The following is a 57,072-nucleotide window of genomic DNA, read 5'->3' as shown; positions in this document are numbered from 1 at the left end:
TCCACCCGTCGTGGGCCGCCCAGCGGGCGATCAGCGTCAGCGTGACGGCCACGTCGGCCACCCACACGGCCACGCCCACCCAGGTCGGCACGTCCACGAGGGTGAGTCCCATGAACAGCGCGCCGGCGATCAGAGTGCAGACCAGCACCGTACGAGGGGAAGGTGCTCTGCCCCCGCGAGGCCGGAACCGGAAGCGAAGCAGAAGCCCCGCCGCGACGAGCAGCGCCAGAACAACCCCTGTGGCCGCGAACTGCCCGGCCGTAGCGGTGTAGGGCCACATCGACATGTTGATCGCCGTGCTGATCGTTATACCCGCGGCGAACAGCACCCCGGTCACGATCAGCCCCGTCCGCCCGAGCCACGGCGTGGTGCGTCGGTCCCCGGCGAGGCTTTCCACCATCAGGATCGACGCGCCGACGCTCCAGAACACGTGCAGCCCGATCACGAAGATCGTCCACGGAACCGCGATGCCCAGCGCCGGCACAAACCCGTCCACAAGCAGGTGCTGGTCGGCATAGTTCGGGTTGAACAGCGACTGCGTGGTCAACCCCTCTTCCAGTACGCCGTAGGCCACGCCCAGAATCACGATGTTCGGCCAGCCCAGCCCGCGCCGCCGCACAAGTTCCCGGATGAGCAGCGCCCCACCGCCGTACAGCGGAGCCAGCGCGAGCACCGCGGGCAGCAGCACAATGGGCAGATTCCCGAGCAGAAACTCGGCCACGAGCGGCGCCAGAAAGAACAGGGCAACGGCATAACGCTTCATGTCTTTACTGGACACCCGCCGATATCCCGGCCAGCGTGCCGGACAGCCGGTATCCGGCGTGACAAATGTCAGTGCGGGCCGTCGTGGCAGGATGCGGCATGGCCATCGACGGCGGGACGGCTCGGCTGCTGAGCGACGCGATCCTCGACTCCTTCGAGCCCGAGCGGCTCAAGCAGATGCTCTTCTACCGGCTCGACAAGCAGTTGCACCGCATCACCATGAAGGCCGACTACGAGTCCATCGTCTTCGACCTGATCATGGCGGCCGACTCCGAGGGCTGGCTCGACCAGCTGGTGCTCGCCGCCCGCCGGTCCCGCCCGGCCGAGCAGCGGCTGTTCGAGGTCGCCCAGCGCCGGCACGTGGCGGTCGAGACCGGCGGCCTGGAGACCATCCTCAAGCGGGCCCCCGACATCCGCCCGGCCCTGTTCCGGGCCGCGCTGGCCACCGTCGAGGGGCAGGTAGGCAAGTTCGAGCGGTCGACGGCGACCGGCCCGGTGGCGATGGGCACCGGATTTCTCGTCGGCCCCGACCTCTGCATGACCAGCTACCACGTCGTCCGGGAACTCTTCACCGGCGACCTGGACGCCGCCGACGTGAGCGTGCGGTTCGACTACAAGCACGTCGGTGAGCACCTGCTCGACGGCCGGACGATCGCACTGGCCGACGACTGGAAGGTCGCCGCCGCGCCGCACAGCGCCGCCGACGAGCACGGCGGTGAGCCGGCACCGGACGAACTCGACTTCGCCGTGCTGCGGCTGGCCCGCGAACCGGGCCGGGAACCGGTCGGCGACCGGGCCGAACCGGGTGCCGGGCGACGCGGCTGGATCGAGCGGGTGGCCGCCGGACCGCTGCGGGCCGGCGACGACCTGCTCGTGCTCCAGCACATCGAGGGCAAGCCGTTACGCCTCACGTTCGGGCAGGTGCTCGACGTGAACGCCAACGGGACCCGGCTGCGGCACACCGCCAACACCGACGAGGGCTCGTCCGGGTCGCCGTGCTTCACGCTCGGCATGGAGCTGGCCGCGATCCACCAGGCGGGCGACCCGGACCGCTCGACCTGGCACCGCCCCGACCACAACCGGGCCGTCCCGGCGGCGGCGGTCTTCGGCGCCTACCGACCGTCCTGACCGGCCGCTGCCCTCAGCACTTGTCGGTGGCGGTGACCCGGGCGATGTCGGTCACCGCGAGCGTGGTCACCGTGCCGTCGTCGGCCCGCCGGACCCGCAGGGCCGAGTCCGCCGTGGACGACAGCAGCGTGCCGCAGACGATCTCCTGGCCGCGGGTGGTCACCTTGAGCAGCGGGGCGTCGGGTTTGGCGGCGGGCAGGAACCAGGTCAGGCCGCCCGTCACGACCAGGGCGGCGAGCGCGGCGACGGCCGCCGTCACGGCCTGTCGGAGCCGGGTGGCGGTGGCCTCGGGCAGCGCGCGGTGCCGGGCGTACCAGGCCAGCAGCTCGGTGTCGTCGGCGACCGAGCGTGTGCGCGGCCACCCGTACGCGGCCTGGTAGGCGCGGACGATCGCCACCCCGGCCAGCGTCGCCGCCACGGCCAGCAGCAGCGCCACCGTGATCCGGCCGCCGACCGCGAGCTTGCGGATCTGGTCGGCGCTCAGGGTCAGGCCCAGCACGGCGACGATGCCGAAGAGGGCGGTGATCCCAGCGATCCACTTCTCGGCCGCGGCGCGCAGCCGGTCGATCTGCCCGGTCTCGGTCGTGCGCAGCGCGGCGGCGGCCTCGGCCAGGTAGGGGTCGTCGGCGGGTTCCAGCGTCACCTGGTCGTCGGCGGCGATGCGGGCGCTCGCGGTCCAGGTGCGGCCGCAGCCCTTCGGCGGAGTGCCGGGCCAGCCGTCGTGGGCGCGCTCGCAGTTGCAGGCCATCGCCACAGTCAGGGTGGCCCGGGCGGGGGAGGAGGTGTTGCCCTCCAGCGAGGTACTGGTCAACGCGACCGCCGCCTGCGCGTCGTGGTGGCACGCGGGGCAGGGGCCGGCCAGGCGCAGCGTGGAGCCCAGCTTCTCCCCGCTCCAGGCGCCGAGCTGCGCGGCCGAGACGGGTATACGGTCGGCCTGGTGGGCCAGCTCCGGCATGGTGTCCTCTCAGGATGGGGGCAGGTGGTAGAGCTGGATCGAGGTGATGCTCTGGTGTGTGACCAGCCTGCCCTGCCCAGGTGCCATCGGTGTCGGCCGTGCGGCGCCGATCAGGGCGCCTGTCTCTGGCGAGCCCGACATGACGAGGCCGTGGGTCTCGGTCCTTCTCAGACGTTCCAGGACGGGATCATCCGCGGCACGGGTACGCGCGGTGAGGATGATGTGCAGACCGATATCGCGGGCCAGCAACACGTGCGGGATCAGCGGCAGCAACGGGTTGTCCGGACTGTCGGTCAGCAGCTCGTAGTCGTCTACGAGCACGAACAGTTCAGGACCCTCCCACCAGGAACGGTCGCGACGCCGGCCGGCTGTCACCTCGGGACCCGGCATGCGTGCCCGAAGAGCCTCGGTGTAGAGGGCGATCAGGGATTCGGCGTCCCTGGTGGTACTCGCGTGGGTGGTCCCGGTGATGCCCCGCAGGCCTGACTGGTAGTCGATCAAGGCGATCTCGGCTTCGCCCTGGTTGAAACGGCGCCTGATCGTCCGGGCCAGGGCTCGAAGAAACGTTGTCTTGCCACAGCCGTGGTCGCCGAAGACGAGAAAGTTCGGGTCCAGCCCGAGGTCGATGTCCACCTGCCGCAGGTCGGCCTCGGCGATTCCGATCGGCAGCCGGAGACCGTCCTCCGGCCGGAAGATCATTTGCATGTACGGGACGATGGGCGGAAGGGGCGGCCAATTCGGCGGACGAGCACCGTGCCAGTTGTCGGCGATCGCCTGGATGAGCTCCCGCTCGTTCCGGCCTTCCAGCTCGGGACGTGCGATCACGAGATGCAGGCTCCTGGTCCCATCGGCCGGGTTCCGCGTGATGCCGTGGCCGGGGGAGTGCGGCAACTCAGCCGCCGCCCGGGGATCGATGACCGAGTCGGCCGGATCGTCGAGCCGCAGTTCGACGCGGGTGCCGAGCAGATCCCCGAAGTCAGCTCGGAAGTCCTCCCAGCGTTTCGCGGTAGCCACGACGTGGACGCCGTAGGTGAGCCCGCGCCGGACGACATTGTTGATGATGACCGGCTCGAGGTCCGGATGCTCGTAACGGAGGGCGGCCCAGTCGGCAACGACCAGGAAGACGTCGGGAAGGTTCTGGTGGTGCGGCTGGGCGCGGTAGGCGTCGATAGAGGTCAGACCAAGTTTGGTGAGCAGCCGCTCACGCCGGTCGACCAGGTTGATCATCTGAGCGACGGTCTCCCGGACCGCGTTGGCGTCCCTCGACTCCGCCACCCCTCCGACGTGAGGCAACCGCCGCAGTGGGGCGAGGACGTCGTGGCCGCCGAGATCGAGGCAGTAGACGTGCACCTCGTCGGGGGTGCGGGCGAGCGCGAGGGAGCAGACGAACGTCCGGAGCGCCGTTCCCTTCCCGGAGCGACTGGCACCGACGATTCCGACGTGTCCGTTGCTGCCGCCCAGATCCAGTCGCAGCACGTCGCGCCGCCGGTCCAGCGGTCGGTCGATCGCGGCGAGGGGCACGCGTACGGCGTCACGCCACTCGCTGCGGGCGTAGGTGAGGCCTCGTTTCTCGTCGATGATCACGTCACCGGCCAGAACGTCGAGAGTCACCGATCCGCGAAGCGGCGGCAGCCACACCTGCCGGGCGGTCGGCCCCGAGCCTCGCAGGCTCTCCACGACGACCTCCAGCAACGACGCGTTCCCGAAGCCGCTTCCGGAGGACTGCCCGGCACCCGAGACGTAGGCCGCCTGGAACTGAACCAGGGGACCGCCGTCCTCTCGGACATAGCCCTGACCCGGTGCCAGCCGCAACTCGTAAGCATCGGTCGTGCCGATCATGGCCCGCGAATCCACCGCTGAGGCCGTGCGCAAGCAGATCCGATACGAGAGATGTGTGGTGAGCCCCCGCAGCCGACCGTCGTCGAACCGCTGACCCGCCAGCAGCAGGTGCACGCCGAGCGACCGGCCGACCCGGCCGATCTGCAGGAAAGTGTCGATCAGGTCGGGCCGGGCCGCGAGCAGTTCGGAGAATTCGTCGACGACGATCAGCAACGACGGCAGGCTGCCATCCTCACCCCGGGCCATGACGTATTCGCGTCGGCTGGCCAGATTGCCGGACGACCGCAGCAACTCCTGCCGCCGGACGAGCTCACCGACGAGAGCGTCGGACAGGCGGCCGAGCAGCGACGGATCCAGATACAGGTTGGTGATCACCGCGGCCGTGTGGGGAAGGGTGTCCAGCTGATGGAACGTCGCGCCGCTACGGAAATCGATCATGACGAAATTCAGCGCCTCGGACGAGTGGGTGATCGCCAGCGCCGTCACCAGCGTGCGTAGCAGCTCGGATTTCCCGGATCCGGTGGCGCCGATCAGAAGGCCGTGCGGGCCCATCCCGCCCAGCGCCGACTCCTTCAGGTCGAGCAGCACCGGGGATCCGTCAGTGGTCTCGCCGATCGGCACCCGCAGGTTCTCCTGTGCGGGCCGGGGCCGGCTCATGACCTGACGCAGCTCGGCCGACGACCCGCCGCTCAGGCCGAGAAGGTCGAGCAGCGTCGTCCCGGCGTCAGGCCTCCGGGCGTCCGGAGGGATTCCGGGCCCGAAGACGTCGCGCAGCGTTCGCTGGACCTCGGTGGCCAGCGATGAGACGGCCGGGTCGGAGTGGGAGACCAGTCCCGCCAGGGCATTGGTGATCTCGGCCAGGTCGGCCCCGGGCAGCAGCGCGAGCTGGCCCAGCGCATGGACGGACTCGACGGAGATCCGGGCCAGCAGGCGCGCGGTCTCCTCGGCCAGGTTGGCCGGCGGGGTGGCCTGGTCGGTGAGGCGTTCGCGCATGGCGACGAACCATTCCTGGCCCAGTGCCTCCTGCCCACGCACGCTGCCCTGCGCGCCGGCCAGCCAGTCGGCCGCGCGGCCGGGCTCGACGATGCTCAGCGCGGTCAGCCGCTGGGCGTACTCGAGCTCGCGCGGCTGCCACGGTTCCTCGTGGTTGGTGTACTGCTCCAGCAACAGGGCCACTTTGCGCAGGCGTTCGAAACCGTACGCCGCGTCCAGGCCGGCCAGCAGGCGGCGCCGCAGCGGCGGATCGACCTCGTACAGGCCGTCGCCCGCCTCCTGGAACAGCGGCGAGTGCAGGAGTTCGGCCTCGACGTCGTAGCCGAGCACCACCGGCGGGTCGATGAAGAAGTTGACCCGTAACAGGTGCAGGAAACCCGCGTCGAGAACGGCCGGGACCGCCGCGTGGCAGGCCAGCTCCAACGCGCCGGGTGTGAGCAGCGTCCGGGCCTGGTAGAGCACGCTCGTGGCCGGCGACGTCGTGGTCCAGGCGCTCACAGGGGACGCTCCGTGCGGTGGGGGCGGCCACGCAGCGCGTCGACCGCCCGATGCAGGCCCTCGGCGGTCAGCGGCGACATGGGCACGTGCCGGGCCACCTGCTCGGCCGTGGTCGAGACCCAGCGGGCGGCCGGAACGGGGTTGATCCACGACACCGGGCACGGCACCGCCCGCAACGCCTTCACCATGGCCACCGTGCCGATCAGGCGACCGGTCTGCAGGGTGCCCCGGGCCGCGCCGGCGTCGCTGATGACCGCGGCGGTCGTGCCGGGCGCGGTGTCGGCCAGCACCGCCGGGAACGGGCGGGGCTGGGTCAGGTCGGGGTCGGCGTAGAGGCGGCCCGTGGCCATCGGCGCGATCCGGTCGAGCACCGGGTCGATCCGCGGGTCGAACGGGTCGGGCAGGTCGCCCAGCACGCCGGTGTCGACCCGGTTGCTCGGCAGGTTGCGGAAATACCAGGTGGCGATGGACTCCAGGCGGCCGGCGTTGCGGATCTCGTGGACCAGGTGCTCGACGTACGGCTCGTACGGGGTCATCGAGCCGTGCCGGTCGATGAGCAGCAGCAGGCGGGCGGTGTTGCGCCGGGGCGGGATCAGCACCGGGCCCTCGAAGACGCCGGTCCGCCCGTATCGGTCGAGGGTGCCGTCCAGGTCGACCTCGGTCGCGACGCCGTAGCGCACCGGCCGGCGCAGGCGGCGCCAGGTCTGGGCGATCTCGCGGGCGGTCAGGGGGAACTGGGCCGTGACGGCCAGGGACGAGTCGGACTGGCCGGTGCTGGGTGGCAGCAGGGTCATGCCGGTCATCGGCTGCACCACCGGAACCTCGGGGGCCGGCGGTTCCGGCGGGGGAGCGGGCCGGGCCGGCGCGGAGGCTTCCCGGTCGTCGTCGAGGGCCGGGGTGTCGTCCGGGGCCCGGTCGGTGTGGGGCGCTTCGTCCGCCGGGGCGGCCGTGTCCCACAACGGGATCTCGACGCCGGCCAGCACCGCGCTGATGGTCTCCTGCTCGCTGAGCGACTTGCCCCACAAGCTGGTGAGAAGCTGCTCGAAGTCGGCCGACGACCCGATCCCGAAGCCCGCGGCCAGGGCCGACCGCAGCGCCAGACAATCGTCCAGCCCGATCGGCAGCCCGCGCCGCCGCAGCCGGACGACCAGTTCCCCCACGAAGCCGGGCAGGTCGGCGCCGGTCATCGCCGGGTCAGTCGCTCGGTGGCCCGCACCTGGTCGGTGCGCTGCTTGAGCAGGGCGTCGCGGTAGGGCAGGCTCCCCACCTTCTCGGCCGGGGTGTCCACTGCCTGCAGGAAGCCCGCCCAGTCGAGCAGTTCGCTCAGGCCCGGGCGCTTGACCAGGTCCATCTCGCGGAGCCGACCCGCCACGTCGATGACGGCGGCGCGCAGGTCGGGCCGGGTGACGCCGTGCATGCTCAGGATCGCGTCGAGGTCGTCGCGTCCGGCCGGGAACTCGATGTAGTGGAAGATGCACCGCCGCAGGAAGGCGCCGGGCAGCGTCTTCTCCTCGTTGTTGGTGACCACGATGATCGGCCGCAGGTCGGGCCGGTCGCGGGGCACCGCGTGCTCCCAGCCGGGCACCTCGTCGACGCCGAACGCCAGCTCGTCCAGCTCGCGCAGCAGGTCGTTGGGGAAGTCCAGGTCGGCCTTGTCGATCTCGTCGATGAGCAGCACCGAGCGGCGGCCGTGGTGGGCGCGGGCGATGACCCGGCCGAGCGGCCCGAGCCGGATGTAGTCGCGCACGTCATCCTTGCGGCGACGGATGCGCAGCTGTGCGTCGTGCAGCCGGCGCACGGCGTCGTACGCATAAAGAAGGTCCTTGCCCTTGCTGGTCGACTTGATGTGCGCCTGTTCGAGCGGCAGGCCGAGCGCGTACGCGATGGCGTGGGCGAGCCGGGTCTTGCCCACACCGGGGTCGCCCTGCAGCAGCAACGGCCGGCCGATGCTGACCGCCAGATTGACCGCGGCCTTCAGCGGGTCGGTGAAGCGGTACGGCTCCCGGTCGACCGTGCGCATCGGTGGGAGCCCGCTGGTGGCGATGTCGGCCGTGACGTCCTCGATGGCCCGCGACGGCGGAAGGTCGTCGCCCGGGTCGAACCACAGCGAGGTGTCAACGCGGTGACGGGTCTGCACGGCTTCCCACTTCCTCCAGCTGTCGCCGGAACTGTGCCGGCGATTGACGAACGTCACGGATCGAGCTGTCCATGGCCTCGAACAGCATCCGCATGTCGAGGCCGGTGCCGGTCGAGCACTGCTCGACGATGAGCGACGTCCACGACTCGGCCAGCATCGGCGGCCATCCCCGGTGCGACACGATCTGCTGGGCCCACAGCGTCAGGTCGGTCTCGTCGGCGGCGGCCTGGGGCAGCACTTCGACGCCGTCGGGGTGCACCGGCCCGACGAACAGAGCGACGAACCTGTACTCGTGGGCGCCGAAGTGCTCGCCGATGCCGTCCCAGAACGCCGCCACGGCCGCGCCGGTCGCCCCCTCGGTGAGAATCGGGCACACCACGTTGACCAGCTCAAGGTCGGGCAGGTAGCGGAGGACCTGCTTGAGGCGCAGGTCGACGGCGCCGCGGTCGGGGCGCAGGTGCAACCAGTCCTTGCGCTCGGTCTCGCCCAGGCAGTGCGGCAGCCAGGCGCAGAGCTTGTTGACCACCAGCTGGTCGACGTCGTGCAGACCGAAACCGAGAACCGGGATGGTGGCGCGGCTTTTTGCCTTGATGACCTGGCGTTTGAGCGGTTCGAGGTCGAAGAAGGCGCTGTCCAGCACCTGCTGGTCGGCGGGCGGCGCCGGCTGCGGTACGGCCGGGTCGCCGGACCAGCACTCGGCGGCCCAGCGGCTCAGCGCGACATTGCCGGCCCGGTCGACCAGGGCCGCCTCGATCAGCGCGGCCAGCCAGCCCTCGCCGCGCGCGGCTCCGAGGAGCCGGAAGACCACCATGGGCAGCGGGGAGTGCAGGTCAGCGTGGTGCGACAGCTGCCGGTCCAGGGAATACACGAGCAGACGTTCGAGCGCGTCCAATGTGCGGTAGGCGTCGAGGATCGCCGCTTCGAGGCTCTGTAGCTGTGGACCGGTGAGCTCCCGGGTCGTGCGGCCGCTGATCTCTGCACCTCCGTGGTCGCCCGTCAGTAGAGCATCGGCCGTGCGCCGCGGCAAGCACCCTTATGGACGGCTTCCGCCGTTCAGCCGATGCGCTGGCCGTAGACGTGGTCGACCTTCAGGACCAGCAACACGCGGCGGTCGGCGACCATCACCGAGCGGTACTCGTCCCAGTCGGGGTGTTCGCCGGCGGCCCGCCGGTAGTAGTCGACCAGCGCCTCCACCTCGGGACCGTTCGGGTCGTCGCCCGGGCCGATCAGGTCGACGGTGCCCTCGGCGGTGGCCCACGAGCGGCCGTCGGCGCTGGTCACCTCGAGGGCGGCCCGGGGGTCGCGGCGCAGGTTGGCCGTCTTGGCCCGGCCCTCGACGACCGACACGAGGATGCGTTCGCCCTCGCGGTCATAGAACGGTGTGACGGGGGAGAGCTGCGGCAGCCCGCTGGACTTGAGGGTGGCCAGCACTCCGAGGCGGCTTTCGGCGAGCAGGGCCCGCGGATCGAAATCAGTCACCCGGCCATTGTGCACCGCGGCTCAGCACCGCCCGCCAGTGCCGCTGCCGGTCGGCGGCGGGGGTCAGCACGCAGTCGCCGCAGGTGCCGCCGCCCGGGATGCGGTAGTAGAGGCAGCAGTTGTGGCGCTCCAGGAACCAGCGGGCGCGGCCCGGATCAGGGTGGTGCAGCGTCGCCATGCCGCGCAGCGGGGGCTGGGTCAGCAGCTCAGCGACCAGGCCGGCCGCGCGTTCGGCGGCGACGGGGTCGTGGGCGTTGTCGGCGATCATCCCGGCCGCGCCGCCCAGCGCCGAGGCCACGTTGCCCCACAACACCTGCGGCGACAGCACGTAGCGGGCTTGGAAAACGTCGAGCACGGGCCCGACCAGGGTCAGCAGATCTTCGTGGTGCGTGGTGACACCCGTTTCCCCGTACGCGAGGGGAAGTGGCCCGCTCCCGACCGCGCGCCACCACATCCGGTCAGGGTCGGCCCGGGGGAGTGTTCCGGAGAGCGCGGCCGCCGCCAGCAGCGGTGACACGAGGCGCGACGCGAGCCCGAGGAAGATCGTCGACGCGACCACCCGCTCGCCGATCGCATCCGTGCCGAGGCCCGACATGCGCATCAGCACTTGCTGCCCGGCCCCGACCCGCTCGGCAATCACCTCCGGGTCGAGCAGGTCGGTCAGCGGCCGCCAGCCGGGATCGTCGTCGACCGGCTCCCAGGCGAAATAGGGGCCCAACCGGGCGGCCGCCGCGAGCGCCGCCCCGGCATCGATCTCGGAACCCGGCACGACGCCCACTCTACGGGCCGGGCGTCGTAGGTTGGGCTCATGGGAAACGAGCAGGTGGCCGCGGCGATGGCCGAGGCGGCGCGGGCGTGGGTGGGGCTGCTGACGGCCGAGCAGCGGGAGACCGCCGTCGGGGCCGTGCCCTCGGGTGACGCGTCGGACTCCGAGCGGCGCCGCTGGTTCTACACGCCGACCGATCACGGTGGGCTCACCCTGCACGAGCAGCGGCCGGCCCAGCAGCAGGCGGCGATGCGTCTCGTGGCCACCGGGCTGTCGCGGGCCGGCTACGTCACGGTGGCCACCACCATCGGCCTCGAGAACGTGCTCGACCACTCCGAGGGTTTCGTGACCCGGTTCGACCGGGAACGCGGCCGCGACCCGGGGCTCTATTACCTGAGGGTGTTCGGCGACCCGGCCGAGGGCGGCACCTGGGGCTGGCGGTTCGGCGGGCACCACGTGTCGCTCAACAACCTGATCGTCGACGGCGCGCTGGTCTCGGTGACGCCGTTGTTCATGGGCGCCGACCCGGCCTCGTCCGAGCTGCTGGGCGGGGCGGTCAACCGGCCCCTGGCCCGCGTCGAGGATCTGGCCCGCGACCTGGCCGTCTCGATCGGGCCGGCCGCGATCCTGTCCGACCGGGCACCCTCCGACCTGGTGACCGGCAACCGGACGTCGATCGCCGACGGTGACCGGGTCATCCCGCTGGTCGGCATCTGGCGCGACGAGGAGTTCTCCGACCCCGTCGAGCAGGCGAAACTGCAGAAGTCGAGCGATGCCATCGACGAGGCGGCCGGCTATGGGGAACCGGAGCACCGGGCGCTGGAATACACCGTACGGGCGAAAGGGGTGCCTGGTTCCGGCATGTCACCCGCCCAGCGTGACCTGCTGCGGGCGCTGCTGGGAACCTACTTCGGCCGGGTTCCGGAAGCCGTCGCGCCCTCGTACGACGATGCCGCGCTGGACGCCGTGCACTTCGCGTGGGCCGGCCCGACCGAGCCGGGGGCGCCGCACTATTACCGCGTGCAGGGCCCCGGACTGCTGCTCGAGTGGGACAACACGCAGCGCAACGCCAACCACGCGCACTCCGTGTGGCGGAACCCGGACAACGACTTCGGCCTCGACGTGCTGCGCACCCACCGGGAGCACCACCACCACTGATTCACATGTCGAGGAACGCCGGATGGTGGTGATGGTAGGCCGCGGCGAGCGTGCGCACGGCCAGCCCGAGCCCGGCCGCCCGCCCGGCCGCGAAGGCGTCGGCCCCGCACCCACCCGGCGTGTCCAGGGCTTCCACATCGGCATAAAGATCCACCACGGCCCGTACGGCGTCCAGCAGCGGCCCGGTGCTGTCAAGACACAGCTCAGCCCCCTCCGCGGCGACGTGTTCGTCCTCGTCCAGCCGCAGACGCAGAAATCTGACCAGCTCCCAACTCATAGTCCGGCATCATTCCCCAACTCGGGCCGCGGGGTTGCCCCGTCCGGCCGTCACAGGTGTTGCGCGGGCCGTATCAATGTCGGGGCCGATGGTCCCTTGCCAACCCCCAATCCCTATCGGTACAGTAGGTTTATGTCACGGACGAACCCGCTGATCAGCCGACGCGAAGTCGACCTGATGCGCGTCGTCGCGGCCGCTTGTTGATCTCATAGATCCGAGCACCATCCCTGTCTGCCCACCCGTGACCGCCCCCGGCGGTCCGGCTGTTCGCCCTACCTACCGAACGGATCTCATGAGCAACGAGCTTGCAGGAAAACGCGCCCTCGTCACCGGCGGCGGCACCGGCATCGGCTATGCCATCGCCCTGGAACTCGCCCGGCAGGGCGCCACCGTGGCCATCACCTCGCGGCGCGGCGAGGTTCTGGCCGAGGCCGCCCGGCGCATCCGCGACGAGATCGGCGCCGACGTGGTCACCGTGGTCGCCGACACCGGCGACGACACCTCCGTACGGGCCCTGGCCGAAACCGCCCGCCGCGAGCTCGGCGGCGGCGTCGACATCCTGGTCAACAACGCCGCCGAACAACCCGCCCAGCACGGCGGCAGCTTCACCGAGGCCACCGACGAGTGGTTCCAGCGCCAGATCAACGTCAAGGTCATCGGCTACCTGCGCACCATCCGCGCGATCGCGCCGCAGATGATCGAGAACGGCTGGGGTCGCATCATCAACATCAGCGGCACGGGTTCGCGCCAGACCGTCTCGGTCATCGGTTCCGTCCGCAACGCCGGTGTCACCGCGCTCACCAAGAACGTCGCCGACGAGCTCGGCCGGCACGGCATCAACGTCACCGTCGTCCACCCCGGCCCGACCCGCACCGACCGCTGGAACGACCTGGCCGAGCAGAACGCGGTGCCCGACAACGTCATCGGCCGGATCGTCGAGCCCGAAGAGGTGGCCTGGGTCGTCGCCTTCCTCGCCTCGCCGCGCAGCGTCGCCATCACCGGGGACGGCATCGTCGCCGGCGGCGGCATCCCCGGCTTCATCTACTACTGACCGTCCAAGGGGGACCCGTCATGGCCGGCCTGACCGCCGAAGAACTGCACACCCTTCTCCAGGGCACCGGCGAGTACGCGCTCGTCGACGCCCGCGAACCCCGCGTCACCGCCGAGCGCGGCTCCATCCTGCTCGGCGTCTCGCTCCCGCTCAGCGTGCTCGAACTGCGCGCCGACGCGCTCATCCCACGCCGCAGCACCCCGGTCGTCGTCTACGACGGCGGCGACGAGGACCTGGCCACCCGCGCCGCCGACAAGCTGCTGAAGCTCGGCTGGACCGACGTCCGGGTGCTCGACGGCGGCCTGAAGGCCTGGGCCGGCGCCGGATACAAGGTGCAGACCGGTGGCGACCACGTCATCGGCCAGGCCTTCGGCGAGTGGATCGAGGACGTGTACGACACGCCCCACCTCACCGTCGAGGAGTTCCGGCGCAAGCGGGCCGCCGGGGAAGATCTGGTGCTGCTCGACAGCCGCCCGATCGGCGAGTTCGAGAACCACAGCCTGCCCGGCGGCACCTCGATCCCGGGCGCCGAGCTTGTCTACCGCGCGGCCGAGGTGGTGACCTCACCCGACACGCTGGTCGTGGTCAACTGCGCCGGCCGTACGCGCAGCATCCTCGGCGCGCAGGTCCTCATCAACGCCGGGCTGCCCAACCGGGTCGTCTCGCTCGAGGGCGGCACCCAGTCCTGGGTCCTGGAAGGGCACGACCTCGAACACGGCCGGCACTCGCTCGCACCCGAGCCGAGCGGGGCCGCGCTGGAGGCCGCCCACGCGGCGGCGCAGCGGTTCCGCGAGAAGTTCGGTCTCCGGTCGATCGACCGGGCCACGCTGGAGCAGTTCCGGGCCGAGAGCGACAAGCGTTCCCTGTACGTCCTGGACGTGCGCACGCCGGAGGAGTTCGAAGCCGGTCACCTGCCCGGCGCCACCTCGGCGCCGAGCTGGGACGTGGCGCCGTGGGTGTTCCGGCACATCGCCACCCACCACGCCCGCATCGTGCTGGTCGACAACGACGGGGTCCGTGCCACCGTGGCCGCCTCCTGGATCGAGCAGTTCGGCTGGGGCGAGGTGTTCGTGCTGGAGGACGCGTTCGCCGGTCAGGCCCTCGAAGAAGGCCCGGTTCCCCGTACGCCGCTGGCCGTCCCCGACGTCGAGGCGGTCGCGCCGGCCGACGTGACCGGGGAGTTCGCGGTCGTCGATCTGCAGCCGAGCCACGACTACCGCGCGGCCCACCTGCCCGGGGCCGTGTGGGCGTTGCGGTCGCGGCTCTCGGCCTCGGCAGGCGCGATCGGCGGCACCGGCCCGATCCTGCTGACCAGCGAGGACGGTCTGCTCGCCCGCTACGCCGCGGCCGACCTGGCCGAGGCCACCGACCGCCCGGTGCGGGTGCTCGACGGCGGCACGGCGGCCTGGCGGGCCGAGGGCCGTCCGCTCACCAGCGAGGAGCCGGCATGGCTGCACACACCGGACGACGCCGTCGCCAACGGCTGGCGCGAGACCGACCCCGAGCGCCGCAAGGCCGGGTTCCGGCGCTACCTGGCGTGGGAACTGGGCCTGGTCGAGGAGTTGCGCGCCGACGACACCGTCCCCTTCCGGGCGTTCCCATGAGCGTCAGCGAACTCGAACATCCACCGGTCGCGGCCACCCCACCGGCCGCCGTCGAAGACCTCTCACCCCGGGGCGGCCGCAGCCGGGCCGGCGTGGCTTGGCGCACCTACCGCGGGCGGGTGCTGCGCATCCTCGTACCGGCGCTGCTGATCGCGCTGTGGCAGGCGTCGTCGGCGCTCGGGTGGGCCGACGAGTTCACTCTTCCGCCGCCCAGCCGCATCCTCGACGCGTACGGGGAACTCTGGTCGAACGGCGACCTGCAAGCAGCCCTGCCGACCTCGTTGCAGCGGGCCGGGATCGGACTGGCCCTCGGCGTCACCATCGGCCTCGCACTCGGGCTGTTCGCCGGACTGTGGAAGATCGGCGAGGAGGTCTTCGACGCGCCGCTGCAGATGCTGCGGACGATCCCGTTCATCGCCGTGGTGCCGCTGTTCATCACGTGGTTCGGCATCGGCGAGACCCCGAAACTGACGCTCATCGCGGCGGCCACGGTGTTCCCGATGTACCTGAACACCTATCACGGCGTCCGTGGCGTCGACAAAAAGGTCATCGAGGCCGGGCAGACGTTCGGCCTGACCGGCTGGCGCCTCGCGACGAGGGTCATCCTGCCGACCGCCCTGCCCGCCGCCCTGACCGGATTGCGTTACGCGGCGGGGGTCTCATTGCTGGCCCTGGTGCTGGCCGAACAGATCAACGCGCTCGAAGGCATCGGCTACCTCGTGAACAACGCCAACCAGAACCAGCGCCCTGACATCGTCATCGCCGGCATCGGAATCTACGCGCTGCTCGGCATCGTGGTCGACGTGCTGATGCGCCTGGCCGAGCACTTCGCCCTGCCCTGGAGGCCCCGTGTCACCATCGGCTGAAGCAGTTGTCGACATCCGAGGCGTACGAAGGGTTTTCGGTGACCGGGCCGTCCTGAATGGCGTAGACCTGCGCTTGCACCAGGGTGATGTGGTGGCGCTGTTGGGGCCTTCGGGCACCGGAAAGACGACGCTGCTGCGGATCCTGGCCGGGCTGGACGCCGCCGACGACGGCCGGGTGCTGGTGCCGAAGGCAAGGTCAGTGGTGTTCCAGGAGCCGCGGCTGGTGCCGGCCCGAAGGGTGTGGCGCAACGTGGTGCTCGGCAGCCGGCACGTTCGGCGGGACCGGTCGCGGGCGGTGCGGGCGCTGACCGAGGTCGGGCTGGCGTCACACCAGAACGCGTGGCCGGTGACGCTCTCCGGTGGGGAAGCCCAGCGGGTGGCGTTGGCGCGGGCCTTGGCCACCGAGCCCGGGTTGCTGCTGCTGGACGAGCCGTTCGCGGCGCTGGACGCGCTGACCCGGATCCGCATGCACGACCTGGTGGCCGAACTGATCGGCCGGCACAACCCGGCGGTGCTGCTGGTGACGCACGACGTGGACGAGGCGATTCTGCTCGCCGACCGGATCCTGATTCTCGACGGCGGCACGATCGGCGTGGACGTGACCGTGGACATCGAGAAGCCGCGGCAGCGGACGGATGGGCGGTTCGCCGAGTTGAGGGCGTTGTTGCTGGGCCGGCTGGGCGTCGGTCAGGCGACTGCGGCGGCGCCCTAGGCCAGCCGCAGCTGGATCAACCGCGCTGGGGTTAACCGCCGCTGGAGCATCCGCCCCTGAAGCATCCGCCCGTGGATCAACTCCCCCTAGATCAACTCCCAACAAAAACCCACCACTCCCAGGGGGCCTCCCCGAGGTCATTGTCGCGGAATTGGGCGATCTCTGTGCCTGTTCCGAGGCCCGGCTGTGGACAACTCCGCTCTGTGGACAACCCTTTGCCCTATCGCAAGGAGCACCCCGTGATCAGTCATGCCCGAAAAACGGCCTTTGTCGCCGTGATAACCGTGCTCGGCGCCACCCTCTCCGCCTGCGGCAGCGAAGCCGACGCCAGCGGCAACAACAGCAAAGAAACCACCCTCACCTTCGGCTTCCAGACCGCCGACTACCCGGCCCTCCTCGAAGAATCCGGCCTCTTCGAAGACCTGCCCTACAAGCTCGAAACCCCCGTCATCGCCGGCCCGGCCGCCCAGATCTCCGCCCTCTATTCCCAGGCCACCGACGTCGGCCTGGTCGGCGAGAACACCGCCGCCTTCGAGGCCGCCAACGCCGCCGACGACTGGAACACCACCGGTCCCAAGGTCTTCACCATCGCCGGCTTCACCGCTAAGAACGCCCCCTACCCGGCACCCTCCCTGTTCGTGAAGAAGTCGGCGAACATCCAGAAGCTGGCCGACCTGCGCGGCAAGTCGATCGCCTACAACTTCGGCGGCAACATCTACGCCGGATACGTGAAGGTGCTGGCCAACGCGGGCCTGACCGTCAACGACATCAAGCCCGTGCAGCTGCCCGACAACCAAGCCGCCGCCGCCGCGTTCTCGGCGGGGCAGGTCGACGCCGTCGTCACCGGCTATGCCCAGATCAAGCGGGTCGTCGATTCGGGTGAGGCGGTGCGCCTGGCCACCAACGAGGACCTCGGTGTGGACGGCGGCGCCGGCTTCATCACCCGGCCCGACGTGTTGGACGATCCGGCGAAGCTGGCCGCGGTGCGTGATTTCTTCGGGCGGTTCAGCCGGTTCTACCGCGAGTGGTACCCGGCCAACGAGGCCGCGGTCGAGAAGGTGCTGCAGAGCGTCCTCAAGCAGACCCCGGAAGTCTCGAAGATCAACTGGGAGAACGGCGCCAAGGGGCGGCTCTACCGGGTCGGCGACAGCGCGTTCATCGAGCGCCAGCAGAAGATCGTCGACGCCGCGTTCGCCGCCGGGGGTGTGAAGCACCAGCGGGACATCAAGGCCGTCTTCAACCCGATCGTCGACAAGGAGTCGGTGCCGCAATGAGCACACCGCAGGAACGACGGCAGCTGCATCTGAACGTCAACATCACCAGCATCGGCCGGCATCCGAGCGCCTGGCGTTTCCTGGACGACCCGGCCGCCTTCGTCGACGTCGAGTTCTTCCGGACGATCGCCCGGATCGCCGAGCGGGGCACGTTCGACGCCGTGTTCCTCTCCGACGGCGTGGCCCTGCACCGGGAACCGCCGACCGAGCCCTACCAGTCTCTCGAACCCACCGTGCTGCTGACCGCGCTGGCCGCCGTCACCGAGCACGTCGGGCTGATCGGCACCGCGTCGACCACCTTCAACGACCCGTTCAACCTGGCCCGGCGGTTCGCCTCGCTCGACCACGTGAGCCGGGGCCGGGTCGCGCTCAACGTGGTCACCACCTATTCGCCCCGGGCCGCGGCCAACTTCAGCTCGTCGGAGCAGCCGGACCACCGGGCCCGCTACGCCCGGGCCGAGGAGTTCGTCGACGTCGTCTTCGGGCTCTGGGACACCTGGGAGGACGGCGCGATCGTCGGGGACCGGGCCGGGGACGTGCTGACCGACGGCGCTCGCATCCACACCCTCGACCACAAAGGACACCATTTCTCCGTACGGGGTCCGGGCCTGGTTCCTCGTTCCCCGCAGGGGCGCCCGGTTCTGGTGCAGGCGGGGTCGTCCGAGGCCGGCAAGGCGCTCGGCGCGCGGGTCGGGGATCTCATCTTCACCGCGCAGACCACGCACGCGGCGGCGCAGGAGTTCTACGCCGACATGCGGGCCCGGGCGGCGGCCTTCGGGCGGGACCCGGACCACCTCGTGATCCTGCCGGGTCTCTACCCGATCGTGGGGTCGACCGAGGCCGAGGCGCGGCGGCGCAAGGACGAGCTGGACGCGTTGTTCTCGTTCGACCGGGAGCTGCCCCGCCTGGCCGACCAGCTCGGGGTGCAGCCGGAGGATCTGCGGCTCGACCACGAACTGCCCTACGACAAGCTCGCGAAGGTCACCGACATCCGGGGTTCCCGCGGCTTCTTCGAGGCGACGGTCAAGCTTTCCCGGGAACGGCGTTACACCGTACGGGAACTGCTGTTGAGCAACGGGGGCGCGCACCGGCAGATCGTCGGCGCCCCCGAGCAGATCGCCGACAGTATCGAGCACTGGTTCCGCACGCGGGCGGCCGACGGCTTCAACCTGAACTTCGACGTGTTCCCGACCGGCCTCGAGCTGTTCACCGACCATGTGGTGCCCGAGCTGCGCCGCCGCGGCCTGTTCCGGCACGAGTACACCGGCACGACGCTGCGCGACCACCTCGGCCTGCCCCGGCCGCGCAGCCGCTTCGAGAGCCCGGCCGAGGTGGCGCGATGACCACGATTCCCGTACGCCGTCCGGGTTCCGTCCACGACCTCCTGGCCCGGATCGGCGCGACGGCGGTCGAACGGGAGGAGCACGACCGGCCGCCGTACGAGGAAATCGCCCTTCTGAAACAGGCTGGGATCGGGGCGTTGCGGCTGCACGGAGCGACGCTGGTCGAGCTGTTCGAGACGATCATCGACCTCGGCCAGGCCGACCCGAACGTGGCGCACAGCCTGCGCAACCACTACGCGTTCGTCGAGAACCTGCTGCGGCGGCCGCGACCGCAGGACGAGAAGTGGCTCGACCTGGTGCGGGCCGGGAACCTGTTCGGCCTGGCCGCGACCGAGCTGGGCAACGAGAAGGCGGGGCGGCGCGACCAGATTTTCCGTACGGCGGTGACCCGCACCCCGGACGGTCTGCGGCTCACCGGCGAGAAGTACTACAGCACCGGCAACCTCTACGCCGACTTCCTCGTGGTGGCGGCGCAGGGACCGGACGGCGAACCGGTACGCCTCGTGGTGCCCGCGGACCGCCCGGGCGTGCTGGTCGAGCGCGACTGGGACGGGATCGGCCAGCGGTTCACCGGCAGCGGCACGACCCGGTTCGACACCGTGCCGGTCACCGAGGACGACATCGTCGGCACCGGCACGATCTATGGCGACCTGCCCTACCTGGCGACGTTCCCACAGCTCTACCTGACGGCCGTGATCGCGGGCATCCTGCGCCGGGTGGCGCGCGACGCGGCCGGGCTGGTCCGGGGCAAGCGCCGCACGTTCTACCACGCGGCGGCCGACGATCCGGCCGGCGACCCGATCCTGCAGCAGAGCGTCGGCTACCTCGCCAGCACGGCCTATGTGGCCGAGGCGGCGGTGCTCCGGGCGGCCGCGGCGCTGGGCGAGGCATCGGCGGCCTCGGACGACCAGGAGCTCGCGCTGCGGGCGGCCCTGCGCACGGCCAAAGCCAAGGTGGCCGTGGACGAGCAGGCGTTGCGGGCCGCCGCCGAGTTGTTCGACGTCGGCGGCGGTTCGGCCGTCCGCCGGGTCGCGCACCTCGACCGTCATTGGCGCAACATCCGCACGCTGGCCTCGCACAACCCGCGCACCTACAAGGCGAGGGCGGTCGGCGCGTACGAGATCAGCGGGACGCCGCTGCCGAATGGCGGCTTCTTCTGACCTCGAGCACCACGATGCCGAGCAGCACCACCACGTTGGCCCCGAGCACGACGGCCGTGACCGGGTCCAGCGCGGCGGCGTGATGCTGGTGGACCGGCTCGGCGGGGGCGTCCGGGCCGGTCCGGGGTGGTTGGAACAGCAGCGCGGTGAGCACCACGAAGGCCCCCACCGCGACCGCGGCGGCCACCCAGTGCCGGGGCTGGAAGCGGCGCATCAGCGGGCCAGGGCCGGTTCGGGGCTGCCGCAGGCGCACAGGGCGGCCGCGCGCTCCTCGGGAGTGGGCCGCAGGTGCAGATACATCGCCACCACCATGGGCAGGAAGACCACTGCGTTGTAGAACAGATGCAGCTCGACGCGGGGGAAGAAGAGCTGCGCGATGCTGGTCGGCACCGGGCGGCCCATCAGGTGCTGGCCGGTGATGGCCTGCAGGAGCAGCAGCAGGTGTTCCAGGTGGTGCCAGAACTGGATCACCAGGGCGGCCGTCCACCACGTGCGCGAGCGGCCGGTGAAACCCTTTCGCAGCAGGAACAGCCCGGCCAGCATGAGGATCGCGTAGCCGTAGTGCAGCCACTCCGACTTGATCAGCCACGGGAACGGGATGCCGAGCACGCCGCGCGCCTCGGCCGGGGTCCAGCCCAGACCCCAGATCTGCACGGCCTGGGTCACGTGCTCGGCCCAGTGCGCCAGCACGATGAAGCCGAAGAGGAACAGGGCCGGCCGGTGCCACGGCCCGTTCAGCTTGTCGTAGAGGCTCGGTTCGGTCCGGTTCTGCAGTGTCGCCATGACGACCTCCACGGTGGACGGCGTGAGCTGCGGGCCAGTTTAGGAGCGGCCGGCGGCCCGGGGATCTCGCAGGTTGCGGACCTGGGCGCGTCTCTGGAACCGGGCCGGGGCCGGTCAAGAAGCCGTCAAGACGCGCGAGCGGGAATCAAGCGACCGGCGGCAGACTGCGGGCGTGACCACGGATTCCAGGCACACCGAGGCGGTGGTGCGGGCGATCGACACGATGCGCTCCGGGCTGGGACGGCCGCAGCCGCTTGCCGAGCTGTCCCGGGCCGCGCGGTTCAGCCGCTTCCACTTCCACAAGATGTTCCGCGAGCTGACCGCGGTCACCCCGGCGCGCTATCTGGCCGCGCTGCGCATGGCCGAGGCACGCCGCCTGCTGCTGCACTCCACGCTGCCGGTCCGGCACGTCGGCGCCCGCGTCGGCTACCAGAGCCCGGGCACATTCTCGGTGCAGTTCTCGCGGCTGGTCGGCGTGCCCCCGGCCCGCTTCCGCGACCTCGTGCGCTCGCTGGCCGACGAGCGGTCCGGAGCCCGTACGCCGCCCCGGGCCGAACCCGGCCGGGCCGCAACGCCCGTGATGGCGCTGTCCACACCGCCGCGGCGGGGCTCGCTGGTCTACGGCTGCCTGATCGGCGACGGCAGCGCCGACCTGTGGCGGGGCCGGTGGACGGTCGCCACCGGTGACTCCCGGATCCCGCTGCCCAGCCCGCCCGCGGCCGGCGAGTACGCCGCGTTTCTGCTCGTCGTCGCCGAAGGGGCCCGGCACGCGGACGCGCTCGTGGACGACGTGCCGGGCAGCTACCGCATCGGCCGCGGCGTGCTGTCGCTGCCCGACCGCCGGACCGCGGTCACCGTGCACACCAGTCTGCGCGGGCCCGAGCCGACCGACCCGCCGATCGTGGCCCTCACCCCGCCGCAGTGGCGGTGACCGACCACGAGGTGCCGCCGGGACCGTCGGACAACTGGATGCCCGCGGCGGCCAAGGCGTCGCGCAGGTCGTCCGCCGTACGGTAGTCGCGGCCGGCCCGCAGCCGGGCCCGCAGCGCCAGCAGCGGCTCGACCACCGGCCGGAAGACGGTCGCCGGTTCGGCCACGCCGTGGGCCGCGGCCTCCCCGAGCCGCACGATCATCGTGCGCAGCACCGCCCGGGCCTGGTCGACGCCGATGTCCTCCTCGGTGTCGGCCGCCCACTCCCGGACGGCCGCCTCCAGGGCGAGCACGGCCCGGGTCATGCCGGGTGCGTCCCGCTCGTCGCGGGCCTTGTCGAAGCGCTGCTCGCACTCGGCCGAGATCTGGTCGAGGGTCGCCGGGGCGGGTCCGGGTGGCGCCGCCGGAGCCGGAACCTCGGTGCGGGTCAGCGGCTTGCGGCGGCACAGGTCGCGCAGCTCGGTCATCGTCAGCGCCGTGCCCGAAGGCAGGACGACGCTGCGCCCGTGGTGGCGGACCGTCAACGTGCCCCGGCCGAGCACCGTGACCCGGTCGGCGCCGGGATCGACCACCACCGCCGTGTGCTCGTCGACGCCGACCACCGCCACATCCGGGGGCAGCTGCTCCTCCATCGACCGCAGGCGCTGCTCGCCCAGGTAGCAGTAGCGGGTGTCGTGGGTGCCGCCCTCCTTGTTGTCGTAGTGCGGCACGACCGCCACGTCGAGCCCGAGGTGGGACAGCACGTCGAGGCCGTCGAGCCAGTGCGGATCCGCGCCGACCTTGTAGACCTCGTAGACCGGCACGGTGAACCGGCCCAGGGTGGCGGCCGCGGCCGAGGCGAAGACGGTCAGGCCGGTGCCGGAGCGGAACCGGTCGTGCAGCGCCGCCCCGACCGCGTCGTCGTGCCACTGCCGCAGGGCATAGCTGGGGCTGCCGGGGCCGCAGAAGAGCCAGCCCGCGCCCCGGACCAGCCGCAGTCCCCGGTCACGGTCGGCCTCGGTGTCCCCGCCGCGCAGCCCGGGCGCGGTGACCACGGGCAGTCCGACGCTCCGCGCGAAGTAGCCGCAGGCGGTGGCCGAGATGTCGGCGACGTTGGTCTGGAAGCCGTACGGCGTCTCCAGCAGCACCGCCGGCGGGTGCCCCGGGCCGAGCCGCCCGGCCAGGGCCCGGTGGATCGTCACCATGGTCGGGCTGGTCTCGCCCGAACCCATGACGGCCAGCACGCCGTCCGCCCCCTCAGGCACGGGCCTGGCCCGCCACGGCCCGGTCGAGGACCGGCATCGCGACCGCCTGGAAGTCCACCTCGGGGTCGAGGTCGCGCACCATGCCCTCGATGACCAGCAGGGCCAGCAGCGGGAAGACGAACTCGGGGGCGGCGTAGACCCGGTGGCGGCGCTGCAGGTCGAACAGCCGGCCCGCAAACGTCACCAGGCTGAACTCGGCCGCCGTGGCCCCGCTGGTCTCGCGGACGAGCTCGGCCAGCCGCGCGGTGAAGCCCTCGCGGTCGCAGCCGGGATCCAGTCGCCGCGCGCTCTCCAGCACGATCGCGGCGCAGCGCTCGCCCCGGCCCAGCGAGAGGTTGATGAAGAACTGGGCGAACAGCCGGCGCACCTGGTCGGGCAGGGGCATCATGAAACCGCCGTCGAGGACGACCAGCGAGCCGCCGGCGCCGGCGTAGATGTTGCCGTGGTGCAGGTCGCAGTGGACGAAGCCGTCGAGGAAGAGCATCTGGTAGGTCGCCGTCAGCACGCGCCGCACCAGCTCGGGGCGCTCGGCCCCGGGGACCGCCGCCGGGCGCAGCGGCCGCAGCCCGGTCATCAGGTCCATGACGATGACGTCCGGGGTGCACCACTCGCCGAGGACGGCCGGGACGCGTACGGCGTCGTCGTGGTCGAAATTCTCCCGCAGCCGCACCAGGTTGGCCCGCTCGACCTCGAAGTCGGCCTGGCGGCGCACGACCGCGCCCACCTGGCCCACCATCTCGTCGAGAGGGACCCGGCGCAGCCCCGGGAGCCGGCCCGCGGTGCGGGCGAACGTGCCCAGCAGGGCCAGGTCGAGCGTCAGGGTCCGGGTGACGTCGTCGCGGCGGACCTTCACCGCGACCGGCCGCCCGTCCGGCAGCGTGGCCCGGTGCACGGTCGCGATGCTGCCCGCGGCGAGCGGTTCGAGGTCGATCCCGGTGAACGGCGGCGTTCCGGCATAGCTCCGGCTCAGCACGGCCGCGATCGAGGCGGCGGGTGGGGCGGGCACCCTGTCCTCCAGCGTGGACAGGCGGTCGCACCAGGCCTCGGGGAGCTGATCGCGGCGGGTGGCCAGCAGCTGGGCGACCTTCACATAGGCCGGTCCGAGCCGGTGCAGGACCCGGGCGGTGGAGCCGGGCGGTGGCGGGCGGCGCAGCAGCCGGCGGGTCACGGCCCGGCCCCCGTACGCGGCGAGGGCAGCGGTGGTCGTGGCGGCCCGGCCGGCCAGCCGGGGCAGTCCGACGCGTGTGTCCTCCATGGTGAACCTCCGGAAAGAGGGCACGGAATCTCAGCGGCCACGCTCGCAGAACGGACTGGCACGAGCCTTGAACGGTCATGACGGAACGATCCAGTGCGGCGGGTATGTGAAGTTTGAAACTTCTGTCGGTATGCGCGGCCGCGACTCTCCGGCATCGATCCATGACTGCCGATATAACAAGGCCGCCCTATGATCGGCCGGTTCGCCACGCTATGGCTTGTCGGGGGAGGAAACATGAGCGTGGACATGTTGCGTGTCGAGGTACTGGGTCCGATCCGCGCCTGGAGGGGCAGTCGCGAGATCGACCTCGGACCGGCCAAACAACGTACGATCTTCGCCCTGCTCGCGGTCCACCTGAACCAGCCGGTCCCGGTCGCCCAGCTCGCCGCCCGGGTCTGGTCGGACGGTCCGCCCGACAAAGCGGCGGGACTGCTCCACACGTACATCTCGCGGCTGCGCCGCCTGCTCGAGCCCGGGGTGCCGGCCCGGGCCCGCACGCACCTGATCACGCTGACGCCGCGCGGCTACCAGCTGACCGGCGACCCGGCCGCGGTCGACGCCCACAGTGCGCTGGCGCTGGCCGACCGGGCGGCCCGGCTGCTCGACGGCGGGGAGTGGGAGCGCGCGTCCGACCTGCTCGGCGAGGCCGTCGGCATGTGGGAGCGGGCCGGCGCCTCGGAGCTGGCCGACCTGGTTCCGGACGACGCGGCCGTGCAGGCCATGCGCCGCCGCTACACCGAGACCGCCCTGCAGTTCCTGCGGGTCGCGCTCGACCACGACCGGTCGGTTGCGGTGCTGCCGCTGGCCGAGCGGCTGGCCCGGGGCGAACCGCTCAACGAGGCGATCCAGGCCTGCTACCTGCGCTGCCTGGCGCAGACCGGGCAGCGGGCGGCGGCCCTGGACTGGTACGCCGACCTGCGGGCCTGGCTGCGCACCGAGCTCGGGGTCAGCCCGTCGCCCGAGCTGGCCGAGGAGTACCAGCGCCTGCTGGCCGAGCCCGACGAGCCGGCGGTCGTCGTCCCGCCGCCGGCCGAGCATCCGGTGTGGCGCGGTGGCGGCCCGCCGGCCGAGGAGCCGATCGGGCGGGCCGCCGAGATCGCGGCGATCCGGCGGGCGCTTCTGCAGCAGCGGCTGGTCACCCTGGTCGGGGCGCCCGGCTGCGGGAAGTCCGCGCTGGGCCGGGCCGCGCTGCGGGGCGAGCCCGCGGTGTTCTCCGACGGCGTCAGCGTGGTCGACCTGCAGGACGCGCAGTCCGAGCCGGACATCCGGCAGCGGCTGGCCGAGGTGCTGACCGACGTGGCGCCGGCCGACGGCGACTGGGAGGCGCTGCTGGCCGCGCTGGCCGGGCGGACGATGCTGCTGATGCTCGACAACGCCGACCCGGTGGCCGACGGCTGCGCCCGGGTGGCCGACGAGATCCTGCGGTTCTGCCCCGCGGTCGTCGTCCTCGTCACCTCCCGCGAGGTGCTGAGGCTGCCCTACGAGTCGGTGTTGCCGGTGCTGCCGCTGGCCGCGCCGCAGCCGGAGGAGACGACCGAGGCGGCCAAGCTGGCCGAGATCCCGGCGGTCGAGCTGTTCGTGCGGCGGGCCGGACAGGCCTGGGCCGGCTTCGAGCTGACCGACGGCACCGCGCGGGCCACGGCGACGATATGCCACCGGCTCGACGGTCTGCCCCTGGCCCTGGAGTCGGCCGCCGCGAGCCTGCGGTCGATCGACCTCGACCACGTGGCCCGGCTGGTCGAGGAGGGCGAGATGCGCTTCGGGCCCGATCCGCGCGGCACCCCGGCCTGGCAGCGATCCCTGTACGACGCGATCCGCTGGAGCTACGACCAGCTCGGCCCGCTCGAGCAGCGCTGCCTGGCCACGGTCGCGCGCCTCGGGCCGTGCGTCACCCCGCGGGCCGCGCTGCGGGCCTGGCGTCGCGACCACCCGGCGGCCAGCAGCCGGCAACTGCTGTCCCTGCTCAACGCGCTGGCCGACCGGTCCCTGCTCTACGTGGTGCGCGGCGCCGGCGAGCTGCACTACCGGATTCTGGAGACCATCCGGACCTTCGTGACTCAGCACGGGCGGCCGCACGCGCTGATCGCTTGATTCTCGCTATACGTTTTTAAAGAAGTCTTCAAGGCCGAGACGTAAGGCTGGCTCCCGGACGTTCCGCTGTGGCGCTCCGGGAGGCGCAGATGGCTCGACTACGACCGCACGACCTGCTCCGGCTCGGGCCGGGGCAGGTGGATTTTGTCCGGCGCGGCTTCCAGACCGAGCCGCGAGAGGTCCGTGACCAGCTCGAACGGTCGGCCCTCACGTTCCTCGACGGCTTCAACCGGGAGTTGTCGATCCCGGCCGCGGGCCCGCTCGACCTCGGCCCGATCGAGCCCGCCCGGCGCGGGTTCGCGGCCGAGGGGGCCGCCATGGCGGCCGGAATGCTCGACCGGCTCCGGTTCGCCGGCCGACCGCGACGGCTGGTGCGGCTGTTCGGCGAGCACGCCGAGAAGTATGAATATCTCCTGCACGTCGGCGTCGGCTGGACGATGGCGAAGCTGCGGTGCCCGATGCCGCGGCGGCCCGGCGACGACAACGGGCTGACCCGGTGGCTGGCCTACGACGGCTGGGGCTTCTGCCGCGCCTTCTTCGCCCGGCCGGCCGCCCTGGCCCGGTGGTCGGCCCACCCCGGCTCGTGCGACGACGTCTGCGCGATCCGCTACCAGGGCTACGGCCGCAGCATCTGGTTCCGCGACTGCGGGCAGCCCGGCCTGATCGCCAACCGGATCGCCCGCCTGCCGGCCCGGCACCGCGCCGACGTGTGGAGCGGCGTCGGCCTCGCCGCCGCGTACGCGGGAGCGGTCGACGCCGCCACCTATCCCCGGCTGGCCGCTGCGGCCGCCCGGGAACGGCCCGCCCTCGCTCAGGGCGCGGCCTTCGCCGCCGAGGCCCACCGGCGTGCCGGTCACCTCCCGGCCCACCTGCCCGGCGCCGTGCGTGCCCTCACCGGCGCCGACGTCGACGAGGCATCCGGCTGGACGTGGGAGGCCCGCGCCGGGCTGGACCGTCCGTCGGCCGGCCCCGCCGACTTCCAGACCTGGCGGCAGCGCATCCAGCGCCAGGCCGCCCGCGTCGGCTGACGTCGCTTCTATCGGAAGGACCACCCGATGTCGCTCGTGCCCCGCCCGCCCGCGCTGCTCGTCCGGCTGCTCGCCCTGGCGCTCTGCGCCGGCGTGGGCGTCGCCACCCGGCTGCCCACGACCGCCGGCGACCGCCGCGACGACCTGGCCGCCCAGTTCGCCTTCACCACCACCGACCTCAACGGTGACCCGCCCGCCGCCCGTACGCTGCGGACCGTCCAGCCCGGACTGCGCGACATCGAGGCCTGGATCTCGGCCGTCGGCGCCGCCGTGGCGCTGGCCGACCTCGACGGCGACGGACGGCCCAACGAGCGCTGCCTGGTCGACCCGCGCGACGACTCGGTGACGGTCGCGCCCACCCCCGACCGCGCCGACCGGTTCGCCGGCTTCGCACTGACCCCGGCCGGGCTCACCTACGACGCGCGCACCACCGCCCCGATGGGCTGCGTGCCGGCCGACCTCAACGAGGACGGCCGCCTCGACCTGCTCGTCTACTTCTGGGGCCGGCCCCCGCTGGCCTATCTGCACAGGGCCCGAGCCGGCCTGAGCGCCGCGTCCTTCACCGCGGCCGAGCTCACCGACCGCCCGGGCGACACCTGGAACTCGGCCACGGTCAACGTCGCCGACCTCGACGGTGACGGGCACCTCGACATCTTCGTGGGCAACTACTTCCCCGACGGAGCCCGGGTGCTCGACGCCGATGCCGCCGACGACCCGCTCATGCAGATGCAGGACTCGATGTCCGACGCGCACAACGGCGGCCGCAACCGGATCCTGCGCCTGCGCACCCTCGAGACCCGCGACGGCCTGGTCCGGCCCGCCTACGAGGACCAGTCGGACGCCCTCACCGACGACCAGAGCCTGTCCTGGACCCTGGCCACCGGCGCCCAGGACCTCGACCGCGACGGGCTGCCCGAGCTCTACGTGGCCAACGACTTCGGCCCCGACTACCTGCTGCAGAACCGGTCCAAGCCGGGCCGCATCGCCTTCGCCGAGCTCCGCGGTGACCGGGACGCGCTGGCCCCGAAGTCCAAGGTGCTCGGCGACGACTCGTTCAAGGGCATGGGGGTGGCGTTCACCGACCTCAACCGCGACGACCGGGCCGACCTGGTGGTCAGCAACATCACCACCGAGTACGCCCTGGAGGAGAGCAACTTCGCCTTCGTCAGCACCGATACCGTGCCGCTGGGCGGGAAGACCGCACCCTACCGCGACGAGAGCCAGGCGCTCGGCCTCGCCCGCACCGGCTGGGGCTGGGACATCAAGGCGGCCGACTTCGACGGTGACGGCCGCGACGAGCTGGTGCAGGCCCTGGGCTTCGTCGCCGGCACCACCAACCGGTGGGCCGAGCTGCAGGAGCTGGCCATGACCAACGACGTGTTCCTGCGCCACCCGGGGGCGTGGCCGGTGTTCCGGGCCGGCGCCGACATCGCCGGGGACCAGCGCAACCCGTTCTTCGTGCGGGAGAGCGCCGGCGGGCGGTTCACCGACATCGCGGCCGACCTGGGCCTGGACAACCCGGGCGTGAGCCGGGGCATCGCGATCGCCGACGTCGACCACGACGGCCGGCCCGACATGGCGACCGCCAACCAGTGGGCCCGTTCCACCTTCGCCCACAACCAGTCTCCCGTACGGGAATTCCTCGGTCTGCGGCTTCTGCTGCCCGCCACGGTCAAGGGGTCCGGGCCGCGACCCGCCGTCGGAGCCGTCGCCACGGTGACCCGTCCCGACGGCACCACCGCGACCCAGCAGCTCTACCCGGCCAACGGCCACACCGGCGTCAACGCGCCCGAGCTCCTGTTCGGACTGGCCGGAGCGGGCCCCGGGCCGTACCCGGTGAAGGTGCGGTGGCGTGACATCACCGGCCCGCACGAGATCACCACCGAGCTGCCCGCCGGATGGCACGACCTGACCCTGACCGGCCCGACGGCCCGCTAGACGAGGAGCACTCCCATGTCGCAGCCCTCCGTTGCCCCACCCGCGGTCGACAAGCGCATCAAGGCCCTGCGCCGGTTCGCCCTGTCCATCACCGCCTTCAACGTGCTCGGCCACCTGTTCCTCGGCTTCGAGCAGGCCTGGCTCACCCCGATCGCCGGCGTGCTGGCCGGGTACGCGGCCGAACTGCTGCTCGAGACGGCCGACGCCCGGGCCCACGGCCGCCGCCCGCGCTACCTCGGCACCCGCGCCGACTTCGTCAACTTCCTGCTGCCGGCCCACATCGCCGGGCTCGCCTGCTCGATGCTGCTCTATGGCAACGAGTCGCTGTGGCCCACCATCTTCGCCGTGACCGTCGCCGTGGCCAGCAAATACCTGATCCAGGTGCCGGTCGGCGGCCGGATGCGGCACGTGCTCAACCCCAGCAACTTCGGGATCAGCGTGACCCTGATCTGCTTCGCCTGGGTCGGCATCGCGCCGCCCTACGAGTTCACCGAGAACGTCTCGGGCGTGCTCGACTGGCTCATCCCGCTGGCCGTCGGCGCCTCCGGCGCGATGCTCAACGCCAAGCTGACCGGCCGGATCCCGCTCATCCTGGGCTGGGTCGGCGGCTTCGTGCTGCAGGCGCTGATCCGGGCGGTGGTGCTGCCCGACCAGTCGTTCGTCTCGGCCCTGCTGCCGATGACCGGCGTCGCCTTCATCCTGTTCACCAACTACATGATCACCGACCCCGGGACGAGCCCGGCCGCCCCGCGCCGGCAGGTGTACTTCGGCGCCGCCACCGCCCTGGTCTACGGCCTGCTGGTCGTCAACCACATCACCTTCGGGCTGTTCTTCGCGCTGGTCATCGTCTGCATCGTCCGGCTGGTCGCGCTGATCTGGGTCGCCGTCCGCGACCGCAACGCCCCGGCCGTCACTCCACCCCCACCGGCCGGAGTTCCGGTGGCCGAGGAGGCAGTCGCCGGAGCGCCGGTCCGATGAGCGACGACGACGTCGTGATCGTCGGGATGGCCTGCCGCTTCCCCGACGCGGACGACCCCGGGCAGCTGTGGCAGAGCGTGCTCGGCCGGCGGCGGTCCTTCCGGCCGCTCCCGCCGCAGCGGCTGCCTCTGCACGACTACGGCGGCGAGGGCGTCGACCAGACCTACCTGACCCGGGCCGCGGTGCTGGACAGCTGGCAGTTCGACCGGGCCGCCTTCCGGATCTCGCGGGAGTCCTACCGGGCGGCCGACCCGGCGCACTGGCTCGCGCTCGAGGTGAGCGCGGCCGCGCTGCGCGACGCCGGGCTGCCCGACGGCGACGGCGCCGACCGCGACCGGATCGGGGTGGTGCTGGGCAACTCGCTGACCGGCGAGTTCTCCCGCGCCTCGACGATGCGCATGCGATGGCCCTATCTGCGCCGGGTGGTGGCCGAGTCGCTCGGCGCGGCCGACGTGGAGCCGGCCCGGCTCTCGGCCATCCTCACCGACCTGGAACAGCGGGTGAAGGACCCGTTCCCGGCGCCCACCGACGAGTCGCTGGCCGGCGCCCTGGCCAACACCATCGCCGGGCGGGTCTGCAACTACTTCGACTTCCACGGCACCGGCTACACCGTCGACGCGGCCTGCGCCTCCTCGCTGGTGGCGGTCGCCACCGCCGCCGACGCCGTGAGCTCCGGGCAGCTCGAAGTGGCCCTGGCCGGCGGCGTCGACCTCAGCCTGGACCCGCTCGAACTGGTGGGTTTCTCGCGGGTCGGGGCGCTGGCCCGCGGCGACATGCGGGTGTACGACGCCGACCCGACCGGGTTTCTGCCGGGGGAGGGCTGCGGGGTTGTCGTGCTGTGCCGGGCCTCCTTCGCCGCCGCCAACGACCTGCGGGTCTACGCGCGGCTGGCCGGCTGGGCGACCTCGTCCGACGGCAGCGGCGGGCTGACCCGGCCCGAGGCCTCCGGGCAGCGCCTGGCCCTGACCCGCGCCTACCAGCGGGCCGGCGTCGAACCGGGCCGGGTGGAGCTCATCGAGGGTCACGGCACCGGAACCGCGGTCGGCGACGCTACCGAGATCCGGACGCTGCTCGACGTTCGCGGGAACACACCGTCGCGGGCCGCGCTCGGCACGATCAAGGCGAACATCGGGCACACCAAGGCCGCGGCCGGGATCGCCGGGCTGATCAAGGCGACCCTCGCCGTGCACCGCCAGGTCGTGCCGCCGGCGACCGGAGTGGTGCGGCCGCATCCCCTGCTGGACAAGCCCGGAGCGTCGGTCGAACTGCTCGACCGGGCCCGGCCCTGGCGCACCGACGACCGGTACGCGGCGGTCAACGCGATGGGTTTCGGCGGCATCAACGCGCACGTGGTGCTGGCCGGGGCCGCCCCGACCACCCGGCGGGCGCTGAGCCGCCCGGAACAGCGCCTCAGTACGCCGCATCCCGACCACGAGGTGGTGGTCGCGGCCGCCCGGCGGCCCGACGAGCTCGACCAGGAGCTGGCCACGCTGCTGGCGGCCACCGGCACGCTGTCCCGGGCGGAACTCACCGATCTGGCCGCCGCGCAGGCCGGGCGGACCCCCAGCGGGTTGCCGTACCGGTTCGCGGCCGCCGTCCGCACCGTCGACGACCTCGTCACGGCGCTCGACGAGGCTCGCAAACGGCTCGCGGCGGGGGAGCGGCGGGTGCTGGACCCGGGTCGCGGGCTGTTCCTGACCGCTGGTGCTCCGCTGCGGGTCGCGTTGCTCATGTCGGGGCAGGCGGCTCCCGTACGGGCCGGGGCCGGCGCTCTCGGCCCGCTGCTCGGCGAGCTGCCCCGCGCGTACGAGGACCAGCTCCGGCTCCCCGCCGAGGGCCCGGCCGGCACTGAGGTCGCCCAACCGGCGATCCTGCGGGCGAGCCTGGCCGGTCTGCGCTGGCTGGACGCGCTCGGCGTCCGGGCCACGGCCGCGGCCGGGCACAGCCTGGGCGAGCTGGCGGCCCTGGTCTGGGCGGGCGCGCTCGGCGAGGACGATGCCTACACGCTGGTCCGGCACCGCGCGCGGGCCATGGCGGCGGCCGGTGACGCGCCCTCGGCCATGGCCGGGATCGGCGCCGACTTCGGCACGGTGACCGAGCTGGTCGCCGGCACCGGGGCCGTCATCGCCGCCGACAACGCGCCCGATCAGGTCGTCGTCTCCGGCTACCGGAAGCAGGTGGAAGCCGTGCTGGCCGCGGCCCGGGCCCGCGGCATCACCGGCGGCCTGCTGGCGGTCTCGGCGGCCTTCCACTCACCGGTGATGGCACCCGCCCGGGAACCGTTGCGCAAGGCCGCGAGCCGGGCCGGGTGGCGCGACCCCGCCCGCCCGCTGGTGTCCACCGTGACCGGTGACTGGTGGACCACCGACGACCCGGTCGACGTGCTGGTGCGCCAGCTGACCGAACCCGTGCGCTTCCGCGAGGCGCTGGCCCGGCTCGACGCCGACCTGCTGGTCGAGGTCGGGCCCGGCCACATCCTGAGCCGCCTCACCGACCGGCCCGCGGTGAGCCTGGACGTCGGCGCGGAATCGGCGGCCGGGGTGGCCGCCGCCACCGCCGCCCTCTTCGCCGCCGGGGCCTGCGACGACGTGCAGGCCTGGTTCGGCCGGCGCGCGACCCGCCCGTTCGACCCGGCGGCGCCCCGCGACTTCCTCGCCAACCCGTGCGAGACCGGCGCGACCGGGGCGGTCTTCGCCACCGCCCCACCGCCACCGCCGGTCGAGGCGGACCCGGTGGTGGCGCGGCCCGGCGCGGATCCCCTCGAGGCGACGATCGTGCAGCTCACCGGGGCCATCGGGCTCGACCGGACCGTCGTCACGCCCGGCTCCCGGCTGCTGGCCGACCTCCACCTGACGTCGCTGCGCGTGGGCCAGCTGGCCAACGAGGTCGCGACCGCCCTCGGCCGGGCCGTGCCCCGCGACCCGCTGAGCCTGGCCACGGCCACGGTCGCCGAGTTCGCCGACGCCATCGACGGCCTGCCCGCGGCCGGGACGGACGACCCGGGGCCGCCGCCCGGAGTCGCTTCCTGGGTGCGCCCCTTCGTCCACCGGCTGGAGGCCGAGGCGGCGGAACCCGCCGGCCGGGAGGACCGGGACTGGCAGATCGTCGCGGAGGGACACCCGTACGCCGAACGGCTGCGCGCGGTCTTCCCGCCCGTGCCCGGCGCCGCCCCGGCCCGGCTGCTCGCCCTGCCCCCGGGCCTCGACCCGGTTCCGGTCGAGACGGTGACCGCGGCGCTGCGGGCCTGCGACGCCGACGGCTTGCCACTCGTCGTCGTGCACAGCGGAGGCATCGGCGCCGCCGTGGGCCGCAGCCTCGCGGCCGAACACCCCGAGGTTCCCGTCCTCGTCGTGGACGTGCCGGACTCGGCCGACGCCCTCGACTGGGCCGACGCCTTCGATCGGGCCGCCGCCGAGGCGCACCGCCCGTGGGCCGGTTACGCCGAGGTCGTCCTGGGTTCTGGCGGCGGCCGATTCGTGCCGGTCGTGCACCCGCTGACGGCGGCGCCGTGGGACGGCACCGCCCTACCGCTCGCTCCGGGCGACGTCTGCCTGGTCACCGGCGGGGCCAAGGGCATCGGCGCCGAATGCGCGGCCGCCTTGGCCGAAGCCACCGGGGCGACCATGGTGTTGCTCGGCCGCAGCCCGGCCGACGACCCTGACGTGCGGGCCACGCTCAACCGGATCCCCAAGGCGCTCTACCGCCGGGCCGACGTGACCGACCGCGACGCCCTCCACGCCGTCCTGGCCGAGGTGCGGTCGACGGCCGGGCCGGTCCGGGTGCTGCTGCACGCCGCCGGGCACAACGAGCCGGGTGTGCTGGGGGAGCTGACCGCGGAACGGCTGCGCCGCACGCTGGCCGCCAAGACCGGGGGATGGGACAACGTGCTCGACGGGCTCGACCGGTCGCAGTTGCGCTGCGCGGTGGCGTTCGGATCGGTCATCGGCACCATCGGGCTCCCCGGCGAGTCCGACTACGCGATCGCCAACGACTGGCTCGCCCGGCGGTGCACCGAACTCGCCGCCACCGACCCCGGCCCGCGGTGGCTGAACATCGAGTGGTCGGCCTGGGCCGGCGCCGGCATGGGGGCCCGCCTCGGCGTGCTCGACTCGCTGGCCCGGCAGGGTCTGGGTCTCATCGGCCTCGAGGACGGCGCCGACATGCTGCTGCGTCTGCTGTCCGCACCCGAGCTGCCGCCCACGGTGCTGGTCGGCGGCCGGATCCCGGCCACGCCCGCGCTCCGGTGGCCGCCGGTCGAGCCGGGTCCGCGGCGTTTCCTGGAGAACCGCCCGGTCACCTGTCCCGGCGTCGAGCTGGTCGCCGACGCCGTGCTCTCGCTGGGCAGCGACCCCTACCTGGCCGACCACCGGATCGACGGCCAGCCGGTGCTGCCGGCCGTGTTCGGTCTCGAGGCGATGGCGCAGGCCGGAGCGGCGCTCGGTGTCCCGGCCGTGCCGGGCTCGTTCGACGACGTGCGGCTGGTCACGCCGGTCACCGTTCCCGAGCGCGCCGACCGGACCGTACGCACGGCGGCCCTCATCGGCGACGACGGGATCGACTTCGTGGTGCGCAGCGAAGAGAGCGGCTTCGCCACCGACCACTTCGCGGCCCGGTTCCGGTCGGGCCCGCCCGCCGCGGCCATGGCGGTTGAACCCGCGCCGCGGGGCCCGTTGCTGGACGCGTCCGGCCTCTACGGTCCGTTGTTCTTCCACGGTGAACGGTTCCGGCGCGTCGAGGGGTATGCGGTGCTGAGCCCGTACCGGTGCTCCGCGCAGGTGCTCGCCCGGGACGTCCGCTGGTTCGGCGGGTTCCAGCCGCAACCGCTGGAGCTCGGTGACCCGGGTGCCCGTGACGCCGTCCTGCACCTGCTGCAGGCCTGCGTTCCCGACCGGCGGGTGCTGCCCTCCGGCGTACGGCGTCTGGTCGTGCACCGCCGGGCCGAGGGCCGTCTGCACGTCGACGCCCGGCAGCGGTCCGAGGACGGCGACAGTTTCGTCTTCGACGTCGTCGTGCGGGACGAGGCCGGCGACCCGGTCGAGGAATGGCACGGCCTCGCGCTGCGGGCGATCGCACCCCGGCCGGCCGCCCCGCTGCCGGTCGAGCTGACCGGGGCGGCCCTGACCCGCTCGCTGCGCCGCCGGCACCCGGAGACATCGCTGCATCTCGCGGTCGCCGCTGGAGCCCGGCCCGACCGGGAACGGACGGCCGAGGTCGCAGCCTGGCTCACCGGGCAACCCGTGACCCGCGCAGCCGACGGGCGCCTCGTGACCGCGGGCGCCGGTGTCAGCGCCAGCCACCTCGCCGGCCGGGTCCTGATCGCGACCGGGGCGCCGGGAACGGCCGTGGACTGGGAGCCGGCCGACGGGGAACCCGCCCTCGACGCCGCGACGACGGCGGTGGCCGAGGAGTTGGGCCGCACGGCCCGCGCGGCCCGGGTCCGGGCCTGGACGTGCCGCGAGGTGCTGGCCAAACACGGCCTCCCACCGGACGCGCCGCTGACCGTCGAGGCCCGGGGGCCCGACGACTGGGTGCTGCTGCGCAGCGGCGACTACCGGATCGCCAGCACGGTGGTGGAGACCACGGCCGGGAGGGTCGGGGTGGCCGTGGGGTCAGGTGATCTGCGTGCCTGAGTACTACGTGCACCGGCACCGGGTGACCTTCGACGAGACCAACCTGGTCGGCAACGTCTACTTCGCGCACTTCCTGCACTGGCAGGGGCACTGTCGCGAGTATTTCCTGGCCGACCACGCCCCCGAGGTGGTCACCGCCCTGGGCGAAGGCCTGGCGCTGGTCACGGTGGACTGCGCGGCCGACTTCTTCGCCGAGGCCCACGCCCTCGACCGGATCGAGCTGCGGATGGCCCTCGACCGGATCAGCGAGCACCGGATCGTGATGTCCTTCGACTACGTACGCACCGAGCCCGGCCCCGGCGAGCTGCTGGCCCGGGGCCGGCAGACGGTGGCCTGCATGCGGCGCGCGGAGGGCGGGCTGGTGCCGGAACCGGTGCCCGGCCAGTTGCGGCGGGCGCTGGCCCGCTACGCCCCGGCCGCGAGCGGGGCAGCGGCATGAGCACGGCCATCCTCGGCGGCGGCCGGATGGCGGTCGCCCTGCACGCCGCGTTCCGCCGGGCGGGCGGGGCGGCCGAGCTGATCGACCCGCGCGACCCGGACCCGACGGCCCTGAAGCGGGCGCCCGTCCTGCTGCTGGCGGTGCCGTTCGCCGCCGCCCTCGACCTGATCCGGCGGCCGCTGGCCGCCTGCGCCGACGGCCGCGTGCTGGTCGACGTCACCAACCCGGCGACGTGGCCCGCCACGCCGATCCCGCAGGGCGCCTCGGGCGGTGAGGTGCTGGCCGCGGCGGCGCCCGGCTGGCGGGTCGTCAAGGCGCTCAACACGATCCCGGCCCGGATGCTGCAGGTGCATCAGCTCTCGGGCATGCCGGTGTCGGTGCCCGTGGCCGGCGCCGACCCGGCCGCCAAGGCCCAGGTGAGCGAGCTGATCCGGGGTCTCGGCTTCGCGCCGGTGGACGCGGGCGGCATCAGCGCCAGCCGCGAGATCGAAGCCCTGGCCGTCCTGCTGATGCGGATCAGCGACCGCAACGGCCTGCACGGTGAGATCGGCATCCACATCGGCCGCCCGGCCGCCCGCACCAGCCTCCGGAGGAGCGTGTCGTGACGCCCTATGCGGCGCGCGGGGACATGATGCGGGCCGGGGCGAGGCCCAGCAGGCGCAGACAGCGGGTCACCGCTTCCACCGGACCGGTTGTGGTGACCCGGCCGCCCAGCAGCGCCTCGATCGGGTCGAGGTGGCCGGTGCCGATCTCGAGGAAAGTAGCGGCGTCGGTCTGGACCGACAGCACCGGCCCGGTCGCCGCCCCGGGGCGCACCTGCACCTCGTCCCCCTCGACGACCAGCGCGAACACCTCGTCGTCGACGGTGAACTCGTACGTCTCGTCGACGCCCTCGGGGTGGGCGCCCAATGTCATCGCCTCGACGGCCAGCACCGACCACGAGGCCCGGGCCGCGGCGTGGGCCGGGATCGACTGGCGGCCGGCCACGTCGAGGCCGAACCGGGCCAGAGACACGACCGTGGCCCGCAGCGCGGCGCCCTGCTCGGTGAGGGCGTAGCCGGCCGTGCGGCGGTCGGGGTCGAGCCGGGTGACCAGGCCGGCCTCCTCGAGCCCGCGCAGCCGCTCGGCCAGCAGGTTGGTGCCGATGCCGGGCAGGGCGTCGAGCAATTCGCGGTAGCGTCGCGGCCGCACCAGAAGTTCGCGAATGATGAGCAACGTCCAGCGTTCACCGACCAGGTCGAGCGCGATCGCGAGCCCGCATTGCTGCTCGTAGCTTCGTTTCTCCCGGGTTCCGGCCACTGATTCGCCCCTGCCACCGTCCGTCATCTGCTACCTGCTACTGAAGCACGCGCCGGTGCGTGACCGCCAGCCGGGCCGCCGCACCGGCGCGCACATCGGGTCTTATCCGGCCGGCCGGTAGGTGACCGCTACGGACAGGTGGTCGGCGTCCTGCTCGCGCACCTGCAGGGTGGTGCCGCTGTTGGCGGTGGTGACCCCGGCGTACGGAAGCTCGGCCTGGCAGAAGGTCTGCGTGTCGTCGAACGTGGGCGCGCCCGGGTGGGCGGCCACGGTCTGCAGCACGTTGTTCTCGTGCAGCCGGAACGCGGCCGAGCGGTTCAGCGAGAACGGGGCGTCGTAGACCTGGATCGGGGGCCGCCACCGCCCGCCGCTGGGCGCCCGCATGACGCCCGGGTTGGCGTCGACCACCAGCACCTGGCCCTGGCAGGGGTGCCGGGACACGTTGTTGTCGCCCATCGAGGTGTCCCACTGCCAGACCAGAAGACCTTCCTGGTACGGGTAGTGCTCGACGAACTGGGGACGGGTGCGCAGGAATCCGTAGTTGTACGGCCCGGTCCGCAGCGTCGTGTCCACGCCCGCGTAGGTGCGGTACTCGGCCACGTAGTACTGCGGGTAGTACGCGTCCTCGACCCCGGTCGACACCTTGAAGCCGGACGCGATCCAGCCGTTCGAGCCCAGTTCGGCGCCGTCGGTGAACAGCACCGTGTCGCCCGAGGTGGCACGGAACTGGTCGAACAGGATGCCGGGCGAGGTGACCGACGCGTCGGTGTCGTACCGGATCCGCATCTGCAGCTGCTTGCCGGCGAAGGCGCTCAGGTCGAAGGTCACGTCCTTCCAGCCGTTGGACGCGCCGGTGAGCACGCTGCCCACGGTGTGCCAGGCCGTGCCGTCGTTGACCTCGACCCGGGCCGTGTCGTAGCCCGATTCCAGGCTGTACCAGACCTTCGCGGTCATCCGGGCGGCAGCGCCCGCGGGCAGGGTCAGGAACCGGATCAGGCTGGTGTGCAGGCCGTCACCGCGGCCGCCCCACCACGCCTTGGTGCCCTCGGGTGGCACCCCGAGCTGATAGACGACCCGTTTCTCGGGCAGCACCACGGCCAGGGCCTGCGCCCCGGTTCCGGAGCCGGCGGCCGGTCGCAGCCGGAATTCGCCGTCCTCGCCGAAGTACGAGACGTCGTAGTCGAGCCAGCCCAGTTGCAACTTGTCCCAGGCCGAGAGCGGCCCCGGCTCGTTGCCGACCGAGGTGCCGCCGCGGCCCAGATACTCGCCGGCCGACATCAGGGTCCAGAACCCGGCGTTGGCGTCGGCCCCGTAACCGTCGTACTCGTCGGGCAGGCCGAGGTCGTGCGCGTATTCGTGGGTGAAGACCCCGAGCGGCGCATTCTCGGCCTGCATCGTGTAGTCGCCGACCCACAGTCCGGTGTCGCCGATCGGAACCCCGCCGTAGCGGTTGGCCTCGGGGCCGGTCGTGCCGATGTCGTCCTGGTTGGCATACCAGCGGTGCGACCAGATGGCGTCCTCGCCATAGAGTGCGGACTGGCTGGCCTGGTCGGGTCCGGCGTGCACGACCTGGAAGTGGTCGAGATAGCCGTCGGGCTCGTTGAAGTCGCCGTCGTCGTCGGCGTCGTACCGGTCCCAGACGTCGTACGCGGCCAGTTCCTGCCGGATCTCGGCGGTGCTCCTGCCCTGCGCGGTCTGGTCGGCGACCCAGGCCGCCACGGCGTCCTCGACCAGCGCCCACACGTTGTCGCAGATCCGCCCGACGCACGGGTAGCCGTCGCTGCGGCCGTACCGGGCCTGGTTGTAGGGCACCCGCACCCAGTCCGAGACGGCGCCGTCGATCGTGTAGCGGCCCGAGCTCTGCCCGGAGAAGTAGCTCGCCACCGACGTGGTGCCCGGGTCGGTGCCGAAGTAGAGCTTCTCGAAGTAGGACCGGTTGAAGTCGGCCGTCCAGGTGGTGGTGTTGTCGGTCAGGCGGCTGGGGGCCGGGATCGTGTTGGCGGCCGGCCCGGCATACCGCTGCGGCCCGCTGACCAGCACCGACGTGTCCTGGTCGGGATAGTCGGGGTGCCGCTGGTCGGCGAAGTCGGCCAGGATCACGAAGACCTTGTCGGTCGTGGTGCGGGCCAGCTCGGCGTGGGTGGACGATCCGGCCTCGGACGAACCCGCGGCCTTGGCCCGGTTCCGGGCGGCGGCCGGGGCCAGGTCGACCACCTGCGACTGCTTGCCGTCCGGGCGCACCTTGGCCTTCTTGTTCAGCACCTGCCGCAGCGCCTCCTGCCGCAGGTTCTGACGGCGGCGTTCCAGGGGTGACACGAGGTTGTCGTCCGACTTGACCGTCCCGGGTTTCGTGGCGGTCGGGGTCGCGGGGGAGGGCGCCGCGTGGGCGACGGCCGGCATCGTGGTCAGGACCAGGAGGGTCGCGGCCGCGAACACTCCGCGCGGCCTCATCGGAGGCTCCCCGGCGCAGGCCGTCGCGTGACCCTCTGCGGTGCGACCGGCTGAGTGGCGGGAGTGAGCTGAAGGGTGGCCAGGGCGTAGGCGGCGGCGAGCACGTTCTGCCGCAGCACGGTGCGGTTCAGGTTCTCGACCCGGTCGCAGGCGGTGGCGTGGCACGGGTCGTAGGGCTGCCCCGCGACCCCACCGAACAGCTGCCGGTCGGCCTCGGTCTTCAGGTCCTCGGTGCCCGAGAACAGGCCACTGGCCGGGATGCCGGCGTCGGTGAAGGCGAGCCAGTCCGAACTGGCCAGACCGCCCAGCTCAACCGTCTTCCAGGTGAGCCGCTGAGCGGTGAAGCCCGACGCCAGGGCGGCCGAGAGACGGTCGGATCCGGCCGGGCCGGCGGCGCCGTCGAGCACCCCGCGGATGAAGTTGGGCGAGCCCAGCTTGGCCAGGTCGACGTAGCCCGAGATGCGGGCCAGCTCCTCGGGCGGCAGGGCGGCCAGGTATTCGAACGAGCCGACCTGACCCCACTCCTCGGCCGACCAGAACGCGAACCGCAGCTTCTTCTTCAGCGGCGCCTTGGCCGCCAGCCGGGCGAACTCGAGGACGGCGGCCGCCCCGGAGGCGTCGTCGTTCATGCCGGGCGACTCGGGGATGGTGTCGAGGTGCGCGCCGACCACGAGGATGTCGCCGGGGTCGCCCCGAGCGGTGTCGGCGGTGATGTTGACGGTTTCGCGGCTCTCGATGATCTCGCGGGCCTCCAGCTCGACCCGGGCCGGCGGGGCGGCCGCCAACTGCTCGCCGAGTTCGCCGGTGACCGCCGCGGTCGGGATGACGCCGTCGGTGGGGGCGCCCAGCGACCCGTAGACCTTGCCCGGCGCGTTGTTGTAGATGATCACGGCGACGGCACCGGCCGCGGCCGCGGTCCGCTGCTTGATCGTGAACGGGCAGCCGCCGCGGCGCAGCAGCACGATGCTGCCAGGGGCGCCCAGGCCCGCGTAGTCGGACTCCTCGCAGCCGGTGGTGGCGTCGACCGGCACCACCACGAACGGCGCCTGGATGCCGCCGACCGGGGTCGAGGGCGTGTAGTTGATGACCTGGATCTGCTGGTCGGCGCCGTCCGGCAGGATCTTCAGGCGGGCCGCCAGGATCTCGGTGTAGTTGAACGTGAAGGTGTGCCGGCGGACCTGGTAGCCGGCCGCGCCCAGCACCGATTCGACATACTTGGCCGCGCCCGCGAAGCCGGGTGAGCCGGGCGTGCGCACGCCCCCGCCGGCGTCGGTGATCTGCTGCATCTTCTGCAGGTGACGCAGCACCGAGGACTCGGTGCGCGCGTCCGGGCGCATGCCGGCGGAGCCGGCCGGCACCGCGGTCGCCGTGGCGCCCGGCAGCAGGGCGGCCAGCAGACTGAACGAACCTATGGCGGCGGCCAACCGGCGCCCTGACAACCTCATGGGGCTCCTCCCCGAACGGAACAGGGAACGCCGGCGCGTGGCACCGCCCCGCACCGGCGTTCCGGATGTACGTGTCAGCCGACCCGCGGCACCTTGACGCCCTCGACCGAGGGCACGAAGACCTGGCTCATGACCTCGGCCGCGCAGGCCGCCAGGGTGGCGACCTTGGTGGCGCCCGGGATCAGGTCCGAACCCATGTCGTTCGGCCGCTCCAGCGAGGAGAGGTCGTAGAAGTCGGTCGGGCCCTCGGTGCGGAACGTCGCGCCGACCGGCGGCCAGGCCGTGACGTTCTCCGCCGTCATGGTCATCGGCTGCACGTTGATGAGCGGCCGGTCATAGGCGGTGAGGATGAGGTACTGGTGGAAGGAGGCCTTGCCGGGCAGCAGCGCCTCCACCCCGCCTTCCTCGTCGCCGAGCAGGAAGCCCGCGCTGGTGCGGTACGGGTTCTGCTCGATCAGCACGCTCGGGTTGTCCCACTGGAAGTGGGTCAGGATGCGCCGGGCGCCGACCCTCGGCCGCCCGTTCTCCGACGTGACCTCGGTGTCGGTGATGACACCGCTGATGCCCTGGATGCCGGCGCAGGCGATGATCACCTCTTCCGGGTCCTTGGGCGGGCCGACGGTCTCCGGCTTGGAGAACAGCAGCTGCCCGCTGTCGGTGATCACGAAGTCGCCGAAGGCGAGCATCGTGGCGAAGTGCTTGCTGCCGGGCACGAGCTCGGCGCTGGAACGCCGGGCGGCGGCCAGCGCGGGGTCGGCGGCGGCGGCCGGAAGGACGGCGTAGCCGGCGGCGACCGCGGCCGTGGCCGCCGTCCCGGTCACGAAGCCCCGGCGGCTTACGTCAGTGGTCATCGGTCGAGCTCCCCTCGAATCGACTGCTATATCTTTTTAAAGCATAGGCCGAGCGCGATTCGAGTCAAGGCATTGAAGGTGGCGTATTTTGCGCCCCGGGAACGGGCCGGAAAATGGCATAACGCCTGCTCAGCCGACGGGGGAATCGGCCGAGCAGGCGTTATGCGGAATGGCTGTGCGAATGGCTCAGGGAAGGCGTACCTCCAGATTTCTGACCTTCTCGTCGGGGGTCCAGCTGATCAGCATCTCGCCGGTTCTGCGGTGCGGGTCGGTCGTCCAGGCGAACTGCACGACGGCGTCGCCCGGGCCCGTCTCGTCGATCCCGACCAGCTCGATGGTGTCGTCCGGCGGGCTCACCCGGTAGGCCAGGGCGATCGCGTCACGGCCCTTGAAGGGCCCGACGCGGGCGCGGTCGAAGGCGAGGTTCGCGTTGTCGGCGAAGGACTCGACGAAATCCGTGAAGTCCTTGGCGGTGACGCTCCGGTTGAAGCGGGACACGTGCTCGGTGGCGAGCCGGCTGACGTCCATCCGGACTCCTCTCTGGGCCCTAGGTCTGGTCGAGCTTTTCGGGCTGGGCGAGCGCCGCGGCCCGGCGATCCTCGCGGCGGTCGTGCAGGCGGCAGAGTGCGGCCGACAGCTCGTACAGGACGTACATGGGGACGAACAGCGCGACCATCGTGGACGCGTCCTGCCCGGGGGTGACCAGCGCGCTGTAGACGGCCAGGCCGACCAGCACCATCCGGCGCGACCTGGTGAGCGTGCTGCCGCGCAGCACCCCGGCCTGGTTGAGCAGGATGATGATCAGGGGCGCCTCGAACGAGATCCCGAAGATCAGGATCAGCATGGCCACCCAGGTGACGTAGGTGTTGGCGTCGATCAGGTTGGAGGCCGAATCGGGGGTGAAGCCGAGCAGGAACTCGAACGCGCGGCGCAGGATGGTGAAGGCCAGGGCGGCGCCGAGCAGGAACAGCGGGGTGCCGACGGCGACGAAGCCGTACGCCCAGCGGCGCTCGCGCGAGTGCAGCGCCGGCGCCAGGAACGCCCAGAGGTGATAGAGCCACAGGGGAGCGGTCAGCACCACCCCGATGATCACCGCCAGCTTGAGGCGGAACGCGAACGCGCCGGTGATGTCGTGGAACACGAAGCAGGTCTCGCTGCCGAGCGTCTTGCGGACCTCGAGCGGCAGGTCGCACAGCGGCTCGGTCAGGAAGTCGAAGACCGGGTGGAACAGGTAGTAGCCGGCGACCGTGCCGACGGCCACGATCAGGGCGATGCGCACCAGGCGCTGGCGCAGTTCGGCCAGGTGCGCGAGCAGCGGCATGGCGGCCCCGCCGGCGAACCGGGCGCTGCGTCTCTGCCGCATGCGACCGAGCAGGCTCACCGGGTCACCGCCCTTGCGCGTCGCGCCTGATGACGTCGGGCTCCGCGATCGTGCGCCGCTCGGCCGGCAGCGCCGGACGCGGCGGGCCCCACTCGGCCTGCGGCGGCGCCGGGGCGTGTGGCGTGGCCGCGGGCGGGGGCAGCGGGGGAGGGGTCACCGGCTCGGTGGTCTCGGGCTCGGGGTCGTGCGTCGACTCCTTGCGCAGGATGCGCAGCGACTGTCCGAGCGACTGGGCCATGCCGGGCAGCCGTTTCGAGCCGAAGACGACGAGGATCAGGATCAGCAGGGCGGGAATCATCCAGTCGCGCATGTCAGGACTCCGGTCGGGTGGTGGGCGGCGGCTCGGGCGTGCCGGTGGCCTCGCTCGCCGGCGGGCCCGGATCGGCCGGCCCGGCGCGCGGCGGCGCGGGCGGTGGCAGTGAGCCCGACATCGTGAGCGACGCCTTGGAGTGGTCGTAGCCGTACTTGCGGAACACCTCGCTGACCTCGTCGAGGCCGACCTCGCGGCGCAGCTCGGTGGTCAGGCCGTGCGCGACGCCCCGGAGGCTACGGATCGTCCGGGCGATGTCGCGGGCCATGGCCGGCAGGCGGTCGGGGCCCGCGGCGAGCAGTGCGGCGAGACAGATGAGAAGCAGTTCGCCGATTCCCACGGAACCCATCGCGTCCCCCAGTCGCTTGCAACTCGTATAGCCAAGCTAGGCGAACCCGATGACGAAAATCAATGATGTCGGGCTGCCTACTGGGAAATGCTCGGCCGCGCCGCTGGTGGGGGCGCTAGTTGATTTACTTTCATATAGCTCGATGTTAGTGTTCGGGCCCTGACGGCGCGCGGAGGAGGCGGCGATGCACCGGCGATGGAGTCGCGGTATCACGGCGGTGGCCCTGGCCATCACCCCGGCGGTGGCCGCCCTCGGCCCGCCCGCCCCGGCCTCGGCCGCCCCGCCCGGTCCGGTCTCGGCTGCCCTGCCCGGTCCGGCCTCGGCGCCCCCGCCCGGTCCGCCGTGGCCGGTGAGCGGCGACAGTCCCTATGCGAGCGGCTGCCGCGACGAGACACCCGGCACCACCTTCCTGGGGGCCGAGGTCGAACCGTCGCTCGACGTCGACCCGCGCAACTCGCGCCACCTGGTCGCCGCCTGGCAGCAGGACCGCCGGTCCAACGGCGGCGCGCAGGGCATCGGCATCGCGGTCAGCCGTGACGGCGGGCGCAGCTGGCGCCCCGCCGCCGCGCCGACCTTCACCCAGTGCATGGGCGGCGACGCGACCAACGGCGGCGACTACGAGCGGACGTCCAACCCGTGGGTCAGCTTCGGCCCCGACGGCCTGGTCTACCTGATCGCGCTGGCCACCAACCCGGTCGACGGCGACAGCGTCATGCTCGCGTCCACCTCGACCGACGGCGGCGCCACCTGGGGTCCGGTGCGCACGCTGATCGACGACGACGATCCGGCCGTGCTCAACGACAAGCCGGCGATCACCGCCGACCCCCGGCGCGCCGGACACGCGTACGCGGTCTGGGACCGTCTCTCCGGCGAGGGCACCGAGGCCGACCCGTCCTTCGGCCCGACCTATTTCACCCGTACCACCGACGGCGGCCGCACGTGGTCGAAGGCCGTCCCGATCCTCGACCCCGGCCCCAACGCGCAGACGATCGCCTCGGTGGTCGAGGTGCTCGGCGACGGCACGCTGGTGCTGGTGACCGACGTGATCACCCCTGACGGCGTCGGGCACATCACCGCCATGCGCTCGACCGACGGCGGCGTCACCTGGCAGCCGCAGCGCGAGATCGGCACCCTGACCTTCAAGACGGTCTCCGACCCGGCCAGCGGCGTCCGGATCCGCACTGCCGACTACCTTCTCTCCACCGCCGCCGACCCGCGCCGCGGCCACCGCGAGCTGTACGTCGCCTGGCAGGACGCCTCGTTCTCCGGCGGCACGCTCAGCCAGATCGTCGTGTCGGCCTCGCGCGACGGCGGCCTGACCTGGTCGGCGCCGGCCCGACTGAGCGCGGCCGACAAGCAGGCCTTCCTCCCGCAGCTGGCCGTCAACGACCACGGGCTGCCGCTGCTCACCTATCTCGACTTCAGCGACGACGACACGGCGACGCCCGAGCTCGAGACCACCATCTGGACCAGATACCGGCTGTTCAACGGCCGTTGGACCCCGGCCCACGCCCTGAGCGCCCCGCGGATCGACATGCGCCAGGCCCCGGCCGTGCCCGGCCGCTTCATCGGCGACTACTACGGCCTGGTCCACCTCGGCGCCCGGTTCGGCCTGGCCATCCCGGTGCCCGGGTTGCGGGCCGGCGATCAGGGCGATGTGGTCTACCGCCCGGTGCCGTGACGTTCCTCAAGTAGCCCGCGCCGCTGCCGACTCCAGGCGGCATGCGTAGCACCCGAACCCGGCACTGGCCGTGGATCACCGTCGTGGCGGTGGCCGTGGCCGGGGCCGGGCTTTCCCTCGCGTACGGGAATCAGAAGTCCCCGGCCCCCGTGGCGTCGAACGACACCGCGGCGATCGGGACGCCGGTGACCCAGGACGGCCTGTTCGAATACACGGTGAACTCCGTCGACTGCGACACCACCTGCACCGTGGGCATCACCGTCAAGAACCTCGGCGACGCCGCCCGCAAGCCGGGGATCGCGTTCGCCCGCGCCTACGACCCGCAGGGCGCCGAACATCTGGCCGACGCGGTGGCCGAGGTCCGCAACGGCACGGCGCTGCTCGACGACCTCGCCCCGGGCGCCCGGATCACCGACCGGCTGTACTACGCCGTACCCGAGATCACGTCGCTCGTGCTGCGCGAACAGCAGTCGTCCACGGGTATCACCGTCGAGGTCGGCTAGCAGCACTCCGTGTCGGCTCCTGCGCCGGCGCCCCCACCGCCAGGGCGGCCATTGAACCGATCACGGCAGCGATTCCGTACGCTGCTGCGACGCGGGTTCGAGGTGTCGTCACGATGATCACTCCCGGTGCCGAAGGCTCGCGGAAGCGTATTACCTAAGTTGCTTAGGTGTTGCCCCGGACGTTGGGAGAGATCTGTGCGCAAGTCCGCCCTGCTCGCGGTGATGCTGCTGGCCGCCCTGTGCTGGCCCGCGCAACCCGCGTATGCGCACGCGGTGCTCAGCGCCGCCGTCCCGCAGCAGGGCTCGGTGCTCAAGGAAGCGCCGGAGCAGATCGTGCTCCAGTTCAGCGAGCAGGTGCAGATCGTGCCCGGCCGGTCCCAGGTGATCGGCCCCGACGGCAAGCGGATCAACGACGGCGACCCCGAGGTGACGCCGCAGGGCCTGGTCATCAAGGTGCGCCCGGCCGACCGCCCGCTCGGCACCTATCTCGTGAGCTATCGCATCATCTCGGCCGACAGCCACCCGGTCTCCGGCGCCTACACGTATTCGGTCGGCGCCCCCTCGGCGAACGCCCCGACCGTGCCCGACGAGGAGGTCGACCCGGCGGTGCGGACGGCCACGGCCGTCGGCAAATATCTCGGGTACGCCGGTCTGACCCTCGCCCTCGGCCCGGTGCTGATGCTCGCGCTCTGGCTCCCGCGCCGGCTCTCCCGGCGGGGGCTGCTGCGTCTCGCGTACGGCGGTCTGGGCCTGATCGGTCTCGGCACGCTCGCCGGCATCTGGTTGCAGGCACCCGCGTCCTCGGGGGCCGGCCTGTTCGACGTGTCGGCGTCCGAGCTCGGCCAGGTGCTCAGCGACGACTTCGGGCTCTGGATGGTCGCCCGTCTGGTGCTGCTCGGCATCGCCGCCGCCCTGGTCACGCGGGTGCGCCGCCGGGCCGGATGGCGGCCGCTGGTGACCATGGCCGCGCTCACCACGGCGATCCTGGTCACCTGGCCGCTGACCGGTCACCCGGCGGCCGGTCCGCAGGCGTGGCTGCTGATCGTGGCCGACACCGCCCACCTGGCCGCCATGTCGGTCTGGCTCGGCGGGCTGGTCGCGCTGGTGGCCGTCGTGCTGCGCCGGGCCGAGACCCGGGAACTGCGCGTGATCCTGCCCGCCTGGTCGCGGCTGGCCGCGTTCGCCGTCTACTGGCTGGTGGCCGCCGGTGCCCTCCAGGCGCTGATCCAGGTCGGCACCCTCGACGCGCTGTTCTCGTCCGACTACGGCCGGCTGATCCTGGCCAAGACCGCTCTGCTGGCGCTGATCCTGGCCGTCGCGTTCGTGTCGCGGCGACTGGTCAACCGCGGGATCGCCGCCGCCACGCCGGGCAAGCTGCGGCGCGCGGCCGGTCTCGAGGTCGCCCTCACCGTGCTCGTGCTCGCCGCCAGCGCCGTGCTCGTGCAGACCACCACCGGCCGTACGGTGGATGTCGAGGCCGTCGCGCAGGAACGGTCCCGCGGTTTCGTGGCGACGCTGAACAGCAAGCTCTACGCGGTGCAGTTCGAGATCTTCCCGGCCACCATCGGCGAGTACAACACGCTGCACGCGTTCGCCTACACGCCCGAGGGCAAACCGCTCAAGGTGGTCGAGTGGAAGGTGTCGGTGTCGCTGCCGTCACAGGGCATCGAGGCGATCGACAGCCCGGTTGCCACGGTGATCGACAATCAGGGTCTGGGCAACGTCACGTTTCCGATCCCCGGTGACTGGCAATTGACGATGACTCTGAGGGTGTCCGAGATCGACCAGGCCACCGTCACCACGACCGTCCCCGTGAGGTGATCACCCTGTACGCGCTGGGAGAGTCCACGCACACCGGCGAGCTGATGCTGGCCGCGTTCACCGTCCTGCTCGCCGTCGTGGCCGTGCTGATCGCCTGGGTCGTCCGCACCGACCGCCCGCAATAGGCCTCCGCCGGGTGTGGCGGCGATCACATCGGGGCTGAACCCTTTTCCTCGCGCCGCGACGTCTTACCCGGTGTGAAAAGAAGCCTGGACGCGGTTGACGAGGGCGAACTCGTCCGCCGCGTGGCCCGGGGCGACCGCCGGGCGTTCGACGAGCTGTACCGCCGTACGGCGCCCTGGCTCGAAGTCCGGTTGCGCCGGCGCTGCGCGGATCCCGACGTCGTGGCCGACGTGCTCCAAGAGACCTACATGTCGGTCTGGCGGGCCGCGGCGAGCTTCACCGGCGACGAGACGCAGGGCAGCGCCGTGGGGTGGCTCTGGACGATCGCCGCCCACCGGCTCGTCGACGCGTTCCGCCGCCGGGCCCGGCACACGCAGCTGCCCCCGGTGCCGCTGACCGAAACCGTCATGCCGGCCGCCGAGGACGAGGTGATGGCCGCCCGCGTCGGTCAGGAGCTGGAACAGGCCCTGGCCCTGCTGCCGGCCGAGGCCCGCGAGGTGCTGCGGGCCACCGTTCTCGACGGCTTCTCGATCCGGGAGACGTCCGTGCTGCTGGGCGTCCCCGAGAACACCGTGAAATCCCGGATCCGCCGCGCCCGGATCGCCCTGCGGGAGGCCCTGTCATGAGCATCCACCCCACGTTGAAGACCATTTCCCGGTACGCGGCGTCCGACCCCGGCCTGGACGAGGCGAGTGTCTGGTCGCTGGAGGTGCACCTCGAAGGCTGCGCCGACTGCCGGGCCCGCCTGGCCGGCAGCACCACCGACGAGTCCCGCGCGGTCATCGCCACGATCGCCGGTCGCCTCGACGCCCAGATCGCCGCCGACCCCGCCCCGCCCCGGCCCGCGAAGGTGCGGCTGCCTCTGCGGCAGCGCCTGTTCGTGACCACGCTGCTGCCCTGGATCGCGATGACGGTCGCCGTGCTGGCCGCCGCCGCGCTGCTCAACCACTTTCTGCCCCAGCTGCCGTCGGTCGTGCTGCTGCTGGCCCCGCTGGCGCCGCTGCCCGGCGTCGCGGCCGCGTGGAGCCGCCGCGCGGACCCGGCCTGGGAGCTCGTGTCGAGCACTCCGGCCACCGGGCTGACCATGCTCCTCCGCCGTACGGCCGCGGTTCTCGCCCTGGTCGTGCCGGTGCTCGCCGTGGCCGGTGGCTTCCAGCAGCTCGCCCTGATGCTGCTGCCCAGCCTGGCCTTCACCGCGGCCGCCCTGCTGCTGGGATCGGCGATCGGGGTCCACCGGGCCGCGATCGCCCTGATGGTGGCCTGGACCACCGTCGTGGTCGCGCCCAGCATCGCCGCCGCCGACCTGCCCGCGCTGCTCGAACCGGCCAGCGCCGGCGCGTGGGCCGCCCTCACGGTCGTGCTGACCGCCCTGACGTTCCTGCGCGCCGCCAGTTTCCGGCGCCTTCCCCTCTCCTAAGGAGCTCTTCTATGCGAGCGGTGACGACTGCCGAGACGGCGGCCACCACCCACCCGTGGGCCATCCACGCCCAGGCGCTGAAGGTGCGCGCCGGCCGCCACCTGGCCGTCGACGGCCTCGAACTGCGGCTGGGCGACGGCGTACACGGCCTGCTGGGCCCGAACGGCGCGGGCAAGACCACGCTGATGCGCGCCCTGGCCACGGTCGCGCGCCCTGCCGGCGGGAACCTGACGCTGCTCGGCCGCCCGGTCGACGGCCGGGCCGACCTGCGCCCGGTGCGGCGCGCGCTGGGCTATCTGCCGCAGCACTTCGGCTTCTACCCCCGCTTCACCGTGCGCGAGTTCGTGGCGTACATGGCCTGGCTCAAGGAGATGCCCAAGGCCGGCATCCCGTCGGCCGTGCAGCGCGCGATCGACCGGGTCGGGCTCAGCGCCAAGGCCGACGCCCGCCTCAAGACGCTCTCCGGCGGCATGCTGCGCCGGGCCGGCATCGCCCAGGCCATCGTCAACGACCCGCAGATGCTGCTGCTCGACGAGCCGACCGTGGGCCTCGACCCCGAACAGCGCCTCGACTTCCGCGAGCTGCTGCGCGACCTCGGCACCGACAGCTGCGTGCTCGTCTCGACCCACCTGGTCGAGGACGTCGCCGCCGCCTGCACCGAGGTGGTGCTGGTCAACGAGGGCCGCCTGGTCTGGCAGGGCACCCCGGCCTCGCTGATCGCCCAGGGCGACGCCGGGCACGCGGGCGACAGCGCGGCCGAGCGCGGCTACTCGGCGATCCTGCGCCGGCACCGCGCGGAGGCGGCCCGATGAACGTCTACGGCATCGAACTCAAGCGCTCGGCCGCCCTCGGCGCCGCCCTGCTCGCCCTCGCCGTCGGGGTCACCGCCCTCTACGTCGCTCCTGCCCGCTGGTCGACCGGCTGGGTCTCGCTCGCCATGACCAGCCGCGAATACACGATCCTGCTCTGGCCGCTGGCCCTGGCCGCGGGCGCCTGGCAGGGCCGCCGCGAGCACCGGGCCCAGGTGGGGGAGTTGTTCACCAGCACACCCCGGCCCCGGTCGCAGCGGATGATGCCGGTGCTGGCCGCGATGGGCGGCGCCCTGGCCGTGGCGTACGTGCTGGTGGTGGCCGCCGGCGGTGCCTCGTTGCTCTCGCCCTCGCACTACTTCTCGCCCGACTTCCTGGTGATCACGGCGGTCGGCGTGCTGTCGCTGGTCGCCGCGGCCTGCCTCGGGCTGGGCCTCGGGCGGCTGTTCCCGGCCCTCGCGACCGCCCCCGTGCTCGGCGTGGCCGGCGTGCTGCTGGTCTTCTTCAGCGCCGTCACCAACCCGGACTGGCTGGCCGCGGTGCTGTCCCCGATGTATGGCACCGGCCAGTTCTACGGCTTCCAGACCATCGCCGGCGGGGTCAGCGCGGCGGTGTCGATCTGGATGGTCGCACTGGCCGTCACCGGGGTGGTCCTGCTCGTCGCCGGCAACGCCAAGGCCCGCGCCGCCGCCGTGCTGCCCGCCCTGATCGGGCTCGGCCTCGCGACGGCGGTCGTCCCGCGTGACCACGACACGCTCACCGCCCCGGTCGACCCGGTGGCCCGGGAGCTCGTCTGCACCGACGACGCCCCGAAGGTCTGCGTCACCCGGGTCAACCGGAACGTGCTCGGCGCGCTGGCCCCGAAGGCCCGGGAGGGTCTGGCCGTGCTGGCGAAGATGCCGGGCGCACCCACGGCCGTGCACGAGAACGCCACTGCCTTCACGCTCGACGAGTACGAGCAGCCCCGCGACGACACCGTCGTCACCCTGACCCTGCGACTCGACCGCGACGGTGGGCTGGCCCACCCGGACGTGGTGATCTATGACGTCGTCAACGGGCTGGGCGTGCGCGGCGACCTGAAGTGCCCGCGCAACCCCGCGGTGGAACGGGCCGCGGTGTCCTGGTTGCTCGGCCGCGAGCCGGTGTCCGACCAGGGCCTGATCCCCGAGGTCACCTTCGAGGAGCCGTCGCTCAACGCCGAGGCCGTCCCGCTCTGGCGGGCCCTGCGCAAGCTGCCCGAGGCCGAGGCGCTGGCCCGTGTCGTGGCCGTTCGCGACGCGATCGTGAACTGCCAGGACACGACCGGCCTGCTGTCGCGGAGCGCCCGATGAACCCGGCCCTGCTCTACCTGCGGTCCCGGCGGGTGCCCCTGGCGCTGTCGGTGGCGATCGGCGGCGTGACCGTCATCTGGACACTGTGGTTGATCTTCTCGACCGAACGCGACGCCGGTGGGCTCACGGTCGTCCTGACGGTCGTGCTGATGGTCGGGGTGCTCTCGACGACCCTGGCCGCGCCCGACGAGAGCCTGGAACGCACCGCCTCGATCCGCTGGCCGTGGCGGCGCGTGGCCCACCTGCTGGGCGTGCTGGCCGTGGTGCTCGGCGTGCTGCTGGCCACGCTGGTCACCGGAGCCAGGTTCGGCCCGGCCGTCCTGGTGCTGCGCGACGCGGCCGGCCTGGCCGGGCTGACCGCCCTCGGTGCCTGCCTCGTCGGCGCCGCCCGCTCGTGGTTCCTGCCGGTGGGCTGGACCGTCGTCGCCGCCATCTTCCCGCAGCCCACCAGCCTGGCCGGCGCGCTCGCCACGTGGCAGGCCCAGCCGCCCGGCAACCGACCGGCCGCGTACCTGGCCGCCGCCTTCGCCGTCGCGGGACTGGTGGCCTGGGCGGTCGCCGGAGCCCGCAACCGCGACGACGTGTGACGCGCTAGCTTGTCGTCGTGCATTTCAGCGTGCGGGTGCGATCGGCCTTCCGGCGGGGCGACGACCACGCCGTGGTGCGGATGAGCGAGGCCGAGATCGAGCGGGCGCGGGCCGCGGGTGACGTGGCGGGCGAAGTGGAGGCCCGCTACAGCCTGGCCCGGGTCGCCATCCGCGACGGCGACCTGAAACTCGGTGCGGCCCGCGCCGTCGAGGCCCTCGAGGTGGCGGAGCGCTCGGGCGACCGCAGCCTGGAGGAGCGACCGCGGCACGTGCTGGCCGCGGTCGCCCGCATGTCCGGCGACCTCGAGCGGGCGATCGGGCTCTACCGCGAGAGCATCGCCGTCAACGAGTCGCTGGGCCGCGCCGAGACGGTCAACTCCGAGTACCACAACCTCGCGTTCTGCGAGCTCGGCCTGGGCCACCTCGAGGTCGCGCGCGAGTTGTTCGCGGCGGGCCGTGAGCGGGTGTTCCGGCACGGGTGGGACGACTTCGTGCCGTACGTGTGCCTGGCCGGCGCCGCCCTGGCCGAGGCCGAGGGGAACCACGAGCGGGCGGCGTTGATGGTCGGCGTCACCGACGTCGCGTTCGCCGCCCTCGGCCAGGTGCCCGACCCCGACGACGCGGCCGACCTGACCGCCGTACGGAAAGCCGCTCTGGAGGCCCTGGGCCCGGTCACCTTTGCCCACCAGTACGCCCGGGGGCAGCTCCTCGGCCCCCGTGAGGTCTTCTAACCGGGTTCCGAGGTCAGGCCCGCCTGCTGGGCCAGCAGCCCGGCCTGGGTGCGGTTGTCGCAGTCCAGCTTGACCAGCAGCCGCGACACGTAGCCCTTGACAGTTGCCTCGGACAGGTGCAGGCGGCGCGCGATGCGCAGGTTGGACTCCCCGTTGCCGAGGCCCGCGAGGACCTCGGCCTCGCGCTCGGTCAGGTCGCGGATGCGGTCGCGCACCCGCTGCCGGTGGTCGGCCACACCGACCAGCCGCCGGGCGGCCACGGGGGAGAGGACCGTCCCGCCGCCGACCGCCGCGCGCACGAGGTCGACCAGGTCCTCGGGGGCGGTCGACTTGACCAGGAACCCGGCCGCGCCCGCCTGCAACGCCCGCAGCACGTACTCGTCGTGGTCGAACGTGGTCAGCACGACCAGGCGCGGCGGATCGGGGAAGGCGGCGATGCGCTCGATCGCGGTCAGCCCGTCCACGCCGGGCATCCGCAGATCCATCAGCACCAGGTCGGGTCTCAGTCGCACCACCGCCTCGACCGCTTCGGCCCCGTCGTAGGCCTCTCCGGCGACCTCGATGCCGGGGTCGGCCGACAGGATCGTCCGCAGGTGCGCGCACACCATCCGCTCGTCGTCGACGAGCAGCACCCGGATCACGCTGGACGACCCGGACGATCGTGCGCCGCACCACCGGCGACGGGCGGCTCGCGTCCCCGGTTGTCGTGAGCCGCACCGGCAGCCCGACCGCCCGGGACTGTTCCACCAGCCCCTCCACGTCACCGTCGAGCTCGCCGTCGCCGTGCGGCCGCTGCCCGGGGTCGTGGCCGTCGCGCAGCACCCCGACCAGGTCGCGCAGCTCGGACAGGGCCTGCACGCCCGCGGTCCGCAGCTCGTCGGCCGCCTGGCGGGTCGGGTCGTCGGGCGCGTTCACCCGCAGCGCCCCGGCCTGCAGCACCATCAGGTTGACGCGGTGGGTGACCACGTCGTGCATCTCGCCCGCCAGCCGCACCCGCTCGTCGGCCCGGGCCTGCTCGGTGGCGCGGCGGGTGGTCTCCTCGGCCAGTGTGGTGCGGGCCCGGGCATAGAGGCCGAGCAGCGCCGAGCAGACGATGACGACCGGGGCCGTGAACGGGTCGTCGATCTGCCAGGCGCGCGCCCCGATCAGGAACGTCACCGCGAGCAGAGCCACCGTGCCCCACGCCCGGAAGCGTCCGAGCGCCGGGCCGAAAGCGGTTACCGCGTACGGGGCCAGGAGTGTCGCCCACACCGGGACGAACAGGTTGAGCGCCGCGAGGATGCCGGCCGTCGCGTACGGGTGGCGCCGCCGCAGCAGCAGGGTGGTGGCCCCGGCGACCTGGACGACGACCGAGGCGTGGTCGCGGTCGGCCCACTCCAGGAAGGCGCCGGCGACCGCGGCCACGATGGCGAGCAGGAAGTCGACAGCGGTGTCGAGGGTCCGGCGCCGGGGCATGTCTGGAGCATACGAAAGTAGTGTCCGGTCGCGACTCGTGGCGCTATCGGTGGTCGATACGGGTGCGAAAGCCTGGAATGCATGGCACGCCGCATTCACGAGCTGGACGCCCTGCGCGGAGCCGCGCTGGCGGGCATCGTCGAGTTCAACATCGTCCAGATGACCGGCTTCGCCCGCCCCGAGGGCCCGGCGAGCGACCACCCCGGGGCGTACGTCTGGGAAGCGCTCTTCGTGCAACGGCCGTTCCCGATCTTCTCCCTGCTCTTCGGCGTCAGCTTCGCCCTGTTCCTGCGCACGGCGGGCAACCGCACCGCCAAGCCCCGGCTCGTGCTGCTGCGCCGGCTCTTGTGGCTCGGCGTCTTCTCGGCGCTGCACACGCTGCTGCAGCCGGGCGAGGTGCTGAAGTTCTATGCCGCGTTCGGCATCGCCGTGCTGCTGCCCGCGTCCTATCTCTCCCGCCGCTGGGTGCTGGGGCTGGGCATCGTGCTCACCCTGGCCGCGAGCCTGACGTTCAACGGCCTGTTCGTCATCCCGGGCCTGTTCCTGCTGGGCATGGCCGTCGCCCAGTACGGCATCCCCGACACCCTGGAGCAGCGCGGCCGTCAGCTGGGGATCGCGTTAGCGGTCGTGCTCCCGGTCGCCGCGGCGATGCTCTGGCTGCAGTGGCGGGCCGGTGTCGGTCCCACCTCCAACTACCGGATCCTTCCGGCCGGCACCGTGTGCGCGTTCCTGTTCACAATCGGGTTCCTCCTGCTCATGCGTACGCCCTTGCGCCGCCCCCTGGACGCGGTGCTCGCGCCGATGGGTCGTATGGCGCTCACCAATTACGTGCTGGCCTCGGCCCTGATCCTGGCCGCCGACGCCCTCCTCGACCTGGGCGGCGCCACCGGCTACACCCCGATCGTTCTGGCCGGGGCCGCGATCGGCGTTCTCCAGGCCGGGCTGAGCAGTCTGTGGCTGCGCCACTTCCGCTACGGCCCGCTCGAATGGCTGTGGCGCTGTCTTACCTGGTGGCGGGCGGTCCCCGTGCGTGACAAACCCCTCTCACCCCTCAACTCCCGCGGCGGTACCCCTTAACGTAAGTTCGGGGCATGACGACGTCGTCGGAGAACCTGTCGCTGGGCGCGGATTTCCCCGCCGCGAGCGCCGAGCAGTGGCGCCTCCTGGCTCTGGCGGCGTTACGCCGCTCGGGTGCCGCCGACGAGAACACCGGGCCCGAGGCGGTCGAGGAGCTTCTGGCCACTGTCACCTATGGCGGACCGGCGATCGACGCCCTCCAGACCGCCGGCTCGGCCGACCTGCCCCCGACCGGGCTGCCCGGCCAACCGCCCTTCGTGCGAGGCGCTCGTGCTGCCGGTGCGGTCGTGTCGGGCTGGGACGTGCGTCAGCGCTACGCCGAGCCCGTGCCCAAAGACGTCCGCGAGGCGGCGCTGGGCGATCTGGAGAACGGCACCACCTCGCTGTGGCTGGTCCTCGGCGGCGGCGCCCTGCCGCTCGACGGGCTGCCCGAGGCCCTCGACGGCGTCCTGCTCGACCTGGCCCCGGTGGTGCTCGACGCCGGCGACCAGACCGTCGCGGCCGCCACCGCCTGGTTCGAGCTGCTGGCCGCCCGGGGCGTCGACGCCCGCCAGGTGGCCGGCAACCTGGGCGCCGACCCGCTCGGATGGCAGGCCCGCACCGGCGAGGCCCTCGGCCTGAGCGAAGCCGCCGCGCTGGCCGCCCGCTGCGTGGCCGAGGCGCCCGGGCTGCGGGCCGTGACCGTCGACGCCACGGTCTACCACGACGCCGGCGGTTCCGAGGTCGAGGAGCTGGCCTGCGCCGCCGCCACCGGCGTGGCCTACCTGCGGGCCCTCACCGACGCGGGGCTGAGCGTGCCGCAGGCGCTCGGCCAGATCGAGTTCCGCTACGCGGCGACCGCCGACCAGTTCGCCACCATCGCCAAGCTGCGCGCGGCCCGCCGGTTGTGGGCGCGGATCGCCGAGCTGTGCGGGGCGCCCGAACACGGCGGTCAACGCCAGCACGCGGTCACGTCGGCCGCGATGATGACCGCCCGCGACCCGTGGGTGAACCTGCTGCGCACCACCATCGCCACCTTCGCGGCCGGCGTGGGCGGGGCCGAGGCGGTGACCGTGCTGCCCTTCGACCACCAGCTCGGCCGGCCCGACAATCTCGCTCGCCGCCTGGCCCGCAACACCCAGACCCTGCTGGTC

General features: G+C 72.5%; 51 protein-coding genes and 1 pseudogene (2 of these 52 only partly in view). 29 read left to right on the top strand and 23 right to left on the bottom strand.

Translation table 11 applies throughout. The features are described from left to right. On the bottom strand, nt 1–763 hold the 5' portion of the coding sequence (locus JIG36_RS01560; RefSeq protein WP_203374150.1) for a hypothetical protein. It extends 206 nt beyond the left edge of the window; the window shows 763 of its 969 coding nt (coding positions 1–763); its start codon is at nt 761–763; the stop codon falls past the left edge of the window. Between the two features lie 98 nt (nt 764–861). Here JIG36_RS01560 and JIG36_RS01555 point away from each other — a divergent pair, with 98 nt between their 5' ends. After that, nucleotides 862–1,890: an effector-associated domain EAD1-containing protein gene (locus tag JIG36_RS01555; protein ID WP_203374149.1), complete on the top strand. Its 1,029-nt coding sequence runs from the start codon at nt 862–864 to the stop codon at nt 1,888–1,890. A 13-nt stretch (nt 1,891–1,903) separates the two neighbouring features. On the opposite strand, the gene JIG36_RS01550 is transcribed toward JIG36_RS01555, so the two are convergent. From JIG36_RS01550 to JIG36_RS01520, 7 genes are read right to left on the bottom strand one after another with little or no spacing between them, the layout of a single operon-like run. Further along, on the bottom strand, nt 1,904–2,845 hold the full coding sequence (locus JIG36_RS01550) for a hypothetical protein (RefSeq protein ID WP_203374148.1): 942 nt from the start codon (nt 2,843–2,845) through the stop codon (nt 1,904–1,906). A 9-nt stretch (nt 2,846–2,854) separates the two neighbouring features. After that, the gene (eccCb, locus tag JIG36_RS01545) at nt 2,855–6,175 is read right to left on the bottom strand and encodes a type VII secretion protein EccCb (RefSeq protein ID WP_203374147.1); all 3,321 of its coding nucleotides are present in this window, start codon (nt 6,173–6,175) and stop codon (nt 2,855–2,857) included. Continuing rightward, on the bottom strand, nt 6,172–7,362 hold the full coding sequence (locus JIG36_RS01540; protein WP_203374146.1) for a hypothetical protein: 1,191 nt from the start codon (nt 7,360–7,362) through the stop codon (nt 6,172–6,174). The genes eccCb and JIG36_RS01540 overlap by 4 nt, the downstream gene beginning before the upstream one ends. After that, the gene (locus tag JIG36_RS01535; protein ID WP_307872517.1) at nt 7,359–8,312 is read right to left on the bottom strand and encodes an AAA family ATPase; all 954 of its coding nucleotides are present in this window, start codon (nt 8,310–8,312) and stop codon (nt 7,359–7,361) included. Before JIG36_RS01535 ends, JIG36_RS01540 begins: the two co-directional genes overlap by 4 nt. Further along, nucleotides 8,290–9,339, bottom strand: a complete 1,050-nt coding sequence (locus tag JIG36_RS01530) for an effector-associated domain EAD1-containing protein (protein WP_203374145.1) — start codon at nt 9,337–9,339, stop codon at nt 8,290–8,292. The genes JIG36_RS01535 and JIG36_RS01530 overlap by 23 nt, the downstream gene beginning before the upstream one ends. Nucleotides 9,340–9,365: 26 nt before the next feature. Next, on the bottom strand, nt 9,366–9,791 hold the full coding sequence (locus JIG36_RS01525; RefSeq protein ID WP_203374144.1) for a PPOX class F420-dependent oxidoreductase: 426 nt from the start codon (nt 9,789–9,791) through the stop codon (nt 9,366–9,368). Continuing rightward, the gene (locus JIG36_RS01520; RefSeq protein ID WP_307872516.1) at nt 9,784–10,560 is read right to left on the bottom strand and encodes a (2Fe-2S)-binding protein; all 777 of its coding nucleotides are present in this window, start codon (nt 10,558–10,560) and stop codon (nt 9,784–9,786) included. Before JIG36_RS01520 ends, JIG36_RS01525 begins: the two co-directional genes overlap by 8 nt. 39 nt (nt 10,561–10,599) lie before the next feature. Between JIG36_RS01520 and JIG36_RS01515 the strand changes: the two genes are divergently transcribed. Further along, on the top strand, nt 10,600–11,715 hold the full coding sequence (locus JIG36_RS01515) for a DUF3500 domain-containing protein (RefSeq protein ID WP_203374143.1): 1,116 nt from the start codon (nt 10,600–10,602) through the stop codon (nt 11,713–11,715). Between the two features lies 1 nt (nt 11,716). Here the strand turns inward: JIG36_RS01515 and JIG36_RS01510 are convergent, their stop codons facing one another. Next, nucleotides 11,717–11,992 (bottom strand): hypothetical protein, encoded by a 276-nt coding sequence (locus JIG36_RS01510; protein WP_203374142.1) that lies wholly within the window; start codon nt 11,990–11,992, stop codon nt 11,717–11,719. Nucleotides 11,993–12,284: 292 nt separating this feature from the next. On the opposite strand from JIG36_RS01510, the gene JIG36_RS01505 reads away from it, so the two are divergent. From JIG36_RS01505 to JIG36_RS01475, 7 genes are all read left to right on the top strand, one after another. Beyond that, nucleotides 12,285–13,043 carry an SDR family NAD(P)-dependent oxidoreductase gene (locus tag JIG36_RS01505; protein ID WP_203374141.1) on the top strand — a complete coding sequence of 253 codons (759 nt, stop codon included), beginning with the start codon at nt 12,285–12,287 and terminating at the stop codon, nt 13,041–13,043. A 20-nt stretch (nt 13,044–13,063) separates the two neighbouring features. Then, entirely contained in the window at nt 13,064–14,647 is a 1,584-nt protein-coding gene (locus JIG36_RS01500; protein ID WP_203374140.1) for a rhodanese-like domain-containing protein, read from the top strand. Beyond that, nucleotides 14,644–15,513 (top strand): ABC transporter permease, encoded by an 870-nt coding sequence (locus JIG36_RS01495; RefSeq protein ID WP_203374139.1) that lies wholly within the window; start codon nt 14,644–14,646, stop codon nt 15,511–15,513. The genes JIG36_RS01500 and JIG36_RS01495 overlap by 4 nt, the downstream gene beginning before the upstream one ends. Then, nucleotides 15,497–16,225, top strand: a complete 729-nt coding sequence (locus JIG36_RS01490; RefSeq protein WP_203374138.1) for an ABC transporter ATP-binding protein — start codon at nt 15,497–15,499, stop codon at nt 16,223–16,225. The genes JIG36_RS01495 and JIG36_RS01490 overlap by 17 nt, the downstream gene beginning before the upstream one ends. 239 nt (nt 16,226–16,464) lie before the next feature. Beyond that, nucleotides 16,465–17,499, top strand: a complete 1,035-nt coding sequence (locus tag JIG36_RS01485; RefSeq protein WP_203374137.1) for an ABC transporter substrate-binding protein — start codon at nt 16,465–16,467, stop codon at nt 17,497–17,499. Continuing rightward, on the top strand, nt 17,496–18,842 hold the full coding sequence (locus JIG36_RS01480) for an LLM class flavin-dependent oxidoreductase (protein ID WP_203374136.1): 1,347 nt from the start codon (nt 17,496–17,498) through the stop codon (nt 18,840–18,842). The genes JIG36_RS01485 and JIG36_RS01480 overlap by 4 nt, the downstream gene beginning before the upstream one ends. Then, on the top strand, nt 18,839–20,002 hold the full coding sequence (locus JIG36_RS01475; protein ID WP_203374135.1) for an acyl-CoA dehydrogenase family protein: 1,164 nt from the start codon (nt 18,839–18,841) through the stop codon (nt 20,000–20,002). The genes JIG36_RS01480 and JIG36_RS01475 overlap by 4 nt, the downstream gene beginning before the upstream one ends. Here JIG36_RS01475 and JIG36_RS01470 read toward each other — a convergent pair. Then, nucleotides 19,965–20,216, bottom strand: a complete 252-nt coding sequence (locus tag JIG36_RS01470) for a hypothetical protein (protein ID WP_203374134.1) — start codon at nt 20,214–20,216, stop codon at nt 19,965–19,967. The genes JIG36_RS01475 and JIG36_RS01470 overlap by 38 nt on opposite strands. Then, entirely contained in the window at nt 20,216–20,785 is a 570-nt protein-coding gene (locus JIG36_RS01465; protein WP_203374133.1) for a hypothetical protein, read from the bottom strand. Before JIG36_RS01465 ends, JIG36_RS01470 begins: the two co-directional genes overlap by 1 nt. A 172-nt stretch (nt 20,786–20,957) precedes the next feature. Here JIG36_RS01465 and JIG36_RS01460 point away from each other — a divergent pair, with 172 nt between their 5' ends. Then, entirely contained in the window at nt 20,958–21,716 is a 759-nt protein-coding gene (locus JIG36_RS01460) for a helix-turn-helix domain-containing protein (protein WP_203374132.1), read from the top strand. On the opposite strand, the gene JIG36_RS01455 is transcribed toward JIG36_RS01460, so the two are convergent. Together JIG36_RS01455 and JIG36_RS01450 are read right to left on the bottom strand one after the other, a co-directional pair. Then, on the bottom strand, nt 21,694–22,959 hold the full coding sequence (locus JIG36_RS01455; RefSeq protein WP_203374131.1) for a type 1 glutamine amidotransferase family protein: 1,266 nt from the start codon (nt 22,957–22,959) through the stop codon (nt 21,694–21,696). The genes JIG36_RS01460 and JIG36_RS01455 overlap by 23 nt on opposite strands. Then, complete coding sequence (locus JIG36_RS01450; RefSeq protein WP_203374130.1) at nt 22,952–24,214, bottom strand: ABC1 kinase family protein; 1,263 nt, start codon at nt 24,212–24,214, stop codon at nt 22,952–22,954. Before JIG36_RS01450 ends, JIG36_RS01455 begins: the two co-directional genes overlap by 8 nt. Before the next feature lie 234 nt (nt 24,215–24,448). On the opposite strand from JIG36_RS01450, the gene JIG36_RS01445 reads away from it, so the two are divergent. From JIG36_RS01445 to JIG36_RS01415, 7 genes are all read left to right on the top strand, one after another. Then, nucleotides 24,449–26,305 carry an AfsR/SARP family transcriptional regulator gene (locus tag JIG36_RS01445; protein WP_203374129.1) on the top strand — a complete coding sequence of 619 codons (1,857 nt, stop codon included), beginning with the start codon at nt 24,449–24,451 and terminating at the stop codon, nt 26,303–26,305. 89 nt (nt 26,306–26,394) lie between these two features. After that, nucleotides 26,395–27,333, top strand: coding sequence for a DUF1702 family protein (locus JIG36_RS01440; protein WP_203374128.1), 939 nt, complete (start codon nt 26,395–26,397; stop codon nt 27,331–27,333). 27 nt (nt 27,334–27,360) lie between these two features. Continuing rightward, nucleotides 27,361–29,271, top strand: a complete 1,911-nt coding sequence (locus tag JIG36_RS01435; RefSeq protein WP_203374127.1) for an FG-GAP-like repeat-containing protein — start codon at nt 27,361–27,363, stop codon at nt 29,269–29,271. 15 nt (nt 29,272–29,286) lie between these two features. Beyond that, nucleotides 29,287–30,249: an enediyne biosynthesis protein UnbU gene (locus JIG36_RS01430; RefSeq protein WP_203374126.1), complete on the top strand. Its 963-nt coding sequence runs from the start codon at nt 29,287–29,289 to the stop codon at nt 30,247–30,249. After that, nucleotides 30,246–35,879: a type I polyketide synthase gene (locus tag JIG36_RS01425; protein WP_203374125.1), complete on the top strand. Its 5,634-nt coding sequence runs from the start codon at nt 30,246–30,248 to the stop codon at nt 35,877–35,879. Before JIG36_RS01430 ends, JIG36_RS01425 begins: the two co-directional genes overlap by 4 nt. Further along, nucleotides 35,872–36,318 (top strand): acyl-CoA thioesterase, encoded by a 447-nt coding sequence (locus tag JIG36_RS01420; RefSeq protein WP_203374124.1) that lies wholly within the window; start codon nt 35,872–35,874, stop codon nt 36,316–36,318. Before JIG36_RS01425 ends, JIG36_RS01420 begins: the two co-directional genes overlap by 8 nt. Further along, nucleotides 36,315–36,923 carry an NADPH-dependent F420 reductase gene (locus tag JIG36_RS01415; RefSeq protein ID WP_203374123.1) on the top strand — a complete coding sequence of 203 codons (609 nt, stop codon included), beginning with the start codon at nt 36,315–36,317 and terminating at the stop codon, nt 36,921–36,923. Before JIG36_RS01420 ends, JIG36_RS01415 begins: the two co-directional genes overlap by 4 nt. A gap of 4 nt (nt 36,924–36,927) precedes the next feature. Here the strand turns inward: JIG36_RS01415 and JIG36_RS01410 are convergent, their stop codons facing one another. The 8 genes from JIG36_RS01410 to JIG36_RS01375 all read right to left on the bottom strand — a co-directional run bounded on the left by JIG36_RS01410 (nt 36,928) and on the right by JIG36_RS01375 (nt 44,404). Beyond that, nucleotides 36,928–37,617, bottom strand: coding sequence for a winged helix-turn-helix transcriptional regulator (locus tag JIG36_RS01410; protein WP_203374122.1), 690 nt, complete (start codon nt 37,615–37,617; stop codon nt 36,928–36,930). A gap of 102 nt (nt 37,618–37,719) precedes the next feature. After that, the gene (locus tag JIG36_RS01405; RefSeq protein WP_203374121.1) at nt 37,720–40,068 is read right to left on the bottom strand and encodes an immune inhibitor A domain-containing protein; all 2,349 of its coding nucleotides are present in this window, start codon (nt 40,066–40,068) and stop codon (nt 37,720–37,722) included. Then, entirely contained in the window at nt 40,065–41,513 is a 1,449-nt protein-coding gene (locus JIG36_RS01400; protein ID WP_203374120.1) for a M28 family peptidase, read from the bottom strand. Before JIG36_RS01400 ends, JIG36_RS01405 begins: the two co-directional genes overlap by 4 nt. Nucleotides 41,514–41,587: 74 nt before the next feature. Next, nucleotides 41,588–42,364 carry a hypothetical protein gene (locus JIG36_RS01395; RefSeq protein ID WP_203374119.1) on the bottom strand — a complete coding sequence of 259 codons (777 nt, stop codon included), beginning with the start codon at nt 42,362–42,364 and terminating at the stop codon, nt 41,588–41,590. A gap of 186 nt (nt 42,365–42,550) precedes the next feature. Then, a complete protein-coding gene (locus JIG36_RS01390; protein ID WP_203374118.1) occupies nt 42,551–42,892 on the bottom strand; it encodes a nuclear transport factor 2 family protein in 342 nt (113 codons plus the stop codon). A gap of 19 nt (nt 42,893–42,911) precedes the next feature. Continuing rightward, nucleotides 42,912–43,745: a twin-arginine translocase subunit TatC gene (gene tatC, locus JIG36_RS01385; protein ID WP_307872515.1), complete on the bottom strand. Its 834-nt coding sequence runs from the start codon at nt 43,743–43,745 to the stop codon at nt 42,912–42,914. 4 nt (nt 43,746–43,749) lie between these two features. Then, on the bottom strand, nt 43,750–44,055 hold the full coding sequence (locus tag JIG36_RS01380; protein ID WP_203374116.1) for a twin-arginine translocase TatA/TatE family subunit: 306 nt from the start codon (nt 44,053–44,055) through the stop codon (nt 43,750–43,752). A 1-nt stretch (nt 44,056) separates the two neighbouring features. Further along, nucleotides 44,057–44,404 carry a twin-arginine translocase TatA/TatE family subunit gene (locus tag JIG36_RS01375; RefSeq protein WP_203374115.1) on the bottom strand — a complete coding sequence of 116 codons (348 nt, stop codon included), beginning with the start codon at nt 44,402–44,404 and terminating at the stop codon, nt 44,057–44,059. Nucleotides 44,405–44,588: 184 nt separating this feature from the next. On the opposite strand from JIG36_RS01375, the gene JIG36_RS01370 reads away from it, so the two are divergent. The 10 genes from JIG36_RS01370 to JIG36_RS01330 all read left to right on the top strand — a co-directional run bounded on the left by JIG36_RS01370 (nt 44,589) and on the right by JIG36_RS01330 (nt 53,407). Beyond that, nucleotides 44,589–46,085 carry a sialidase family protein gene (locus tag JIG36_RS01370; protein WP_203374114.1) on the top strand — a complete coding sequence of 499 codons (1,497 nt, stop codon included), beginning with the start codon at nt 44,589–44,591 and terminating at the stop codon, nt 46,083–46,085. Between the two features lie 41 nt (nt 46,086–46,126). Then, nucleotides 46,127–46,588, top strand: a complete 462-nt coding sequence (locus tag JIG36_RS01365; protein WP_203374113.1) for a DUF4352 domain-containing protein — start codon at nt 46,127–46,129, stop codon at nt 46,586–46,588. Nucleotides 46,589–46,810: 222 nt separating this feature from the next. Further along, on the top strand, nt 46,811–48,409 hold the full coding sequence (locus tag JIG36_RS01360; RefSeq protein ID WP_203374966.1) for a copper resistance CopC/CopD family protein: 1,599 nt from the start codon (nt 46,811–46,813) through the stop codon (nt 48,407–48,409). Continuing rightward, nucleotides 48,406–48,534, top strand: a complete 129-nt coding sequence (locus JIG36_RS53090; protein WP_268919484.1) for a hypothetical protein — start codon at nt 48,406–48,408, stop codon at nt 48,532–48,534. Before JIG36_RS01360 ends, JIG36_RS53090 begins: the two co-directional genes overlap by 4 nt. A 72-nt stretch (nt 48,535–48,606) precedes the next feature. Then, on the top strand, nt 48,607–49,158 hold the full coding sequence (locus tag JIG36_RS01355; protein WP_203374112.1) for an RNA polymerase sigma factor: 552 nt from the start codon (nt 48,607–48,609) through the stop codon (nt 49,156–49,158). After that, the gene (locus tag JIG36_RS01350) at nt 49,155–49,949 is read left to right on the top strand and encodes a hypothetical protein (protein WP_203374111.1); all 795 of its coding nucleotides are present in this window, start codon (nt 49,155–49,157) and stop codon (nt 49,947–49,949) included. Before JIG36_RS01355 ends, JIG36_RS01350 begins: the two co-directional genes overlap by 4 nt. 11 nt (nt 49,950–49,960) lie before the next feature. Continuing rightward, a complete protein-coding gene (locus JIG36_RS01345; protein ID WP_203374110.1) occupies nt 49,961–50,761 on the top strand; it encodes an ABC transporter ATP-binding protein in 801 nt (266 codons plus the stop codon). Then, complete coding sequence (locus JIG36_RS01340) at nt 50,758–52,089, top strand: hypothetical protein (protein ID WP_203374109.1); 1,332 nt, start codon at nt 50,758–50,760, stop codon at nt 52,087–52,089. Before JIG36_RS01345 ends, JIG36_RS01340 begins: the two co-directional genes overlap by 4 nt. After that, nucleotides 52,086–52,676, top strand: a complete 591-nt coding sequence (locus JIG36_RS01335; protein ID WP_203374108.1) for a hypothetical protein — start codon at nt 52,086–52,088, stop codon at nt 52,674–52,676. Before JIG36_RS01340 ends, JIG36_RS01335 begins: the two co-directional genes overlap by 4 nt. Before the next feature lie 17 nt (nt 52,677–52,693). Then, the gene (locus tag JIG36_RS01330; protein WP_203374107.1) at nt 52,694–53,407 is read left to right on the top strand and encodes a tetratricopeptide repeat protein; all 714 of its coding nucleotides are present in this window, start codon (nt 52,694–52,696) and stop codon (nt 53,405–53,407) included. Here the strand turns inward: JIG36_RS01330 and JIG36_RS01325 are convergent. Together JIG36_RS01325 and JIG36_RS54595 are read right to left on the bottom strand one after the other, a co-directional pair. Further along, a complete protein-coding gene (locus JIG36_RS01325; protein WP_307872514.1) occupies nt 53,404–54,039 on the bottom strand; it encodes a response regulator in 636 nt (211 codons plus the stop codon). The genes JIG36_RS01330 and JIG36_RS01325 overlap by 4 nt on opposite strands. A gap of 235 nt (nt 54,040–54,274) precedes the next feature. Further along, nucleotides 54,275–54,349, bottom strand: a pseudogene (locus tag JIG36_RS54595) (hypothetical protein); the annotation flags it as partial. A 594-nt stretch (nt 54,350–54,943) separates the two neighbouring features. On the opposite strand from JIG36_RS54595, the gene JIG36_RS01315 reads away from it, so the two are divergent. After that, nucleotides 54,944–55,939 (top strand): DUF418 domain-containing protein, encoded by a 996-nt coding sequence (locus tag JIG36_RS01315; protein WP_203374105.1) that lies wholly within the window; start codon nt 54,944–54,946, stop codon nt 55,937–55,939. 14 nt (nt 55,940–55,953) lie between these two features. Next, nucleotides 55,954–57,072, top strand: the 5' portion of a protein-coding gene (locus JIG36_RS01310; RefSeq protein ID WP_203374104.1) for a methylmalonyl-CoA mutase subunit beta. The gene runs 693 nt beyond the window's last position; 1,119 of the gene's 1,812 nt are visible here — the first part of the coding sequence; the start codon lies at nt 55,954–55,956; its stop codon lies off the right edge, out of view.

The organism is Paractinoplanes ovalisporus, from assembly GCF_016834655.1.
GTDB lineage: Bacteria > Actinomycetota > Actinomycetes > Mycobacteriales > Micromonosporaceae > Actinoplanes > Actinoplanes ovalisporus.
This window is presented reverse-complemented; position numbering and strand designations above follow the sequence as displayed.

Bases quoted from the DNA above. Each gene is read 5' to 3' on its own strand.
- JIG36_RS01555 (WP_203374149.1), top strand. From the start codon at position 862: ATGGCCATCGACGGCGGGACGGCTCGGCTGCTGAGCGACGCGATCCTC.
- JIG36_RS01550 (WP_203374148.1), bottom strand. From the start codon at position 2,845: ATGCCGGAGCTGGCCCACCAGGCCGACCGTATACCCGTCTCGGCCGCG.
- JIG36_RS01540 (WP_203374146.1), bottom strand. From the start codon at position 7,362: ATGACCGGCGCCGACCTGCCCGGCTTCGTGGGGGAACTGGTCGTCCGG.
- JIG36_RS01515 (WP_203374143.1), top strand. From the start codon at position 10,600: ATGGGAAACGAGCAGGTGGCCGCGGCGATGGCCGAGGCGGCGCGGGCG.
- JIG36_RS01510 (WP_203374142.1), bottom strand. From the start codon at position 11,992: ATGAGTTGGGAGCTGGTCAGATTTCTGCGTCTGCGGCTGGACGAGGAC.
- JIG36_RS01505 (WP_203374141.1), top strand. From the start codon at position 12,285: ATGAGCAACGAGCTTGCAGGAAAACGCGCCCTCGTCACCGGCGGCGGC.
- JIG36_RS01500 (WP_203374140.1), top strand. From the start codon at position 13,064: ATGGCCGGCCTGACCGCCGAAGAACTGCACACCCTTCTCCAGGGCACC.
- JIG36_RS01495 (WP_203374139.1), top strand. From the start codon at position 14,644: ATGAGCGTCAGCGAACTCGAACATCCACCGGTCGCGGCCACCCCACCG.
- JIG36_RS01480 (WP_203374136.1), top strand. From the start codon at position 17,496: ATGAGCACACCGCAGGAACGACGGCAGCTGCATCTGAACGTCAACATC.
- JIG36_RS01475 (WP_203374135.1), top strand. From the start codon at position 18,839: ATGACCACGATTCCCGTACGCCGTCCGGGTTCCGTCCACGACCTCCTG.
- JIG36_RS01470 (WP_203374134.1), bottom strand. From the start codon at position 20,216: ATGCGCCGCTTCCAGCCCCGGCACTGGGTGGCCGCCGCGGTCGCGGTG.
- JIG36_RS01465 (WP_203374133.1), bottom strand. From the start codon at position 20,785: ATGGCGACACTGCAGAACCGGACCGAACCGAGCCTCTACGACAAGCTG.
- JIG36_RS01450 (WP_203374130.1), bottom strand. From the start codon at position 24,214: ATGGAGGACACACGCGTCGGACTGCCCCGGCTGGCCGGCCGGGCCGCC.
- JIG36_RS01445 (WP_203374129.1), top strand. From the start codon at position 24,449: ATGAGCGTGGACATGTTGCGTGTCGAGGTACTGGGTCCGATCCGCGCC.
- JIG36_RS01440 (WP_203374128.1), top strand. From the start codon at position 26,395: ATGGCTCGACTACGACCGCACGACCTGCTCCGGCTCGGGCCGGGGCAG.
- JIG36_RS01435 (WP_203374127.1), top strand. From the start codon at position 27,361: ATGTCGCTCGTGCCCCGCCCGCCCGCGCTGCTCGTCCGGCTGCTCGCC.
- JIG36_RS01430 (WP_203374126.1), top strand. From the start codon at position 29,287: ATGTCGCAGCCCTCCGTTGCCCCACCCGCGGTCGACAAGCGCATCAAG.
- JIG36_RS01425 (WP_203374125.1), top strand. From the start codon at position 30,246: ATGAGCGACGACGACGTCGTGATCGTCGGGATGGCCTGCCGCTTCCCC.
- JIG36_RS01415 (WP_203374123.1), top strand. From the start codon at position 36,315: ATGAGCACGGCCATCCTCGGCGGCGGCCGGATGGCGGTCGCCCTGCAC.
- JIG36_RS01405 (WP_203374121.1), bottom strand. From the start codon at position 40,068: ATGAGGCCGCGCGGAGTGTTCGCGGCCGCGACCCTCCTGGTCCTGACC.
- JIG36_RS01400 (WP_203374120.1), bottom strand. From the start codon at position 41,513: ATGAGGTTGTCAGGGCGCCGGTTGGCCGCCGCCATAGGTTCGTTCAGT.
- JIG36_RS01395 (WP_203374119.1), bottom strand. From the start codon at position 42,364: ATGACCACTGACGTAAGCCGCCGGGGCTTCGTGACCGGGACGGCGGCC.
- JIG36_RS01390 (WP_203374118.1), bottom strand. From the start codon at position 42,892: ATGGACGTCAGCCGGCTCGCCACCGAGCACGTGTCCCGCTTCAACCGG.
- JIG36_RS01380 (WP_203374116.1), bottom strand. From the start codon at position 44,055: ATGCGCGACTGGATGATTCCCGCCCTGCTGATCCTGATCCTCGTCGTC.
- JIG36_RS01375 (WP_203374115.1), bottom strand. From the start codon at position 44,404: ATGGGTTCCGTGGGAATCGGCGAACTGCTTCTCATCTGTCTCGCCGCA.
- JIG36_RS01370 (WP_203374114.1), top strand. From the start codon at position 44,589: ATGCACCGGCGATGGAGTCGCGGTATCACGGCGGTGGCCCTGGCCATC.
- JIG36_RS01365 (WP_203374113.1), top strand. From the start codon at position 46,127: ATGCGTAGCACCCGAACCCGGCACTGGCCGTGGATCACCGTCGTGGCG.
- JIG36_RS01360 (WP_203374966.1), top strand. From the start codon at position 46,811: ATGCTGCTGGCCGCCCTGTGCTGGCCCGCGCAACCCGCGTATGCGCAC.
- JIG36_RS01350 (WP_203374111.1), top strand. From the start codon at position 49,155: ATGAGCATCCACCCCACGTTGAAGACCATTTCCCGGTACGCGGCGTCC.
- JIG36_RS01345 (WP_203374110.1), top strand. From the start codon at position 49,961: ATGCGAGCGGTGACGACTGCCGAGACGGCGGCCACCACCCACCCGTGG.
- JIG36_RS01340 (WP_203374109.1), top strand. From the start codon at position 50,758: ATGAACGTCTACGGCATCGAACTCAAGCGCTCGGCCGCCCTCGGCGCC.
- JIG36_RS01335 (WP_203374108.1), top strand. From the start codon at position 52,086: ATGAACCCGGCCCTGCTCTACCTGCGGTCCCGGCGGGTGCCCCTGGCG.
- JIG36_RS01315 (WP_203374105.1), top strand. From the start codon at position 54,944: ATGGCACGCCGCATTCACGAGCTGGACGCCCTGCGCGGAGCCGCGCTG.